This window comes from Polaromonas sp. P4_F9 (assembly GCF_056401235.1).
In genome coordinates this window covers 1-48363 of sequence record NZ_JBFUJT010000040.1, presented here as the reverse complement: position 1 = coordinate 48363, position 48363 = coordinate 1, and the positions used below count along the sequence as shown (strand labels likewise).

Below are 48363 nucleotides of genomic sequence, written 5' to 3'. Positions count from 1 at the left end.
CAGAGGTTCACATATGTTGGTCGTATCCGCTCATCCCTGGCCCCTCTCCGCCGTAGTGCTAGCAGAAGGCGTCTCTCCTCGCGGTTTGACGCCCCGAATAAATCGGAGGGTACGTTGTTCCTGAAGCTTCACACCATGCCGTTGCCAGCATCGCATGTCCAGGTAGGGAACGGTTGGTGGAACAACCGGTTTCATCAGTTCATAAGTCCTCCTGTGAAACAGAAATCCATGCGACTTGCAGGTCGCACTTCCGAAATACCATTGTTTGCCCTTGCGGGTCTGGTGCATCTCCGGGTCGCGGAAATTGTCCGCATTCTTGGTCGAACTCGGCGCGCCAATGATGGTGGCATCCACAATGGTTCCGGTATTGACCTTGAAGCCACGCGACTGCAGTTCCTTGCCAACCGTGGCAACTAGCTCCTCGCCCAGTTTATTGTCATTGAGCAGCTTGCGAAACTTCGTAATAGTCGTTGAATCGGGCACCGGCTCACGTCCCAGGTCAATGCCTACGAAGTGGCGCAGACTGGTGCTGTCGTTGAGCGCCTCCTCACAGGCCAAATCAGCAAGGTTGAACCAGTGCTGAACAAAATGAATGCGGAACATGCGCTCAAGACCGATGGGTGGACGTCCATTCCCGGCCTTGGGATAGTGAGGTTCAATGACTTCGCACAGCGCTGCCCAGGGACAATTGCTTCCATCGTCTTCAAGAACTCATCGCGCCTTGTCGGCTTGCGGTAGTTCTCGAACGTCTAGGCGGCTGCCATCGCCAGTGTCTGTTGTTTCATCGGCATGTAACGCTTTACCTTATCCCAGCGTGGACCTTAATCATCAAATCCTTAATCGGCCATTGGGAGGCCTGTTTCCTCTACACAGGCCGCTGAACATAAAGACGCTGGCTGAAGCGCGCACACTGAATTGGCCTGGGTGTGCTGTGTGATTCAGGGTTGGCGTCGACTCGATACTGACTGTAGGCTCCATTCCAAATTTGATTGATGCGAAGAGGCCGACTTTGTCGCGCAAATTCGGCGTTTTGTGCGTTGGTTTTGATGAATTTCAACGTCTCCGCGCCGGGCGCTCACATAGGCGATCAGTTTCGCTGGCATTGGTCGACGTTCGCGGCCTAGACGAGCTGATGGTGGCCAGAGCCCTAGTGGACGTCCGGGGTCCTGGATCACCTGATAAGCGCTGGGGGCCGCCCGATTTACTGAAGAGGGTCGCCATACGCTTTATCCCGCGCTTCGCTGGCTGCACGTTCCTGCTCTATTAAGCTGCGCATCGCGTGCCATACGGAACAGAACGTACGTCCGGTATGTCCCGCCTCATTCGTTATGTGTTCGACCTGGCCAATCGTATTGCTGGGCCTGAATCCAGAACGGAGCAGAAATAGAGCCGCCTCTTCCTGCCAAGAGTTGTCAGTGCGGGGAGTGAATGATCTTTCGTTTGATGTCATGCTTGACTCCAATTGCGTTGCTCACCTCGCTTGGCGGTGACTGTCGCCATTTCCGCACCAACAGCAATAGAAGAGCACCAGTGATCGGCACCACCAACACGATTGTTGATATTGCAGGAAGGATCGGAGTCACCTCGAACAAGATGCTGTCCCACAAGCGCACTGGCAAGGTCTTGTTTCGAGCCCCACTAAGGAAAAGGGACAAAACGACTTCGTCAAATGAGACGTGGAAAGCGAGCAAGGCGCTGCCGACGACAGCCGTTCCCATCTGGGGGAGTGTGACTCTCCAGAAAGTGCGCCATGGACCTGCACCGAGATTGGCAGACGCGTGCGCGAGATCGGCGCTCAGGCTTTGCAAACGACTGCCAATCATGACGACGACGAATGGCAGCGCCACTACAGTGTGCATGATTGCAATACCGGTGATCGTTCCAACAATGCCCAGCTCTACAAAAATATAGTATGCAGACGCGGCGATCACAACGGACGGAATGATCTGCGGTGACATAAAAACCGCCTCCACCAGCGCACGCAGGCGCTTCGGCAATCGCGCAATCGCTAGGGCGGAGAGCATGCCAAGAACCGTCGCAGCCACGGTTACGATGGCGGCGATTTTCACCGACAACCAGAACGAATCCATCCAGCGTTGGTCCGCGAAGAAGGCTCTGTACTGCCGCAGTGAAGGGTTGGACGGAATGAGCTCGAAGCGTGCCGAGTCGTTGAACGACATGGGTATCACTGCGAAAACCGGAAGCAGCAGGAATGAGATGGTCGCTATGGCCACCGTGGCAAGGAGGAACCTCACCACTGCGCTCTGCGGTCGGTACTGTGAAGACATTTGATCAGTGTCCTTGATTCATTTGTTTGCTTAGACCGACTTCAGCACGGTCGCCTCGGGCAACAGTGCGCGATAGATCATGTAGAAAATGATGGTCGCAGCAAGTAGACTGCTCGACAGCGAAAAGGCTAGTGGCCAGTTCAGTGCCTCGCGGACGTTGAACGCTATCAAGTTCGCGACCATCATCTCGCGTGTTCCACCAAGCATCGCTGGCGTTATGTAGAAACCGAGCGCGACGATAAAGGTGAGCAATGCGCCTACGGCCGCACCCGGAACGCTCAAGGGAAGCGTCACCCGCATGAACGTCCGCATGCCGTTAGCGCCCAAACTGTGAGAGGCCGCGGTTAGTTCCTTAGGTATTGCAAGCAGCGAGCTCAGGATTGGCAGGACGGCATAGGGCAGCAGCATGTTGACCATCGCAACAATGACCGCGAAACGGTTATACATGAGCTCGAGCGGTTGTTCCACCCAACCAGCGTCCATTAGAAGACGGTTGATCAAACCCGTGTCCTGCAAGAACAGCATCCACACATAGTTGCGTACGAGAACTGAGAGCATGAACGGAAAGGAGATCAGTGCGATAGCGATCGAACGCCACTTGGCAGACAGAGACGCTATGTAGTACGCACACAGGTACCCAACAACCACACAAATCAGCGAAACGATCAAGGCTACCTCAAAGGTTTTCCAGTAAACCGCGCGATAAACAGGCACTTCCAGGAGGCGTCGGTAATTTGAAAAATCCAAGGCAGAAAAGCCGACACTCTGGGCTACGCTTCCCCCGATTGGGAGCAAGAAAAACAGCGCCAAGAACATGCCAGGCAACGCTAGCAGCCCGATCGTGCGTCCGTGGTTCGTCAGGTAGTTTCTCATCTTGTCATCACCATCCGCGCGTCAACGACGTGCGCGCCTTGAACATTGACGATCACCGGATTCAAGTCCAGCTCCAACAAGTGCTCCCTGTGCTCCCAGCAGAACCGCGAGACTTGGCACATCAGATCGATTAACGCTTGGCGGTCCGGCCGCTCGCTGCCTCTGAACCCGTTGAGCAACGGCGCGATCCGGGATGAGTCCACCAGTGCGGCAGCCTCGTCCCCAGTCAGCGGCGCCAGTGCGCAACTCACGTCTTTCATGATCTCGATCAGTACACCGCCGGCGCCGAAAAAAATCGCGGGACCGAATTGCGGATCAACCTTCGCGCCGATGAAGCACTCGACGCCCTTGTTGATCATTGGCGTCATCAGTGCCTTGGGTTCAGGCTCGCCGAGTTTTGTGGCGATGGCTGCTAGCTCGTCAAAGGCGAGATTCGCACGCTCTTTGCTTTGAATCCCGAGCAGAACGCCGCCCACATCCGATTTGTGGATTGCCTTTGATGACAGTAACTTCATCGCGACCGGCGTGGCGGCCTCCAAGAATGCCCGTTGCGCATCGTTTCCCGTACGGACCACCCAGTGAGGCGGCATCGCGATGCCGGCCTGGGCCAAGACTGAACGGCATTCGTCCTCCAGGAGCACGTTCTCCACATCGGGAGGTTCGGTAGCCGTGGCCACGGGCTCAGCCACCACGACTGGAGCTGACTGCCGAACAGGAAGAGCGGCCATTGCTTTCGCTGGTGACTCCACTTTGGCGAAAACGGGAATCCCAGCCGCATGCAGCGGGGCCAAGGTGCTCGGGTGTGTGTCGGCGTGCTCACTGTGAAAGAAAACGGGCTTCGTGGATGCCCCGACAATCTGGGCAATGCGGGTAGCCGCCTGAGTTTCTGCCTCCTTGACGCCGGCAAGGACCTCCGCCTCCTTTGTCATCAAGTGGTAACCACCGAAGTGGCCGGCGAAAATGACGCCACTGACCTGCGGATCTTCAAGGCAGACTTCTAATACCGACGGGATGCTTTGCGGATTGGACTCGGCAAGACCAGCGAAGTCCACAGGGTTGCCGATGCCGCTACGCACCGGCAGCAAGGCTTCGAGCTTTGCGCGCGTGTTTTCGGAGAATCGGGTGAGCTTGAGGCCTAGTCGGCCTGCGGTGTCTGCAACCATGGTGGCGGTTCCGCCACCATCGGAGAGGATTGCTATGCCCGAAGTGTCCAGGGACTTGCCGACGGCAAGTGCCAATGCCACGTCAAATGCCTCATCGACTTCACTCGCGCGAAAAATACCGGCGGCCCGCAGCGCGGAGTCCGCAATGATGTCGTCTCCGGCCAGCGAACCGGTGTGCGACTGGACGGCCCGACGGCCTTCTTCGGATGCACCGGGCTTGAGAATGACCACAGGCTTGCGGATTGGAGCGCGTGAGAGCACATCGACTAGGCGCCGGCCGTCGTCGGGAGCGAAGCCCTCGCAGTAGATAAGAATGACGTTTGTTTCCTCATCGTGCAGCAGGATCTCGACAAGTTCGGAAGTCGTCAGGTCTGCGCCGTTCCCGACAGCCAGTACGCTAGAAAAGCCGACCTGGYGCGCTTGGGCATAGCGAGTGAAACTAAGCGCGATGTTACCGCTTTGTGTGATCAGCCCGATCCGGCCGGAGGGGATTTCCCAACCAAGCGTGTTGACGCCACCGGCGGCGCTAAATACGCCCGCGCTGTTCGGGCCCAACATGCGTATGTTGCGCGCGCGCAGCGTGTCCACCATTTGGCGTTCGGCGAGTCGGCCGGCTTCTCCCGTCTCACCGAAGCCCGCCGAAACCACGACCACGGCCTTCGCATCCGCAACGGCACACTGCGAAACAACAGCGCTCACATGGTCTGAAGGCACAATAACGACCGCCAAGTCGACCGGTTCAGGCAGGTCTGCAAGGGAGCGATAGGCGCGGACCCCATTAAGATCGTCAGCGGATGGGTGGATAGGGTACAACGTCGCATCGGTACACGCTCCCAACGCGCTTAGCCAACGTCGCCCACCTGCCTTTTGGGCGGCCGTTGTTGCGCCGATTATGGCGATGGAACGCGGACGAAGGAAATGCCGGTGAAGCGAAGAAACTTCGGTGCTCATTTTTCAGCGGCCCTTCCAAACAGGAGGACGCTTTTCGGCGAATGCGAGCGGCCCTTCCTTGGCGTCTTCGCTCGAATGCATCAGTGCCAAGCCGGCGGCAACGAATCGCATGAACTCATGCGGATGTTCGTGCAAACCGCGCCATCCCAGCTCCTTGGTGATCTTCACCGCCATGGGTGCGTTTTGAGCAATCAATCCGGCCAGGCGCAAAGCCGTCGGCAGCAACTCCTCCGGAGGTACCACATGGCTCACCAGACCTGTTTCGTATGCGCGCTGTGATGAAATGCGCTCTCCAGTTAGCAGCATCTCCATAGCCACCGCAAAAGGAATGGTCTGCACGAGGCGCATTGCGCCGTAGCCATGCAAGACTGCGCGCGTGACCTCCGGGCACCCGAACGAGGCCTGGGTGGATGCGATACGCAAGTCGCAGGCCAACGCAAGTTCAAGACCACCTGCCAAACAGTAGCCGTTGATGGCCGCGATAACTGGCTTACGAATTTGAATCGCCTGCCCAAGCCGGTAGGTCCGGTCGTCATCCCACAGTTCTGCCGCGCCACCGCCGAAGTTCTCGCCGTGCAGGCTCTTCAGATCGGCACCCGCACAAAACGACTTTTCTCCCGCGCCTGTCAGGATGCACACTTTGAGTTGAGGGTCGCGATCGAATTCCGCGAAATACTTCCCCATACCGGACACAACATCCGCGTCATAGGCGTTCATGGCGGCGGGCCTGTTGATGGTCAAGATCGCTACTTGATCGCGCCGTTCGTAAATCAATTTTTCCACAAGAAATTCCTCGCCGCACTCAGGCGGTAATAGTTGATGAAAATATCAGCTCAGCCGCCATTCGTTGAATCGCTCCGTGACGCGCGCCAAGTTGGGGCCCCACCAGTCGCCGCTGAAGAGAAAGCCGGCGTTGAAGTTCTTGGGCTGAGAAGGAAGCAACTCGGCAACGGAAGGGCTGATCAGGGGTAATGCTTTTCGATTTGTCGGACCATATGCGATGTACTTCGTCAGTTCCGCCTGCCGCTCGGGGCGTGTTGCGAAGTCGATGAATCGCATCGCCGCGTCGTAATTCTGCGAGCCCTTGGGAATCACCCAGCCTTCGTACGAGATCGCAGCGCCCTCGTACGAAACGCGGATGGGACGGCCAGCGAGTTGCAAGGAAACACCCCGGGTCCATGGCGTCATCACAATCTCGCGCGAGAGCAGCATCTGCTCGACCTGCGGGAACTGTGTCCACCAGATAGCAGAGCGCTTGAATTTCTCCAGGCTCTTGAAAGCGCGATCGATGTCCAGTGGATAGAGCTTGTTTTTTGGCACGCCGTCGGCGAGCAACGCGAACTCCATCAGGTAAGTCACGGTCGACAGCATGCCCCGACGGCCTTTGAACTTGTCGGTGTTCCACATGTCGGCCCAGGTAACCGGGGCCGCTTGTCCACTGAACACCTCACTGTTGTAGGTCAGTTGGGCAGCGAAGGTGACACTGCCGCAGCAATAGTCGCTGACGGTCTCTGGTAGGAGGTCTGCAACGGAGAAGCGGCTGTAATCCAACTTCTCCAGGAGCCCGTCGGCCTGCGCGGTGTAACGCAGCCGGTCAGGCAGCGAAATAAGATCCCATTCGACGTTGCGCGAAGCGACTTGCGCTTTCAGGCGCGCAAGTTCGACCCCCGTGGTCCCGACGATGCGGATGCCTGTTTGCTTTTCGAAAGGTTCGAAGAAGGCTTTGGTCTGTCCCTCCTGATATGCGCCACCGAAACCCGCAAAAACGAGCTCTTTGCCTTTCTGAGCTCGAGCGGGCATCGCGGGCAGCGCTAATGCGGCGGCAGCGCCGGTAAGAGTGGCCACGAAATGGCGGCGTGTGGACTTGCGGCTCTCGGTAGTCATGACGGGATTCCTTTCGTCGGGTGGGAGATGAGCGTGAGCTCGGAGGGATGCCAGGAGACTTGAGCTTCTTCTCCGGCGTCGGGTAGCCAGCGGGAATTGCCACCGATCGGCTTCGACAGAAGCAGCGTCCCATCGGACATTCGGAGCGTCACGCGAAACGTGTCACCGCAGAAGATGCGTTGAACGACGCGGCCGCGAAGCTTGGGCGGCTTATCCGTGGGGATCGGAGAGAGATTGATCGCCTCCGGTCGTATCATGCAGACGGCCGATGCACCGATCGCAGCGGCTGGAGCCGCGACAGGCAGTCGCATTCCCGAAGGAAGCACCAGCTCCGGTTCGCCAACGCCAAATTCGATATGGCCATGAAGGACGTTGGACTCGCCTAAGAACCCAGCAACGAACTCGTTTTCGGGCCTGTAATAGAGATCCGCGGGCTTTCCTACCTGCTGCACTGCACCGTCGTTGATCACGAAGATCACATCAGACATCACGAGGGCTTCGGTCTGGTCGTGGGTAACGGCGATCGTGGTGATCTTTAGTTCACGCTGGAGATTCCTAACCTCGATCTGCATTTCTTCGCGCAAGCGCTTGTCTAGAGCGGCCAGCGACTCGTCCATCAACAACACGGGAGGGCGAAAGATAACCGCGCGAGCTAGCGCCACCCGTTGCTGCTGCCCCCCGGAAAGGTCCGACGGGCGCCTGTTCGCGAGTTGCGACAGGCGCACCATTTCGAGCGCTTGGCCCACGGCATGGTTGATGTCGCGCCGCGCCATCCCGCGCATTTCAAGCGGATAGGCCAGATTCCCCGCGACGGTCAGATGCGGGAACAACGCGTACTGCTGGAAAACGAATCCGACGTTTCGCTTTTGCGGTGCGACGGACGTGACGTCCTGGTGTCCGATCAAGATCGCACCGCTTGAAGGCTGTTCGAAGCCGGCGATCATCTTGAGCAAAGTAGTCTTGCCTGAACCGCTAGGTCCCAACAGCGTCGCAAATTGCCCTGACTGAACGGTGAGGGACGTCGGGCGGACGGCCTCAGTTTGCCCATAGCGCTTGCTCACCCCGCGAACCTCGACGGTGCCTCGCTCGGACGTGAGATCAATGTCGTTCGCCAGCGTTTGTTTCGACTTCACCGCTTGTCTCCTATTGTGTTGGTCTGATTTAAGCGAACTATATGACATTGTTTAACATCAGTCAATATAAATTGTCAGACCATTTGCGTGGTATCATCCAATCCAAGGCGCCTAGTTGAGCGCCAAACAGGGCTGTGCCCAGGATGGATTGCTATGAACAACGACAGATCGGCTCTTGATCTTTCCCTCATCCGGATGCCCAAGAAATCAGGTGTCCTGGCAGAGCTGCTCAGGGAGAAGATCTTGGATGGCGAATTGCGCGAAGGCGACCCGCTTCCTTCGGAGCGAGAGCTGGTTGAGAAGACCGGCATCAGTCGCGCCTCGGTGCGCGAGGCGCTGAGCTTGCTCGAGGCGGACGACCTTATCTTTACGAAGTCAGGGCGCAACGGCGGAGCGACCGTTCAAAGGCCGGGTCCCGCGATCATGACGCGGCCAATCCAGCTTCTGATTCGAGGCCGCAAGCTGCCCTTTCAATCCATTGTTGAGACTCGGGAAGCACTTGAGCCGGCTGGGGCGGGTCTCGCCGCGACGCACCGCACGGAGGAGGATCTTGAGGACATGGAGCGTGCTTGCGCTGAGCTCGAGACCTCACTCGACCATGTAGACCGCTACCTTAAAGCCAATTCGAGGTGGCACTTGGCCGTTATGCTGGCCAGTCACAACGACTTGCTAATCGGTTTCATGTTGGCCGTAGCGGACGCAATCCACGCTGCGACCGACATCGACGAGTTCAATTCACCTGAGTCGCGGATCGCGGTGGCCAAAGCGCACCGCCGCGTCATGGATGCCATCCATGCACAGGACGCTGCCGCTGCGCGCCGGCGAATGGAGCGGCACGTAAACGCCTATTCCCAGCAAATCGCGCCCCTTGCCCCGAACAACATTTCAGTGGGAGATGTCTAGATGAGCGTCGATCTGAGCGTCGAAGATGGTGTCGCCACCATCACCATCAATCGCCCGGAACGGTCTAATGCGCTGAACCAGGAACACTATCGTGGCCTTTCCGCTGCCTGGATCGAGGTGAGGGATGACTCGAATATCCGGGCAGCGATCGTCACGGGCGCGGGAGATAAATCTTTCTGCGCAGGCGCCGATCTAAAGGAATTCATCCCCAATCCCCCTGAAGCGCGTGAGATGTGGTTAACGCAAACTGACCAGTTGCTCAACCGTGGCCTCGAGGTATGGAAGCCGATCATCGCGGCAGTCAACGGATGGTGCCTCGGCGGCGGCATGACGCTGCTGTTTGCAACTGATATCCGGCTTGCGGCTTCTCACGCGCAATTTGGATTGCCGGAGATCAAACGAGGAATTATCGCTGGCAACGGTGGAACACAGCGCACCTTGATGAACTTGCCTTACCCGCTGGCCATGGAGATGCTGCTGACCGGTGACCCCATCGATGCGGTAACCGCGAAGAACTGGGGCATCATCAACAAGGTCGTCTCCGCCGACGAACTGATGCCCAAGGCGATGGAGTACGCCCATCGGATCGCATGCAATGCGCCATTGGCGGCGCAGGCGTCGAAGGAGCTTGCGCTGAGAAGCCGTGACGTGGACCTGGCCACAGGTCTGCGGATGGAGCAGATGTTTAATCGATTTCTCATGAGCACGCAGGACGCCTCGGAAGGTGCAAGGGCGTTTCAGGAGAAACGCACGCCGCGGTTCGTCGGCAACTGATCTCGGCATCTCCATGCTTCGCTCATTTCTCTTTGTTCCTGCGGACAGCCAGCGCAAGCTCGAAAAGGCGCTTTCTACTGACGCCGACGCCCTCATTCTTGACTTAGAAGATGCAGTTGCACTGGACAGGAAGGCGATTGCGCGATCAATGGCCATGGAATTCCTAGCTAGACCTCGCAATGGAAAGACGGTGTATGTCCGGATCAACGCTCTTGATACCGGCATGGCGCTGGAGGACCTTCGAGTCACGATGCCAGGACAGCCGGACGGCATCGTCCTGCCCAAAAGCCGCAGCGGGAGAGACGTCGAAAAGTTAGGCTATTGGCTGGATGCCTTCGAGGCGAGTTTCTCATTGGAAGGCTCGACTTCGATCATCCCCATCGTGACTGAGACGCCGGAGGCAATGATGCATCTGCACAGCTACGTGGGGTGCGGCCCACGCGTGTGGGGCCTCCTTTGGGGAGCAGAGGATCTCGCAGGCGCTGTAGGTGCATCCACAAACCGTCACAAAGGTCAGTATCGAAGCCCATTTCGATTGGCGCGTGATCAATGCCTGATGGCCGCTGCGGCTGCTCAAGTCGTCGCGATCGACGCTGTCTACGTGGATGTTCGCGATCTGGAAGGACTTAAGGCCGAAGCCATCGACGCTCGAATCGACGGCTTTGGTGCCAAGGCCGCCATTCACCCATCTCACTGCAGCATCATCAACGAGGCGTTCGAGCCAACATCGGCAGAAATTGCTTGGGCGGAAAGAGTACTAGATGCCCTGGCGAAAACGATTTCCGGAGGGGTGGTAACGCTAGATGGGATGATGATCGACAGGCCCCACGAGGTTCAGGCCCGCCGCATTCTGGCAAGGATGGAGATCGCGCGCCAGCATGAAGGGTAGTACCACCGGGGCCAATTGCTCGGTATGCCGTGACTATTCGGCTTTTGCTCGCCGACCCACGACGCGGATGCGGCCCAGTTGGGTGGCTGGAGTGTGAAGCCGGATCCGGCGCAGGCCTCGACGGCCGCGCTGGGATTCGTGCTGATCCAGGTGCTTGTCATCGGTTTTCATTCCATGCGGAGCGAACTTGCAGCGTAAGCCGCGCAATTGGGGGTGACATCATGCAAGCCGGTTGGACCTGTTGATACTTGACGACTTCGCCATCGCACCCATTGCCGCGCATGAGCGCAATGATTTGCTGGAGTTGTTGGATGACCGGGTGGGTAGTCGCTCCACGCTTATCACCAGCCAGTTACCGGTGACGGCATGGCACGCGTGACTGGATGAACCCACGCTGGCCGATGCCATCCTGGACCACATCGTGCACGGCTCACACAAGATGGCCCTCAAAGGGGAGTCCATGAGAAACTCGCCAACGCCGTTTAACCACAATCAATCGCTTCAGTCCAGCGCCATCGCGGACAGTTGGGATACGATTGCCACCGTCACGCAGGACACCAGCGCAGGGTGTCCACCATCGCTCGGAATGCATGCCGTCCGCGATGAACGTGGAATCGCTGTCCGCCATCAATGGAATGCGCAAGATTGGATGGAAATGGTTGCTCCTGTCACCTTCGCCGGCAGCCAGACGCAGCGCGTCGACGAAGTCGGCAAACGCAGTCAAGGTGAATCGCGGCATCAACAGGAAGCCGACACGCAACTTCGGCCGTTTCGGCGCGGCGTTCCGGCCCATATGCCGCATGCGGCATGCGGCATATGGACCACTTCCAAAGACCGCGATGGTCAAGCTTACCATCGCCATCCCTGAAAAGCTGAAGATGGATTTGGACCGCTATGCCGAGTTGCACTCGGCGCGCTGGGGCGAAAGGATCGATGCGACTGCGTTGATTCCGTACATGCTGGAGGTGTTCATCGCACGAGATCGCGCCTTCAGGAAGGGGCGGCCGCCGAATCGCCGATCGAGCACAGCTCCCGGGCCAGCTCAATAATGGCCTCCAGTGGCTCCGATACGCCGCCATTGGAGTGGAGTGCAGCACGTACGTGGTGAGCGGCGGGGTACCGCCAATCGGACGCAGCGCCACATCGCTGCGCCTGAGGCCCGCAATCTGGGCGGAGCCGACCAAGCCAATACCGTGCCCAAGCGCGACGAGCGTCAGCATGGTGCCGAGCGAATTCGCGCGAAACGCGATATGCGACCGGCCGAGGGTGTCAACGAAGTTCTTGATCGGGGAGCCTGCGCCCAAGTCCGATTCGGCAATGAACAAAATCAATGGGTGGAGAACCAACTCGACAGGCGCTACGACCTCTACATGCACCAGCGGGTGAGCGATGGGAATGACCGCGCAAATGGCATCGCGCGCAACGACCTGCGCATGGATTCCGTCACGATGGCTGCCATCAACGGAGATCGACGCATCAAGAAGATCGTCGCGCATCCAACTGATTTGTTGATGCAGTGGAATTTCGTGGAGCTGCACCGAGATATTCGGGTTTGCTGTCTGGTAGCCTGCGAGAGTTTCAGTCAACCGGCAGTACGCGGTGCAATCCGACACGCCGAAGCGCAAATGGTTGCTATGGCCCAAGGCGGCGGATCTGGCGCTCGCTCCACCTTGCTCCACCAACGCGATCGCACGCCTTGCGTAGTCGAACAGGACCTTACCCGCGCGCGTGATTCTTGTGCTGCGTGTGTTTCGTTCGAACAGGGTACGCCGAGTAGCCGTTCCATTTCGCGGATCGCGCGGGACAATGGCGACTCTTCCGTTTGCAATCGCTTGGCGGCACGAGCGAACTGAAGCTCCTCGGGCAAAACGATGAAGTAGCGGAGATGTCGCAACTTGACAACCTGCCTTTTGTGTTTTCCACAGCACGCTCGAAATTTATCCACTAGAGACGCTTGCCCGTGATCCTCACGCCTGCCAACGCGGCCTGCGGCGATCGAAGAAGGCCGCGATTCCTTCGGCGGCGTCGGTCGCTTCCCAAGCATCGGCCAGCAGAGCGACCGTCTCATCGATGACCGCGTCGTCGATTGCCGGCCCAAGTCGGCGCGCGAGCGCCTTGGCGGCGGCCACGGCCTGCGGCGAGGCCGAGCGATAGGGCCGGACTTCGGCCTCGACCGCCGCGTCCAGGTCCTGCGGCGGCACGGCGCGGGAAACCAGTCCGAGTTCGCGGGCTTCATTGGCGTCAAATATCCTGGCTGACATGAAGACCCGCCGCGCGCGGCCCTCTCCCATCCGAGCCAGCACATAGGGAGAGATCGTCGCAGGGATGAGGCCGAGCCGGACCTCGGTGAAGCCAAACCTCGCGGTGTCGACGGCGACCGCGACGTCGCAGACGCTCACCAGGCCGAGACCGCCACCGAATGCTTGGCCGTTGATGCGGCCGATCAGCGGCTTGGGCAGTTCGTTGAGCGCGCGAAGAGCCAGCGCCAGCTTCCTGGCCTCGGTGATTCGCTCCTCACGGCCGGCGGAGGCCTGCGCCCGCATCCAGGCGAGATCGGCGCCGGCACAGAAGCTGTCGCCCTCGCCCGTCAGCACCACCGCTCGCACCTTGTCGTCATTGGCGAGCAGTTCCGCGGCGCTCGTGAGTTCGGTGATCATCTGTCCGGACATGGCGTTGTGCTTGTCGGGGCGGCGGAGGGTCAACGTAGCGACGCCGATCTCGTCGGTCGTGACGCGGATGGTGTGGAAGGTCATGGCCGCTCCTCTGTCAGGCCGCCCGCGAAGCGGGCAGCGTTCTTCAGTCGCTGCATATCGAGGCCCGTCTCATAGCCCCGATCGGCTAGCATTGCGGCGACGGCGAGGGTGTCGACATTGCCCTTCGCACCAGGGGCGAAAGGGCAGCCGCCAAGGCCACCGACCGCGGCGTCGAAGGTGCGCAGGCCCTTCTCCAAGCTTACCAGGATGTTATCGAGGGCGCGGCCCCCCGTGTCATGGTAATGTCCGGCAAGCCTCCCGGCCGGTACCTCTTCCAAGACGGCATCGAGCATGGCCGCGATGGTTGCGGGCGTCCCCTGGCCGATCGTATCGCCAAGCGAAATCTCATAGCAGCCCATCGCAAGGAGTTCGGCTGCAACCCTCACGGCGGCAGCTGGTGGTATCGGCCCTTGGTAAGGGCAGTCGGTGACGCAGGAGACATAGCCTCGCACCGGAATGCTGTCGACGGCAGCCGCGGCGAGCACGGGGCGGAAACGCTCGAGGCTCTCGGCAATTGAGCAGTTGATGTTCCTTCGGCTAAAGGTTTCGGATGCCGACGCGAACAGGGCGACCTCGTCAGCCTTCGCCGCCCGCGCCGCCTCGTAGCCTCTCAGGTTGGGGATCAGCACCGCGTAGACGACGCTGGGCGCACGGCGGATGCCGGCCATGACCTCGGCCGCATCGGCCATCTGCGGCACCCATCTGGGCGACACGAAGGAGGTAGCCTCGATTTTTTGGAACCCGCAGTCCGACAGCAGTTCGACGAATCGAATCTTATCGTGGACCGGCACGAGGCGCTTTTCGTTTTGCAGTCCGTCGCGGGGCCCCATCTCGAAGATTCGCACAAATTCGCCCATTCGGGTTTCCTCCGACGCGCTCATCATTGGGTTTCTATCTTCCTTCAAAGCGTGGGGAGCGGCGTTCTGCGAAGGCGGCGACGCCCTCTGCCCAATCTTTGGTTTCCATCATCGCTAGCACGCCTTCGGTCTCAGTCTGGAAAGCGGTTTCGGAGCTTTGTGTGGAATTTATCGCTGCCTTGAGTCGCGCCATTGGTAACGGTGCGTTTTTGACGATCCGCTCCACCAACGCGGCCGTGCACTCCTTCAACTGACCCGCTGGCGGAGCCTCGGTTGCCAGGCCTATCTCCCGGCATTTCGCGCCGGTGATCCTGTTGCCCAGCATCAAAAGACTTACCGCATTTCTTAAGCCGATAAGTCTGGGAAGTCGGAACGTCACACCGCCCCCCACATAAGTCCCAATGGCAACTTCGGGAAATCCGAGTTGGGCATCCTCGGCGATGATAAGAAAATCAGCAGAAGTCGCGATTTCCGCTCCGCCGCCTACGGCATAGCCGTGCACCTCGGCAATAACGGGCTTCCTCATCATCTGAATACGCTCGCAAACTCTCTGCCCAAGCAGAATATAGGCCTCGCGCTCATCCCGGGTCCGTTCACCGGATTTGTGCGCCTTCATATCAGCACCGGCACAGAAAGCCCGGCCGTTTCCGGACAGGATCACGCACCGGATATTCGGGTCGTTGTCAGCGAAGTTCAGCGCATCCAACGTCTGTTGATACAGAGCTTCGTTAACCGCATTCATCCGTTCGGGGCGGTTGAAGATAATGTGAAACGTTTGGTTTTCGTGTTTGGTAATGATTTCGTTCATGGATAGTTGTGTTTAAACGCTGGTTCTCGCAGTTTCGTCCACGAACTATTGCACGTCCAACACCTTTTTGAGATAGACTGATCGCGAATGGGCACTAATCTCACTATCAGGCATTTTCGGGCGCTTGTTGCGGTCGCGGAGCGGGGTGGCTATACCGCTGCGGCCCAACACCTGAACATCGTGCAATCAGCCTTAAGCCGAACGATCATGGAGATGGAGGAAGAACTGGAAACCCGTCTCTTCGAGCGCACTACAAGGAGGGTCGTGCTTACGGCATCCGGCGAACAGCTATTGATAAATGTGCGCCGTGTTCTCGAGGAATTCGACAGCGCGCTGTCACGGTTCCAGCTTTACCAAAGAGGGCTAGACGGGATCGTAAGCCTAGCTGCGCTTTCGTCGGTTGCGTCCATCATGCTGCCTATGGTCTTTTCGGAATTCTGCAAAGCCAGGCCCAACGTTAGGCTGGCGGTCAGGGATGGTTACGCGGACGAGGTTGTTCGTTATGTTTTGGATGGGCATGTCGATTTTGGGATCACTTCTTTCTCAAAAGCGAAAGGACGGCTGATCTACGAACAGATCGCGGCGGATAGGCTGACATGCATTTGCTCGAGATCTCACAGGTTTTCCGGAATGGAAACGGTGTCCTGGAAAGACATGGCTGGCGAGGACTTCGTCGCATTTGCTCCCTTGAGCAGCATTCGCACTTGCGTGGATCGCGCTTTGCAAATTGCCGAGGTCCAACTCGGGACCATCACGGAAGCTCGGGACATCGGTACGGTTGCGGGTCTCGTATCCGCCGATCTAGGCATATCCGTGGTGCCTAGCCTTGTGCTGCCGATGATGCAGTTTGGTGAATTTACCCAAAAAAGGTTGGTGGGGCCTGTCGTCGAACGCGAGCTCTGTCTTGTCTACGATCCAAAGACACCGATTCCTCCAGCCGCCGGAATTCTCATGGAAATGCTACGTCAGGGAGCCATGCATGGATTCCGAATTCCTAACGGAGCAAGATGGGTGAATGATCATCCGAACCAACATTTGCGTAACAGTGTCGGCGCTAGTTCTCCTGTTTGAGCGTCCGGGCCAGACGGCTCTTTCTAGCTGCGCGTCATGTGCTCAAGTCCCCGCGCTCACTACGCAGCGGGCGTTTAGAAGCGCCGCAGGTTTGCTGGTCAGGTGCTAATCTCCTCTCGCGGCAGCAACGCCCCTTAATGGCTTGTGGTCTGGTCGAGCAGGAAAGCGTGTCCCGTTGAAATCTTGTTTGGCAAGCCGGGCGTGTGTGTGGGCTGTGCTGGCCCGCACCTATTTCACGTGCGCAAGATAAAACACAAGGGCCAGCGCTTTCGCGTTTGCAGCGAAGAACGACCGGAACTGCTGCGGACACCACTGGCGATGGCGCCGAACGGCTGTACGACGGTTCGGGCGAGGTTCCCGTTCTTGGTCGCATGAGGATGGTGACTGTTGTATGGGAGCATTGTGCGCTCGCTACGATCCGCTGGAAGGGGGGGCAGGGCGTTCACCGCCTTCGTCTATGCGGGTTCGCTTTTGGGGCAACACCTTCGCCGCGACGCAGCCGGCCTGGTGCAGACCGTCAAAAACATCAGGTTTCACCAGACTAGGGCTCGCGTGCTGCGCATGGTGCTGACGCCGCGCGGTGCTCGACTTTTCCAGCATCGAGGATGCCGACCACGATTGCCGGTTCGGGCGCGTCGCCTCCATCTGAGCTGGCGCACTGATCAGCGTGGAATCTACTCGCGCACTGCTCGCCACTCGGGTGGCCGCAATGACACGCCACCCCGACCCCGTCCGGCAACCGCGTTTCAACGGCAGATCGTCGCCGCCGCTCGCGCGTGGCGAGAGCGCGGTGGTGAGAGAATCGCCGGCTTTCGAGCGGATGATCGCGATCCGATGCCGTTGCTGTAGGACAGTGCGCATCCCTCCTGCGATCAAATCACGCGCTCCTGACGATCCGGACAACGAGAACACGCGTCCACCGCTGTTCTCGAGATCGGCGGTGACTGCGTCATTTGATGCGGCGGAGCGCGCGCTGTCCGCACGACCTCCGAACTGGGTGACGCCAGAAGCTCGGCTTTGCGGGACGCAACGAGTTTCGGAACTTCTTCCGCTTGGCGATCGGCGATGAGGGGCGCTATTTCTACCGTCGGCAGGCCGGTCGTCTGCTTTCCGTGATGCCGGCCAGTCTCGCAGAGGTCAGCATCTTCGCGCGCCTGGCGCGGGAGACGGATGCCAACGCCGAGGGCTTTCTGGGCCAGCTCCGCCGACACATTGCGTGGTGGGGCCGGCTCGCTTCTGGCCATCGCACGGCGAGTGCGTGTTGCGCGCATTCCTGCTGACGGGCTCTGATGGACAAGTGCTGCGCCAATTTCCTGCATGAGATTATTGCCCATTCGCGATCAATCTATCTCAAAAAGGTGTTGGACACGCAATAGTTTGCTGACGAAACTGCGAGCATCAGCATTTAAAGAGAATTATCCATGAACGAAATCGTTACCAAGCACGAAGACCAAGCGTTTCATACGATCCCCAGCCGCACCCAGCGGATGAGTGGTAGGACAGCCGTGAGCCGTATAGTCGAGCCGCATTCCGTCGCGATCATCGGCGCATCCGCGAATCCCGACAAGCGCGGTTATCAAATTATCAAGGCTCTTCAAAAGGCCGGCTATGGCTATCCGATCCTGCCGGTCAACCCGAGGGGAGGGACGATCCTCGGTTTGCCGGTCGTTAGTGACATCGGTGCCCTTCCGGAAGGTGTGGACATCGCGGTGATCGTTCGGCCAGCGGAAGAAGTGCCGGATATCCTTATTCAGTGCGGCAAAAAGGGCATCGCGGGCGCGGTGGTTGTGGCGCATGGATTTGGCGAGTGGGGAGACAAGGGATCCGCCACGGAAAAGCGATTGCGTGATGCCTTGGCGGAAAGTGGTGTCCGGATTATTGGGCCGAACACATCGGGAATGCTGAATTGCACTGTGCAGGCGGACCTCATTGGCCTGCCAGAACTGCCCCCAAAGGGGCCGATTAGTGTTCTAACGCAAAGTGGCGGCATGATTCTGACGCTCCTCGAGGACAGCCGCTCGATCAATGGCCCGGGTTTCGATGTCATCGCGGGACTCGGTAACCAGGCTGATGTCGGATATGACGAACTGATCGAAGAGCTCGGTCGGCGCAAAAGCACTGGTTCGATCGCGATCTACAACGAGGGCTTTCGTGACGGTCGGCGCTTTCTCGACGCGGCCGCACGAGCCGGACAAAGTTGCCCGATTGTGATGCTCCGCGGCGTACGATCCATCGAAGGCGGGAAGGCGGCGCTTTCCCATACAGGGTCGATCGCCGGCGCCGACGAGATCGCTTCGAGGGTGTTGCCCCAAATGGGCGTCATCCTGGTCGATCGCTCGGATGAACTGCTGCCGATTGCTGCCCTTCTCGCAACCACTCCTCTTCCCAAAGCACAAACCGGCGTTGCGGTTCTGACCGACGGCGGCGGACATGCAACGCTTTCCGTTGATGCGCTATCGCGTGCAGGGGTGCCGCTTGCATCCCTTTCGGAGGACACCAAGACAAAATTGAGAAAAGTGCTCGGCGAGGAGGCGACTGTCGGAAATCCGATTGATGTTTATAGCGCCATAGATGCGCATCCCGATGTTTTCCCGGCATGCATCGAGATTCTGGCGTCAGATCCACAGGTAGGGCTCGTTCTGACAATCGGGATGTTCGGGGCCTACCATATCAGGTTCAATGCGTCTCTCATGGAAGCTGAGAATTTGGCCGCCGAGCGGATTGTGGCTTTGCAGAAGGCCACCGGCCTCCCTGTGGTCTTGCACAACTGCTACGCCAATCGCATGCTTAAGAGTGACGAGATCTTGCGCAATGGCGGCATACAGGTTTTCCCCTCGTTGGATTGGGCCATTGCCGGCTCCAGGGCGCTGTTTGAAAGGGCGAGTTGGCTTTCTAGGCAAGGTCGCCATGACGAAAGGCTGGCACCGGCGGTGCGCCGCGTTGCAGTTCCCAGCGGGCTATCGGCAGAGACGACAGCCCGTGAGATGTTGCAGACACTGGGGGTCGATACTGGTGAATGGTCGGTTGCAAGCGATGCTGCGTCCGTAGCAGCGGCTGTCTCCAACTTTGGCACTCCCTGTGCGGTGAAACTGGACTCGGCCGTGGTCGTGCACAAATCCGATGTCGGCGGCGTGCGTCTCGGTGTGACGCGAGAGGCGGCGCCCGCCGCCGCGGATGCCATCGCGACGGCTATGGCATGCCACGCCCCTCCGGTAACGACTTTCGGTTACATCGTCACGCCGATGGTGAATGGCGGCGTAGAGTTGTTCGTGGGTGCCATCAACGATCCGGTCTTCGGCCCGGTGGTCTTGTTCGGCTCCGGGGGCGTGCTGGTCGAAGCGGTCAAGGACGTGACATTTCGGGCAGCACCGTTTTCTCCCGCAGAAGCTTTGGACATGATCAACGAGACGCGTGTTTCGAAGATCCTCGACGGTTTCAGGAGCTATCCGAAAGTCGACAAGCGATCCCTCGCCGACTTTATCTCGTCCGTGTCCGTCGCAATCATGAAGATGGAAAATCTTTCAGAACTCGACATCAACCCGATCATCGCGAACGAAAGCGGCATCTATCCCGTCGATGTGAGGCTGGTCGGGAAGTAAGCAGAGTTCTACGTGAAGGGACTTTGACGGACTCTTTCTCTTTGAATGGTGGTCGACAAACTGATGGAGGCGCAGGGATGAGCATACGAAAACCGAGGAAATGGCCCGAAAAGGCTGAAAAGCAACCCAGTGGGCGGAAAAATGGTGGCTTTGGAAGGTAGCGCGCGGAATTCTGTAATTTAAAAATTAATGACACACTGTAGCAATAAGTTGCAAGTGTTCAGTCCATCCTTGAATTGAATTGATTGGAGATATTCAAACATGACAACTATCGATAATAAGACGGACTCTGGACTTATCCTGGATCGCCGTCAACTCATCCTCGGCGCATCCGCAGTAGGCCTATCGGCAGCCTTCAGCTCCATGCCAGCAATGGCTGATGAAGCCCCCAAGAAAGGCGGAACACTGCGCATGGGTGTGGAAGGTGGAACTCCCTCTGACAGCCTGGATCCCCGCACCTACTCAGACACCATTCCCACCTGCATTAGCCTTATGCTGTGGAACTGTCTGGTGGAAGTGGCCGACAATGGTGACGCTGTTGGCGAATTGTTTGAGAACTGGGAAGCCAAACCCGGCGCTACCGATTGGATCTTCAACATCCGCAAGGGCATCACCTTCACGTCCGGCAAGACCTTAGATGCGGACGATGTAATCTACTCCATCAACCTGCACCGTGGTGAAACCAAATCCCCAGCCAAAGCCCTGCTGGCTGATATCACCGACATCAAGAAGATTAACGCAAATCAAGTTCAGATTTTGATGAGCAGAGGCAACGTGGACTTGCCGTTCATTCTGAGCGACTACCATGTGGTCGTGATTCCCAACGGTTTCACCGACTGGAGCAAACCCGACGGCACCGGCGCTTTCACCATGGAAGAGTTTCAACCCGGTGTTCGCTTTGTTGCCAAACGCAAACCCGGCAACTACTGGAAGCCCAACCGCGGAAACTTCGACCGTGTGGAATTGCGCTACATAGGCGACGCTGCTGCCCGTACGCAGGCGTTGGCAACCGGACAAGTTGACGTAATCAACCGCGTGGACCCCAGGACCGCTGCACTGCTGGCCAAGAACCCCAAGCTCCGCATCTCGCGCACACCGGGTATGGGCCATCGCCTTGCTTTTGTGGCCAAAACCGACAAGGATCCTTTCAGCAACAATGATCTGATGTTGGCACTCAAGTACGGTATCGATCGCAAGAAGATCGTGGACAACGTCTGCTCGGGTTACGCCTCCATGGGTAACGACCACACAGTCGGCACCAAGATGAAGTACTACGACACCAAGCAGAAGCAGATTCCCTACGATCCCGACAAGGCCAAGTTCTATTACAAGAAGTCCGGTGTCACTGCTCCCATCGAACTGCAGCTCTCCGAAGGCGCGTTCTCGGGCGCCACCGACTGCGGCCTGATTTACCAGGCGTCCCTGGCCCAGGCTGGCATCAACCTCGACCTCAAGCGCGTCTCCGGCGACGGCTACTGGGAAAACATCTGGCTCAAGGTGCCGTTTTGCGCCGTGCATTGGACCAATCGCCCGACCATCGATGACCAGCTCACAAGCACATTCTTCGGTGGCTTAAAGAACCCCTGGAATGACAGTCATTTTCAGAACGAGGAATTCAGCAAGCTGATGGTTGCAGCACGCGTCGAAATGGATCAGAAGAAACGCGCAGACATGTATGCGCGTTGCCAGGCCCTGATTGCGCAGAACTCCGGCATGGTGTGCTTTGCCGTTCTGGACAACCTGGACGCTTGCACCACCAAGCTGCAAGGTCTGACAAGTTCCGCTCGCAAAGATCTGGCTGATAACCGGATTGCTGAAAAGGGCTGGTTTGCTTAATCAGTCTGGAGTTGGCTATCCACGTACCTTATACCCAGGCTGTCACTAGCGGCGTTCGCGTTTGGAGATTGCGCCTGATAGATCAAGACCACTGAAGTGCAAAAATGCGGGCGGGCCTTGGGTCCCTCTCGCATTTTTAAAGCTTTTCAGGCGCTGAAGCGCAGACATTTGCTCTTGGGGCCCGTTTACTCAGTGCGTTGGTTTTCCATTTATACGAAAAGATGTCATGGCAAAATTGATACTCAATCGGCTCTTGCTGGGAGTACTCACTCTATTCGCAGTTTCCATATTGATTTTTGTGTGCACAGAGATCCTGCCGGGTGACGTCGCCTCCGCTGTGCTGGGCCAGGCCGCCACGCCAGAGGCTTTGGTGGTCTTTCGCAAGGAACTGGGACTGGATGTGCCGGCCTATCTGCGCTATTACAACTGGCTCACCGGCGCCCTGCACGGCGACTTGGGCGTGGCCCTGACCAACAAGCGCGTGATCGTGGATGAGGTCATGCCCCGGCTGGGCAACACCTTGTTTCTGGCGGGCTACGCAGCCCTGATTGCAATCCCCGTGGCCGTGGGACTTGGCATCTTTTCTGCCATCAACGAAGGCAAACTGTCCGACAAACTGGCCAACATCATCACGCTCACAGCCATTTCGCTTCCTGAGTTCTTTATTGCCTACTTGCTGATTATTTTTCTGGCGGTCAATGTGGACTGGTTCCCCTCGCTGTCCACCGTGTTCAAGGGCATGCCGTTTTCCGAACGGGTCTACCAGACTACCCTGCCCGCCATCACACTCACCCTGCTGGTGGCCGCCCATATGCTGCGCATGACACGCAGTTCGGTGCTGTCGGTCATGTCTACGCCCTACATTGAAATGGCCTTCCTCAAAGGCGCCAAACGCCGCCGCGTCCTCGTGCGCCATGCCCTGCCCAATGCGGCTGCGCCCATCATTACCGTGGTGGCATTGAACCTGGCCTATCTGGTGGTCGGCGTGGTGGTGATTGAGGCCGTGTTTGTGTATCCGGGTCTGGGGCAACTGATGGTGGATGCGGTATCCAAGCGGGACGTGCCGGTGATTCAGGCCTGCGGCCTGGTATTTGCCATGGTGTTCGTCACGCTCAACACCCTGGCCGATGTGCTGGTCATTCTGGTCAACCCCCGTTTGCGCCACAAGCGATAAAAAGAAGGACGCCACCCATGAAAGTTTTTGGACACAAACCCACTTTGTCAGCCTGGTTCGGTCTGACGGTGGTTGTTATCTTTATCTTCATCTCCCTATTTACTCCCTGGCTCGCGCCCTATGGTGAGTCGGTCAATTTCGGCGGAACCTGGGACGAGCCGTCCATGAAGATGTTGCTGGGCGCGGACCAGATCGGCCGAGACATGCTCACCCGCATCATGTACGGCGCGCGCATGACCATTGGTGTGGCACTGGCGATTACGCTGCTGTCCTTTCTGATTGGCATCGTGCTGGGATTTGTCAGCGCCGTTATGGGCGGTTGGATTGATATCTTTTTCAGCCGTCTGGTGGACGTGATGTTGTCCATCCCCGGGCTGATTTTTGCGTTGATTATTCTCGGCGTGTTTGGCTCCAGCATTCCGGTACTGATATTGACCATCGCGGTGCTGGACTCCACCCGGGTATTCCGTTTGGCGCGTGCTCTGGGTATGAACCTGACGGTGATGGAATATGTGGAAGCGGCGCGGTTGCGCGGCGAGGGCCTGTGGTGGATCATCCGCCGCGAGATTCTGCCCAACGCCTGGGCGCCGCTGATCTCCGAATTCGGTCTGCGCTTTTGCTTCAATTTTCTGTTCATCGCTGGCCTGTCCTTCCTGGGCCTGGGTATCCAGCCGCCCTACGCCGATCTCGGTGGCATGGTGCGTGAAAACGCTGCCGCCATCAATTTCGGCATGATGGCCCCCATTTACCCGGCCACGGCCATTGCCCTGCTCACCGTGTCGGTGAACCTGGTGGTGGACTGGGTGCTGTCCATCGACGCACGTCCCTCCGGCGCGCAAGCCGAACTCTAAGGAACACCCGGTCATGAGTGATCAACTGATTCTGGAAATCAAGGGACTGCGACTGGAGAGCATTGCGGGCAACGTCATCGTCGACAACGTGGACGTAAAGGTCAACAAAGGCGAGGTGCTGGGCCTGATTGGCGAGAGTGGTGCAGGCAAGTCCACCATTGGCCTGTCCAGCATGTGCTACGCCCGCGCCGGGGTACATATCGCTGGAGGCGAAATCTTGCTGGGCGGTACCAACATCCGCGCACTGGATGCCGACGGTCGGCGCGGTATGCGCGGCAAGCGCATTGCCTACATTGCACAAAGTGCCACCGCTGCATTCAACCCGGCACACACGCTCATGGATCAGGTCTGCGAAGCACCCACAATCCACAAACTGATGTCACGCACCGAGGCAGAAGCCTGGGCGCGACAACTCTTCAAGTCACTCGACTTGCCTGACCCCGAGAACTTTGGCGCACGCTATCCGCACCAGGCCTCCGGCGGCCAGCTGCAGCGCGCCATGGCAGCCATGGCCATGTCCTGCCGCCCCGATGTGCTCATCCTCGATGAGCCCACCACTGCGCTGGATGTGACCACACAGATCGAAGTGCTGATTCTGCTCAAGTCGCTGATTCACCAGTACGAGACGGCGGCCATCTACATCACCCACGATCTGGCGGTGGTGGCCCAGGTAGCAGACCGCATCAAGGTACTGCGCCATGGCAAGGAAGTCGAAGAAGGCCTGACCTCGCAAATTCTGCACTCCGCCCGCCAGGACTACACCGCGCGTCTGGTCGCTGTGCGTGGTGCGGCGGCCAGCGAGCGCGCTGCCCAGGGTACCGTCAAGGCCGACGAGACGGTGCTGTCCATCAAAGACTGCCACGCGTATTACGGTGCATTCCATGTGGTCAAGGGCGTGTCGCTGGATGTCAAGCGTGGCGAGACCGTCGCCGTGGTGGGAGAGTCCGGCTCGGGCAAATCCACCCTGGCACGCATCGTCACCGGTTTGCTTCCCCCAAAGAGTGGCGAAATCATTTTTCAGGGCAAGGCCTTGCCGCGCAGTCTGAAAGAGCGCAGCAAGGAGATCAAGCAGCGCATCCAACTGGTGTACCAGATTCCGGACGTGGCCATCAACCCGCGCCAAAGCCTGATGGAAATCATTGGTCGGCCGGTGCAGTTCTATTTCGGCGTGGGCCGCAAAGAGATGGAAGAGCGTGCCCGCGAACTGATGAACCTGGTGGAGCTGCCACAGGAGTTCCTGACGCGCCGGCCCGGCCAGCTCTCTGGCGGCCAAAAGCAGCGTGTCTGCATTGCCCGCGCGCTGGCGGCCCGGCCCGACATGATTATTCTGGACGAGCCTACCTCGGCGCTGGACCCCTTGGTAGCCGAAGAAATTCTCACCCTGTTGCGCAAGCTGCAGCGGGAACTGGGCCTGTCCTACATCCTGATCACCCACGATCTGGACGTGGTGCACCGCATTGCGCACCGCACCGCGGTGATGCTGCAGGGCAAGTTTGTGGCGTTTGATGCGACCGACAACATCTTCGACAACCCCGAACACCCCTACACACTCAAGCTCATCACCGCCGTTCCGGAAATGCGTGTGGATTGGCTGGACGAGGTATTAGCCCATCGCTCCGAGGCTGCAGCCAAACATTCGGTGCAGGCACTGTGCAGTGTGTGAATGCAATCTACCCGTGACCATTAGTGGTTGTGCGTTACGCTCATATACCGTGATGCGGTGTCCTGGACCACGGCTGGGATGTTTCCGCGCATTAGATGAAGATGCGCACCATGCCGACCAACGCGTCCAGCGGTCTGCGAGAGCATGACGAGCGCATCAAGGCATTAGAGCAGGATATGCAGGCCACAGAGAAGCGCGTGACCTTGCAGCTCAAGGCTGACCCACAAATGCGGCCCATTGCCCAAATGCCAGGAGTGGGTGAAGTATCAAAGCCCAAATTGACCACCTTAATCCTTTTTCTGTTTCAAAAGGACTTGGCCCATGCGCTGCGACCTCACCACTTTCAAACTTCTGCTCAGGGCTGAATCAGCGGTAGATCGATGAAACAACCAATCGGTCCCCTAAGGAATTTGAGCAACGGCGGATCACCATCACTAGGGATGGTAGCAAATGTGGTCCTGTCGCTGCCGGCGAGACAAACCCTCAAGCGATAACCCGACGGGATACGGGCAGATATTGGGTGCAAGGCGAAAGTCAGAACAGCAGCCTGGTGAGGGATAAGCGGTTCAGCGTCGCAGCTCAAGTAGCTATGTTGGGGGCCAATGGCGCTGAACGGTGATTCTTTCCAGACCTTCCTATGCAAAGCGCGAAGTTGCCCTTCCGTTAGATAAACCGACACTCCGTCGGGTCGTACCGCTTCGAGATAGACAAAAAAGGCACCGTCTTCTCGTGTCGACGTAACGCTTAGGTAGACGACAGGGTGCCCTGTAATCTCCATGTCGCTCGTCAACGGCTCGCTTGTGTATGCAATGCGACCCGCTTGGAACGCTCGCCGATCTCCATAATCCACCTTGGCCCCATCGATGCATGTCGCCCACCTACTTGATGTGACGTCCCCAAAGGCGGAGTCGACCTGGATCGAGTCGAAGCCCTCCTCGCCTGGCCACGCACTTAGGCGAGAGCCGCTTACCATGTGCCAGCGACTGCGAGTTGCGCGGGGCGGCCATGAGGATGTAGATTTCCAAGCGCCTTCCCCGAGGGTGTAGTAATGGATAGTTTTCCCACGAATCTGGCCTGCCTCGCCACTGAAGCATGCGTCTGCAAACCGGATGTCGTTTGACAGCTGCGTCGGCGTCGTTGGAAGAATAGTCTCACCAGGAGCGCCAAGAGGGTCGTAAGGAATGGTGCCGCCATGATTCCACGGCCCTATGATTACATTCATTGGATATGACTGTACTAGGAAACGACGGATAGCCGCTTGCGCCGTTCCTCCATCAAACCAGCCCGCCCAAGTTTGGGTTGGTGTAGCAGAGATATCGACTGTAGCTGCTACCTCCTGAATGCTCCAGTCAAGCATTGAAGCCCCCCCCCAAGACGGGGGACAATCATCCTTAAACGTCACATTTTGGAATCCCTCCCAGACCGACGGAACATTCTCGTGGTCGCGCAGAGCCGCGGCAAGCTCAGTCTCACCGCCCGAGCCGACGGGGCGCACGCCTGGCAATCTTTCACCGTCCTCAAGAATCCAAAGATTGCGGTCGAGATCTTTGACCCGATTGCCCCAGGTTTTCCCTATGAAGGCATTTGGAACTCCTCCGGGGAAGTAGTCATCTTCATAAGGATCATAGTCTGGAAATCGTGGAATGATCCCCTTGAGTGCATGATGGTTTCGCTCCGCCATCCAGTCGGCAGTAATGGCAGTGTAAGAAAAGCCGTAGCCCACGACCCGACCGGTTGACCAAGGCTGCGCAACGATCCAGTCAAGCACTTCGCCAAAATCCAACGTTTCATCGCGCGCGCGATGATGAGGCCACACTCCGAAAGATGCTCCGGTGCCTCGAACATCTCCAACGACAACGGCATAACCGTGCGGCACGAATTGGTCGGCAAGCGGGTTGGATGGCTGCCCTTTAACACCGCGCCAGTAGCGGGTCATGATCAAAATAGTGTCCAGCTTCCCGGTGGGACAATTGTCTGTCGGTCGGGAGACATCCAAAGCGAGTTTCACGCCGTCGCGCATCGTCACGTACGTCGATTCCACAGGCCCGACCTTGCAGGGCATCGCAGCAGCTCCCTTCAGAGCTAACATGAAGATCGAATCTTGCGTTCCTTGACGAGGTTGCCTCATACTGTTCTCCTTTTCCAATATTCTTTCCCGAATGCATTGAAATTCTCGCGTCCCGATACGCGGGTGTGGTTCGTTCTCATGAGCGGACAATCATCTCGTGCTATAGCGTTGACGTCCAACGTTCTTTAAGCGTAGATTGATCGCAGATGGGCACTAATTGCGACATGCGAGCTGGGTGACTTCTTGAAAACGATGCGTGCACGCTGACGCGTCTAGCCAAGAAACTGGGGCTCGACGGAGCATCGCTCGGCGATCGCCGATGAGGTGCGCTATTTTCTATAGCTGGAAGTCTGCTTTCCAGCGATACCCGCCAGTGTCGCGGAGAACGGCATCATCGAGCGTCTAGCGTCTGGCGCGGGGACCGATGCCAATGTCGAGGCCTGCGCCAGTTCAATGCCGACCCCTTGCCTGGTGGGCCGGCTCTGTTCTGGCCACTGCGCGGCGAATGCGTGTTGCGCGCATTCCTGCTAACGGGCTCTGATGGAGAAGTGCTGCGCCAATTTCCTGCATGGGATTATTGCCCATTAGGGATCAATCTATCTCAAAAAGGTGTTGGACTCACGAATAGTCTGTGGACGAAACTGCAAGCAGTAGCATTAACACAACTGTCCATGAACGAAATCGTTATCAAACACCATCACGCTGATGCCGCGTGGCGGCGTGGCGTTGTTCGTGGTTGCCGTCAACGATCCGGTCTTCGGCCCGGTGGTCTTGTTCGGCTCCGGGGGCGTGCTGGTCGAGGCGGTCAAGGACGTGACATTCCGCGCAGCCCCGTTTTCTCCCGCAGAAGCTTTGGACATGATTAACGAAACGCGTGTTTCGAAGATCCTCGACGGTTTCAGGAGTTATCCGAAAGTCGATAAGCGATCCCTTGCCGACTTTATCTCGTCCGTGTCCGTCGCAATCATGAGGATGGAAAGTCTTTCAGAACTCGACATCAACCCGATCATCGCGAACGAAAGCGGTATCTTTCCCGTCGATGTGAGGCTGGTCGGGAAGTAAGCGCAGTTCTGCGTGAAGTGACTTTCACCGCCTTTTTTATCCACCGTTCCACTTCCCTGGAGGTCATTATGAATCCCAAATCGCTTCTTCGCCGTTCGTTCATCGCCCAGAGCATCGCGGGTGTTGCCGCAGCCGCCTACACCTCTTCGGGGTGGTCAGCGGGACTGCCTGGCGCGGGCGTCTCGGTCCAGCCAATTGGCTTGAGCACGCCAACTGCCCGGTTCCAGGACGTTGTGGTTGGGCTTGGCCTATCTGCGCTCGGCTATGCCGTCAAGCCGTACATCTCCGCGGACCCTGCCTTGTTCTATCTGGCGTTGGCGCAAGGCGAGGCGAGCTACTGCGCACAGAGTTGGACCCCGCTGCACGACGAGTACTACGAGAAGAGCGGCGGCGACGCGGTTCTTGCGCGAATTGGTCGCCTGGTCACCGGCTGTACTTTCGGCTATTGCATCGACAAGAAGACTGCGGACCGCTATGGGATCAACAATGTAAAGCAACTGCAGGATCCGAAGATCGCAAAGCTGTTCAATACGAATGGGGCGGACGGGAAGGCCGACCTGGTCGCTGGCGATCCGGGTTGGGGGGCTGCGAAAGTCATTCACCGACACCTGGCGCTGTACGGCCTGGAAAACACGGTAAGGGCGAACCATGGGAATTACACCGCACTCATGGCGGATGTCATGGCGAGGTTCAAGAATGGACAGCCGGTGCTGTACTACACCTGGGTCCCGACGTGGGTAAATGCCGTCCTGGTGCCTGGCAGAGACGTAGTCTGGCTGAGCGTGCCTTTCCCGGATCCGGAGAATGGAAACAAGAACACAGCGCTTCCAGATGGACGCGATTCGGGGTTCCCGCTCTACGAGCAGCGCATAGCTGCGAATCGCAAGTTCGTCACCGAAAACCCGGTTGCCAAGAAGTTCTTCGAGCAGACTTTCATCCCGACGGCTGACATCAGCGCTCAGAACCAGTTGATGCAAAAGGGTGAGAGCACGGAGGCCGATGTTCGGCGGCACGCTCAGAAATGGATTTCCGCCAACCAGAGCAAGTTCGACGACTGGATTCGTGAAGCGAAGCTTGCACAGCGCAGCTGAACATCCGAAGATTCTTCAAGGCTCCACAATGCTTCAACCAATGTCCAAAACCAACTCAGCCGCGGCACAGGTCGGGTCGCGCGATTCTGCGGTGATTGAGTGCCGGGGAGTTTGGAAGATCTATGGCTCTAATGCAGAGGGTGCTTTCCGCGCAATGCAAGAGCAAGGGTCAGACAAGAACGCTGTCGGTCGCGACTACAACTGCACTGTTGCCGTAGCGGACGCGAGCTTCACCGTCTATCCTGGCGAGATCTTCTGCATCATGGGTTTGTCCGGTAGCGGAAAGTCGACACTTTTGCGGCACGTGAATGGACTGATCGCGCCGACTGGCGGCGACGTTTATGTCGATGGCACGCGAATCACCGGCTTGGACCACGCCAAGTTGCGACAGCTTCGGTCAACCAAGATCGGCATGGTCTTCCAGAACATGGCACTGTGGCCGCACTTCACGGTCAGGGAGAACATCACGTTCGTCCTGGAAATCAACGGGGTGCCCAGGAAGGATCGACATGTGCGAGCTGAGGAGGCCTTGGCAGCGGTGAATTTGTCGGGCTGGGGCGACCATTATCCAGACCAGCTGTCAGGAGGCATGCAGCAACGCGTTGGGTTCGCGCGGGCGCTCGCCATCGATCCGGCAATTCTATTAATGGACGAGCCCTTTAGCGCGCTCGATCCGTTGATCAGGCGTCAGCTGCAAGACCAGTTTGTCGAACTTGCGAGGAAGATGGGAAAAACGGTCCTCTTCATCACTCATGACCTGGATGAAGCGATCAAAGTGGGCGACCGTGTGGCCATCATGAAAGATGGCGTGATTGCTCAGATCGGTACGCCGCTTGAAATCATCAACAGGCCCGCCAATGAATACGTTAGCGATTTTGTCCGCGGGGTGAGCCGGCTGCAGCTGCTTCGCGCGGATGCCGTCATGGAACCGCTCTCGACCAACGTGCCTGTGCGAGGCAATGCGTCCATTGCCAATTCTGATACACCACTCAGCGATATTTTGGATCGCTTGGCGGCTGATCCGGAGGGTATCTTGGTTCTGGAGAAGGGGCAGCCTGTCGGCTGGATCACTCAAGCAAGCGTGCTCAAGGCGATCCGCGGCCGACTGCACTAGCTACTGATCTCGGCCCCGGATCGCCGGGCAGGAACTATCGCGATGATTTTACCGACAGCTTGAGCATCCCTTCATTGAGCCGCAACCCACCCATCACGGATCACCCCACCATGCAAAACCTTTTCATCGACCCGTTCCAGTACATCAATCTTCCGATCGGAGACTGGATCCAAATGCTCGTGAACTGGCTGGTCACCGACTTCCGTGGTGTTTTCCAGCAGATCAAGATGCCCATCCAGACAATATTGATCGCAATTCAATCCACCTTCGGAACGACGCCTCCGCTGGTCATCATCACCGTCTTGACCCTTCTGTGTTGGCAATTTGCCAGCGGACAGGCAGCAGGCCTTGTGGCAAGTTGTCTTATGCTCATTGGAGCGATCGGAGTATGGCCAGAGGCAATGGATACTCTCTCCGTGGTGCTCACAGCGATCACGTTCTGCTGCGTATTGGGCATCCCCATTGGCATGGCCGCAGGCCTCAATGACACGTTCGACCGATTCCTGCGCTACGTCCTCGACTTCATGCAAAGCATCCCATCCTTTGTGTACCTCGTCCCGGTTGTGATGCTGTTCGGCATCGGCAACGTGCCTGGCGTGCTTGTGACGATGGTTTATGCTATTTCTCCTGTGATTCGCCTGACGAGCTTGGGTATTCGTCAAGTTCGTCCGGACGTTGTTGAAGCGGCAGCGGCATTTGGCAGCCCGACTTGGAAAACTCTTTTCAGGATTCAAATTCCCCTCGCACGTCCAACGATCATGGCTGGCGTGAACCAGACAGTGATGCTCGCGCTGTCGATGGCCGTCGTGGGAGCGATGATCTCCGTTGCCGGTCTAGGCCAAACGGTGCTTCGCGGGATCGGGCAACTCGATATAAGTACTGCGGTCAAAGGCGGTCTCGGGATCGTGTTGCTCGCCATCGTCATAGACCGCATTTCGCAAGGATTTGGGCTGTCTTTCAGGCAAACCGGCATGCGCCGTTGGTACCAGCGCGGGCCGATCGGCCTGATCTGGGCGCTGTTCCGCAAGGCTCGTGCAGTCATGCACAGGCAGACGGATGGCATCAATCTCGACAGCTGCGCGTTGGCCGATAGGGCTCGAGCACGGAACTAGCTTTGACTAGAAATTGTGGCGAAAGCGCATCCAGTATCGCGCCGACCACGAGGACAAGGTTGCGGCTCGGTGCAGATCGCGTATAAGCGCATTCGTCCGGCCAGCACGTCTTGAGTTGACGCGACTTCGGAGGGATGGAGCGTCATGCACACGGATGGCAACGCAGTTGTGAGTGGATAAGACGCTTTGTCTGAAGTTTGATGATCAAAGAGGTGTTCACCATGGAAGTGATCAACATGAAATCCGACGAGGCGTTACGTGATGGCGAAGGGCGCGGCCAGTTTCTGGCCCTGCTCGCGCATGAGTTGCGCAATCCGCTGGCGCCTCCCCAGATGCGTGCATGGGTCAACATAGCCAGTTGCTCCCGATGATGGAGCGGCAACTCGCCCACATAGCTCGACTAAATTCCTTCTACTTTGCGCGCTTTGAGTGCGAATAGTACGGATATTTTTCATCTGAAGTATGTCCAGCTAAATGCTGAAAGAAATAGTGGTGCCGCGACCAATCTCTCCTGTTGCCCAAATACGCCCTCCATGGCGCTCCACGATGCGATGGGCAACTGCCAATCCCATGCCCGAACCCTCGAAGCCGGTATGGCATCTTGTGAACGGCTGAAAGATCCGCGCAGCGTCCTCTGAGGCGATACCTACCCCGTTGTCACTAACGTGCACAACGATGCGATCCAACTCGGTCGTGGCTGTCACACGTACCTCCGGGATTTCACGACGCGATGAGAATTTCAGTGCGTTGCCGATGAGGTTGTCCAAGACAATCTCGATTTCCTCAATGTCACCCACCACCTGGATTGTCGACTGGATCCGTATCTTTGCGCGTCCAAAGCCGGGCATCCGCTCCATATGTCCCTGCAGGACTCGCGCCGAAAGCGCGTTCAGATCAATCAGCATCCGGTGGGGCAGAGAGTCGTCCTCGAGCCGCTTGACTGCATCTATGATGCGTTGCATTTCGGCCGCGGTGCGATGTATGCGCGTCAACCGATCATCCAGCCAAGTCGGATCGTGGCGCCTTTTGTCGACGTTCAATTCCTTAGTGAACATAGCAATGCTTGCCACACGACCCTGTATCTCTTGGACGAGAGTTGCGAAGCTAAGCGTCGCAGTGGCATTCCTATCGAGGTGTGTGGAGGTCACAAGCTATACGCTCAGAAGCTTCTTTAATCAGCGTGGGTGACATAAGGGTTGAGATGCTCGCGGCAGAACACGTTGATGTGAGCGGCAAAGCGCTGCGGGATGTGGCTGTAGCCAAAGATCTTTCTGACCACAGAGCCGTTCTTGCTTTCGGCCAGGACGTTGTCGTTGGAATGCCGTGAGCGTGACTTGGTTTTCTCCACCCGCATCTTCTCCAGCAGCGTGGCCACCGTGCGGTTGATGTACTCGCTGCCGTTGTCGGAGTGAAAGCCCAGAATCTCGAACGGGAACTGGTTAGTGAGGTCTTTGAGCACCGGCAACAGATAGGCGTCGTTGATGCGCTCGCAGGTAGCCACGACCTCCCACTGGGTGACGATATCGACCGCGTTGATGTGATAGACCCCCTTGGTGCCGTCCATATCCCCCTGGTGAACGGAGTCGATGCGAATCTGCCTTCAGGACGTGGGGCGCGACGAATGCCAATCGCATTGACCACGGGGCGCGTCTTGGTAAAACTCACGCGCTGATTCTGGTAGGTCACGCTGTGGCGCAGGTTGTACAGGTGCGACACCGATAGGTTGGCCAGACGCTCAAAGCGTATGTCCCCATGCACGTGCAAAGCACGTCTGAGCAAATTCACGGTGGCCGGACCGGACATCGTGCCGTGGGCACGATCCACCTCGGCCAGCAGCAGGGCATAAGCCGGGGTATAGCGACGCGCAAACGCATGGGCTGGAGCACGGTAGCGCTTGTGCAGACTTTGGCCATCCACAACGCGTGCCAGCAGTCGGGTCAGTTGGGCGCGGCCGTAGCCGCAGGTGGCGATCAAGTAGCGCAGCAGCACACCCTTGTCGGGTCGATTCAGGCGGCCGTAGCCAAAGCGCTGGGCCACAGAAACAATGTGAGCGTAGCGGACCTCATTCGTGTCGGGAACACGAAAGCGCACCTCTGCTGTGGCGCCCAAGAAGGCCTGAAGTTGGGAAATTGTTTGCAGACGGGTCTCGTCCATGTCGATCGCCATGTGGGGAATGATCGACCCAAGCCCGCAGTTCAGGCTCATACCTATCACGGACACCGCTTCAGGCTCATACCTCGTTGGATAAGGCTGATCGTCGACGCCAGAGTGCAACCAGGACAAAATCTTTAGATTCGCGGCAATTTCCGGTATGCCTTTGGGAAGTGACCATCCGATGATCGCATCGGCATCGGCATCGGCATCGGCATCGACTGCGTGGCGTTCTATGTCCGAGTATGTGCACTCAAATCGGGACAAGTACCTTCCTCTTGTTGCCATTACTTCTGCGCCACTCGGCATTGCATTTCCGATGTACGCAATTTCATCGTCCGTTGCGTGCCACGAGCAAAGAATTTTCACGTTTAACGTACCTCTGATTTCGGTTTTCTAGTGTTCCGCATCCGCGGGCGAAATTGATTGGCGTCAGCTCAAAATTACCCGACGCTACGCCCGTATGTGGTGTGCAGCTCAAGGAGTCCCCTCAAAGTGAGTGCAAACGTGCTGGCATGGGGGAAACTTTCTTTGTATTCGTTCGCTTGCACAAAGGTCAACGGTCAGTTGGCACTATCGACCTCGGATTCGCACTCTTCACTCTTAGTGGAGCTCCATGATCAGTGCGAGGCAGACGACGATCGTAGCGGCTCTTCCGCGCTCATTTTCTACAACATTGGGGGCTCCATTAGCGAAATGCTGCGTGCGACAAGGCGAGTGCGATGCAATTCAGCGATCGTGGATCGCCGTCCCGCGCTGAGTTCGCCTTGGACCGGCAAAAGGACCTATTTCGCGATAAAGGCACAGGATCAGCTGGCGACTGACAGGTGCCAAGTGGGGGAATCAAATGCTTCGCGCCTCACGTGCTACTCCGTTGCATGGCGTATCCCGCATGCGTGACGATCGCTTTATCGCAGGCTCGGCACCCAGCTTGCGCCTTGGAGAATTTCGCGGCGTTCGCTGCGCGCCCCCGCGCCGCGCGGCGAGGTCCACTGATGCCCTGCCCATCAGTGCGACGAGATCTGCGTGCGCTGTCAAGCGCTGATTTGATCAGCCGCACTGCAATTGGCCGCGACCAGATCCTGGTAGAGGGCCTGGCCGAGCGCCTCAGACGCACCTGCCCATCGTTGCAGTCGTGATGAGGCTCACTGGCTGAGCGGGCGAAATTGAAGAGTCTGGCCAGCGCGGCAGTATCACAGACCGATGGGGGACATGCCTGTCGATCTAACTTGCTTTGGAGGCCCCCGGCGGGCTAAAGACCTCAGGATTCTACAATCGGCAAATCGATGCAACAACCGCCAGGCCCACGATGAAACTTGAGTAACGGCGGCAGCCCATCAGCGGGCACATTGGCGAATGTGGAACTTTCGCTGCCGGCGAGGCACGCTCTTAATCTGTAACCCGCTGGAAGCCGGGCGGAAATTGGGTGCAAGGTGAACTCTAAGATGGCGGCCTCACCTGGCGTGAGTAGTTCGGCGTCGCGTTTCCGATATGTCTGTGACTCAGCGTGTATAGACACCGAACTGCTGCAACTGCGCTTCGCTGTTGGTCACCTCCGTGAGCGTATCCTCGCCGCCGCTGCTGACCATCAGTTGCGCAAGGGTGTGCGCAACCGCCATATGCGGTACCACAGAGGGAAATACGGAAAGATTGCTGTTGGGGGCCAATATCGTGATGGCTGCCTTAGAGGCAACAGGTGAAACCGTACTGTCCGAGACGGCGATCAGTGTCGCGCCGCGCTCGACTGCGAACGCGGTCGCCAGCACGCTTATCACTGTATACGGCGATGACGTGAAGCACACAAGGACATCTTTCTTGTCAATGCGACGTAACTCGTCTGCGACCGTTCCACCCGTGCCGTGCACCAGCGTCACGCCTCTTCGGAATGAAGACAAGACGTAGTGGAGGTAAAAGGCCGCAGAGAACAAGCTGCGAACACCAAGAATGTAGATGTTCGTTGCTTTGGAAAGCGCTTGTTGTGCGTTGATCCAGGACCGCTCGTTCTCCGAGTTAAGCGTCCTGTCGAGGTTGACCAATTCCGTGTGCAGGAAATCAGCCAGCGACTTTCCTGCACCTTCGTTCCTCGAGCGGCTTCGCAACTGGATGGTGCGGCTGATGAGGCCCGAATCTTGGCTGGTCAGCCAGTCAATGTAGACAGCCTTGAAGGCCTCGTAGTTTTCAAATCCCAGATCCCGCGCGAGTCGCAGCATCGAGGCCGGTTGCAGGCCGGCGCTGCCTGCCACCGACCGCATGGACTGCAGCGCGATCTCCTTCGGCGAATCGAGCGCATAGCGGGCAGCCACCTTGATCTTTGGTGGCATTGCGGCGAATCGTCCTTCGATTAGCGCCTCAAGTTCTTCTTTTGTCATCTGTGTAAGGTCCATTCAGGATACCGGCGAAGTAGGCGCCGACAAGGCCTTGATGCACGCGATTGGTGTAATGCATTGAACAACTGCTCCATCCGAGGCGTAGGGTGGCACCAAAAGCGTTCCCGTAAAGAGATCGACGATACCACCCATTTTCACGACTAGCCAACTGATCTCATTGGAAGGACGCGCCATCCATTCCAAATATACAAGGGTTTCCACTTGCATAAAACACTTGGTTCAAATATTGCAATTGGTAAACATATGAAGTATTATTATCGCAAATCGAACAAATGTTTAATTTTGCCGCTGCCCACTTGCTGCCAAACGATGGGCAACGGAGGCAGTCAGTCGGGGATGCATGGCAAGCAAACGCTGCCCGGCAACCGCAAGAGACATCTGAGCTTCATAGTTCACATCGCTGCCAGTTCGGCCACAACACGATCTGAGTGGTGCGGTCGAGGGCAAGAAGCAGTTATGCGCCGCACTGCAAGCGACAACGTGGCATGAAAACAGGAAGACTTTCAATGGGCAACGCAACTCATATTTTTCACCGTCATCTCCATCATCAGTATCCGATCGCGGTCAGCGGCAAGGGCGTCTATATCCGCGACGCATCGGGCAAGGAATACATCGATGCGTCCGGCGGCGCGGCAGTGTCCTGCCTCGGGCATGGGCACTCTGATGTCATCGCAGCAATCCATGCTCAGGTCGACAAGCTCGCCTATGCCCACACAGCGTTTTTCAGCACCGAAGTTGCGGAAGAACTGGCCCACCAGCTCATTCGCACCGCTCCGGCTGCTGCGGACTTCAGCCACGTCTACTTTGTCAGTGGCGGATCCGAAGCCGTCGAGACCGCGCTGAAGATGGCCCGCCAATACTTTATCGAAATCGGCCAACCGCAACGCAAACGCTTCATCGCGCGTCGACAGAGTTACCACGGCAATACCCTTGGCGCGCTGGCGGTCGGTGGCAACAAATGGCGACGCGCCCAGTTCGAGCCCTTGCTCATTGATGTCACCCACGTCTCGCCTTGCTATGCGTACCGGGAGAAGCAGCCGAGCGAGAGCGAAGTCCAGTACGGACAGCGGCTCGCCAAGGAACTGGAGAATGCCATCCTGGCTCAAGAGCCCGATTCGGTGATCGCATTTGTGGCTGAGACCGTGGGCGGCGCGACCGCCGGTGTGATCACTCCTGTCCCCGGCTATCTAGCCGGCGTGCGCGAGGTGTGCGACCGGTATGGCGTCTTGCTGATACTGGACGAGGTCATGTGTGGCATGGGTCGCACTGGCTTGATGCACGCATGGGAGCAAGAGGGCGGGATTGCGCCCGATATCCAAACAATCGCGAAGGGCTTGGGAGGTGGGTATCAACCCATCGGCGCTGTCTTGGCAGGTCGGCACATCGTGGACGTAATGAGCAAGGGCACCGGCTTCTTTCACCACGGGCATACCTACCTCGCGCATGCAACCGCTTGCGCTGCAGCACTCGCCGTCCAGCAGGTCATTCAGCGCGACAACCTTCTTGAGCAAGTGCGATCCCGTGGCCAGTTCCTCGCAAATCTGTTAGCCACGAAATTCGACAACCATGAGTTCATCGGCGACGTGCGAGGACGGGGCTTATTCATGGGCATTGAACTCGTCAAAGACCGGCAAGAGAAAACGCCTTTCGATCCCAAGTTTTCTTTGAACGCACGCATCAAGAAGGAAGCGATGGCGCGCGGTCTCGCCTGCTACCCGGCTGGCGGGACCGTGGACGGGAAATTCGGCGATCACGTCATGCTAGCGCCGCCGTTCATCGCCACCGAGAACGAGTTGACCATGATCGTGGATCGATTGGCTGATTCGATCGATGCGGCTATCGCATCTTGCGATCAATGACTGCACACCGATCGCCCTTTGTCTGCACGGATACCTGCTAGCGATCGCGCGCCTTTCGTCCTCGAAGATCCTCTCTTGATTGCATCTCAAGTACTCGAATCTCTAAATAAGGAATCCACATGTCGATGATTGAAATTGAGAATGTTTCAAAGTGGTACGGCAGCTTCCAGGTCCTGAGCGACTGCACACTCGTCTTGACAAAAGTTACGTAGTGGTGGTGTGCGGTCCTTCGGGATCCGGAAAATCCGCGCTGATCAAAACTGTCAATGGGCTCGAAGCCGTTCAGAAAGGCAGCATTCGTTTCAGTGGAGAATGCGTGACCGACCTCAAAGAACAAAGCTCTGAATCTGCCATGCATCAGATCCAAGGTTGGTATGGTTTTTCAGCACTTTGAGCTCTTCCCGCACTTGTTATTGGTCGAGAACATCTGCCTTGCTCAAACCAAGGTGCTGGGACGAGCGCGCGAGCAGTCGCAACAGAAGGCGGCCCTTATGCTCGATCGCGTCGCCCGGGAGATCAAACGCGTCACCCAACCCATGCTTGGCTTCAAGTTATTTTGGAGTACGAGGGCCATCGCCGCCGGTATCGAAACCATGCACATGATCAAGAAGGGGGAGATCGATTGCCCTGATGGTAAAACCGCGCCCGCCGCACAGCAGTTCTACAGCCTGGCTTTCTGATCAGCCCGCCGACAACGTTGGTTTCGCTTGGCCTGAACCTCTTATTGCGACAGAACCGGCTCCACAGCCGGGTCTCCAGCGTCCGCTCGCGATAGCCGTTGCGGTAGTTCTGCTGGTCAAGGGTGCGCTCGTGCGGCGCGGCCCCATCAGGTTCTCCACGTCGAGCAGACGGATTTCGACTGAGCGGGCCGATCGCCTTGGCGGCAGCACCCTCACGACCACAGCACTACGGTCACTGCACGATCAGCGGCGGCCATCTTCTACGGCCGCAATGGCCAGGACGGAGCGAACAGTCAGCCGCTCACCGCGAAAAGCTGCGCGATCCAATCACAAGACGCAGATTTTCAATCTTGTAACCAGCCAGATCGCGGCAACGCGGCTTTGATACAGCACTATTATTCAACAGTGCCTCTCATGGGCGTTTGCAAAACGAACCGCCCGCTCGCCATGTTTGTGGTCGAGCACCCCGAAGGAGGGGACTTCAGTGTGGAACCTCCACAAATTCAAACGGAGATAGTATTTGAGATGAATGCAGATGACTTCGATATCGCTAAACGACTTTCCTCTGAAGTCTTTTCAGATGTTTACTCCCAAGCTCGAGAAAAGTTCCTTTCGGCAGCGCCACACGCCACCACCTATCCGTGCAGTGCGAAAGGCCCAGGAGGTGAAGATCTATTTACCGACGTAGCGTACTTCGGAAGTGCAGATGCGCGCCGGCTCCTTGTCCTTGTATCGGGAACGCATGGGGCCGAGGGGTATTGCGGATCCGCGGCGCAACTTGCCTTTCTAAAGGCCGGTTTGCATGAGTCTTTGCCGCCCTCCAGCGCGGTGCTTATGGTCCATGCTTTGAACTGCTATGGTTTTGCGTGGGATCGCAACATGACGGCCGAAGGCATTGACCTTAATCGCAACTTCGTCGATTTTGCCAAGGATGTGCCACAAAATCCCGGCTACGAGGAGTTGGCGAACCATCTCGTGCCGGAGGACATCTCCGATGAAGGGCTGCGGCCCGCAGAGGCTGCTATTGCAGCCTATCGAGCGCAGCATGGCGACCGGAAATTTATGGAGGCGCGAATATCCGGGCAATACACTTGCCCGGGCGGAATGTTCTATGGAGGCGCCGGGCCGAGTGAAGCGCGACGCGTTCTTGAGAAGATCGGTGCCGATTTTGACGTGGCGAGCCGCGAGCAGGTCGTCATTATCGACTATCACACGGGTCTTGGACCTTATGGCTACGGTGAATTGCAGGCCGAGCAACCATCCGGCCTGGACGGTTACGAACGTGCGCGGAAAATCTTCGGATCCTCCGTCACTTCGCCAGACTTGGGCTCATCTTCTTCCGTCGTAATAAATGGATGTCAAGCAGCGTATTGGGAACGCATTCTTGGAGATAAGCATATCTATATCGCCTGCGAGTTCGGTACTTTCAGCACCGACAACGCGCGCAAAGCGCTACGCGGCGATATCTGGATGTTTCTGCACCATCCTGAGGAAATCAACACTGAGATCGGCCAATCGCTTCGCGCGAAGATCAAGCAGCATTTCTATCCTGAAGCGCCGGATTGGAAAGAGATGATCGTATGGAGATCGCATCAGGTGCATCGACAAGTGCTGGAAGCATTCGCGCAATAAGCATCACAAATTTTACATAGCGCTACTGTTGAATTAACCTAAAAAAGGAATTTTCATATATGAAACCGTTGTTTACGCCAACTTTCAGTGCCGAGGAATACGCGACCCGACTCGCTAAGACGCGGAAGCGAATGCAGGAGCGAGGCTTGGACATGCTTATGGTCACGGACCCGTCTAATATCAACTACCTCACGGGTTACGACTGCTACACCATATCTATGCCGCAGGGTCTGCTTGTCCCTTCTTCGGGCGACGTCGTGTTTTTCTCGCGGTCGATAGATGCTTCTGCCCTGCCTCTGACAACGCATCTCACAAAGGAGCAGGTCTTCGGATATCCCGAAGACCATGTGGACACGGTGGACCGACACCCATTTGACTGGATCGCCGGGGTCATGCGAGACCGAGGCCTAGCAGCGGGAACGCTCGCGATCGAGCGCGACTCCAACTTTTACACAGTCCGTGCCCACGACGCGCTGATGGCCGGCCTGCCAGATGTCAAGTTCGTTGACGCGCAGCGCCTGGTTAATTGGGTCCGGGGCGTCAAGTCCGACGCGGAGATCGACACCATGCGCATTGCGGGCCGGATCGTCGAGCGCGTCATGGCCAAGGCCCTCGAGATGATCGAACCTGGGGTTCGTCAATGCGACGTCGCCGCGCAGATTTACGCGACCGGCATCATAGGTCTGGAAGACGCCGGAGGCACTTACCCTTCCGCACCTCCGCTGATGCCGACAGGGCCTGGTACAGCCGTCCCCCACTTGACCTGGTCGGATACGCCGTTCAAGGTCGGCGAGACGACGGTGCTTGAGTTGGCTGGCGCCTACGAGCGATACAACGTACCACTGGCTCGCACCATCTTCCTCGGCGAGCCGCCGAAGCGTCTTTCTGAGTTGGCAGACATCGTCGACGATGGAATGGATGTGGCGCTCGCGGCGGTGCGGCCCGGCGCCCGCTGCGAGGACGTCGAGGCGGCCTGGCGCGCGCACATCACGCGCTTTGGCCTAAGCAAGGCGAGCCGGATCGGATATTCGATCGGTGTTGGCTACCCGGTCACGAGTTGGATCGAAAGGACGATGAGTCTGCGGCCCGGCGATACCACGATCCTCGAACCCAACATGACTTTCCATGTGCTCCTGGGCATGTGGATGGACGGCTGGGGTTATGAGCTATCCGAATCAATTGTAGTAACCGAGCGCGGTGCGGAATGTCTGTCGAATGTTCCGCGTGGCCTGAGGGTGAAGCGCTAAACGCGCCGGAGGCTACTCAGCAGGAGTTTGAGAGTGGCCGTCCACACCGGGCCGAATGGAGGCGTAGCTGACCTGGATTTATTTTGGATCGGTAGCGCGTCGCACCGGGTTGTGTGAGTGTAGAAAGGCGTTCAACTCGCCAGTGATCTTGCCCCCGAAAGCGTACTCCGTAGCTGATGTGAAAATTCCGTATCAACACGGTGTATTCGAACGCGCAGAGCATAGAGGAAGCCGTACTCGATGCGGACCTTGTGATCGGCGGTGTGTTGGTCCCTGGCGCGGCCGCGCCGAAGGCCGAAGCTGGCTACGCGAACGAATGGCAGACCAGCCCCGCGTTCGAGCGGTCGGCGTTCAACGCGCCATACTTCTCGTACGCCAGCGAATCGCCTCTGATGGAAGCGCCGCTTTGCAAGGCGAGCGTCTCTTCGAATGCATCGCTTGCGGCGTAACAACGAACCTTAATCGCGTCGCTACCTCGAACCAGCGGGAACCCGGCGATGACGATCAATGCCATGCCGACCCATGCCAGGGAATTGGGCATGTAGCCCCAGATCGTATAACCCAGAAGCGCGGAGGAGATCAGCCCCCCAGGCTTCTGAACGGCGCGATCACGCCGATCTCGCCTTCCTGAGTGCCGACAGTCATCAGGAAGTACCCGCAAGAGACAAGTATGCTGAGCGAAACGCGACCAGCAGGCGAACCCGGCGACGATCGCCACCCATTGAAGGCGTGGCCGGCAAGCTGCACGGTGCACGTGCAGCTTGCCAGTGCCACCGCGATCAACAAGACGACCCGTCATCGCGATGGCGGTCATGTAAGTTGCGGTGGCCAAAGTGTCGAGGATGGCGCGTGCCATTCGCAAGCGCGTGCGCGCGAAACGGCACGCGCAGGATCAGACCGAATGCCACGAGAAGCGCGGTCGCGCACATGTCTCGCAGGAAGATCAGCTGCGAGGGCGGCATCGCGACTCGCCGGCAAGTTTGATGAGGCATCTTTGGCGACGACGTTTGCGATGCTCAGCGTCATCGGAGCCACCCCAAAGCGTCCAAGCAAAATCAGCGCCAAGAGCTTACGGAAACTGCTTGCTTGAAAGCTGCGTGATTGCGGGATAAACGCAGCATTCGCCACTGGGYGGGCCTGTTTTTGCGGAAAGTCCCGGCGCTCGCTGGCGTGAAATATAGCCTTGTCACCGCAACACGAGAAAGCTAAAACCATGTCCACCGTCCTCCGCCCCAGCTTGCTGGATGAAGTAATCGCCCTCGACCGCGCGAGTGTGCTGCATCCGTTTTCGAACCTCCACGCCTACGCGCACGGCACTGCCGAGTCGACGGTCATGGAGACTGCCAAGGGATCGCGCATCCGCGACGCTACGGGCCGCGAATTCCTCGACGGCTTCGCGGGCCTGTACTGCGTCAATATCGGCTACGGCCGCACCGAGGTCGCAGAGGCGATCTCCCGGCAAGCACACAAGCTCGCGTTCGCCCACAGCTACGCAGGGCAGACGACCGAGCAACTTGCGCGCCTGTCCCACCGCCTGGTCACCATGGCGCCGGGGAAGATGAGCAAGGTCTTCTACGGCCTGTCCGGCTCCGATGCGAACGAGACGAACGCCAAGCTCGTGTGGTACTACAACAACCTGCGCGGCCTGCCGGCCAAGAAGAAGATCATCTCGCGCGAGCGCGGCTACCACGGCAATTCCATCGTGTCCGGCTCGATGACGGGGCTGAGCTTTTACCACGCTCACATGGATCTGCCGGTTGGTGGCATCCTGCACACGGGCGCACCGCACCATTACTGGGGTGCTGACGCGGGCGAGTCCGAAGAGCAGTTCTCGCTGCGCCGGGCGCGCGAACTCGACGAGCTGATCGTGCGCGAGGGACCCGAGACGGTGGGTGCCTTCATCGGCGAGCCGGTGCTGGGCACGGGCGGCATCACGCCGCCGCCTGCGGGGTAYTGGAAAGCGATCCAAGAGGTGCTGCGCAAGCACGACGTGCTGCTGATCGCCGATGAAGTCATCACGGGGTTCGGTCGCACCGGTGCGATGTTCGGCAGCGACATGTACGGCATCGAGCCGGACCTGATCACGGTCGCCAAAGGTATCACTTCCGCGTATGTTCCGCTCTCCGCCTCGATCGTGGGTGAGCGCATGTACGAAGTCATGGAAAAGGGTGCGGAGCAGGTGGGCGTGTTCTCGCACGGCTACACCTACTCCGGCCACACGCTCGGCGTGGCGGCGGCGAACGCCGTGCTGGATATCGTCGAGCGCGAAGACATTCCTGGTCAGGCGAAGAGCACCGGCGCGCACTTCCAGGCGTCGCTGCGCAAGGCATTTGGCGAGTTCCCGATCGTGGGAGAAGTGCGCGGCGTGGGCATGATGGCGGCCGTCGAGTTCGTCGCTGACCCGGCAAAGAAGACACGCTTTGACCCTGCACTGAAAGTCGGAGCGCGCATCGCGCAGGCTGCTCGCGACCGCAGCCTGATTGTGCGGGCCATGCCTCACGGAGACATCCTGGGCTTTGCACCGCCGCTGGTGATGAGCGTCCAGGAAGTCGATGAAATGGTGGCAATCGCGGCCGACGCAACCCGCCACGTCATGAGCCAGCTGTGAAGCTTTGCGCTGGCGAACAACTCCGGGTATGAACAGAATGAGAAACTATCGGCTCTTTATCGACGGCACCTGGCAAGACGGTCAACTTGGCACGAAGGAAGTCGTTAGCCCTTCGACGGAAGCGGCAGTTGCCACGATCCCGGTGGCGGGGCCCGCCGATCTTGACCGGGCGCTTGCAGCGGCAACCCGGGAAAGCCAGGTGTGGGCACAGTCAAATGCGTCGAAACGGGGCGAAATCCTGTGGCGGGCCGCGGAGATCCTCGCCGGCAAGATCGCCCAAACGGCACAACAGATGGTGCGCGAGCAGGGTAAGACCTTGGCCGAGGCCAAAGGGGAGCTTGAGCGTGCCCGGGAAACTTTCTTGTGGAGTGCCACGCACGCCGAGAATCTCTGCAAGCCTGTCGATATCGACGATCGCCGGACGCTGCTTTACCAGCCGGCCGGGGTCGTTGCGGCATTCACGCCGTGGAACTATCCCGCCGTCCTGACGGCGCGCAAGCTTGCACCTGCCCTTGCGGCCGGGTGCACGGTGATTTTGAAGGCTGCGGAAGAAGCCCCGGCGGCGGCTGTGGCGATGATCGAGGCCTTGCACGAGGCCGGCGTGCCGCGTGGCGTGATTGCCCTCTTGCTTGGCGAGCCGCCCATGATCTCATCCCACCTGCTGGCGTCGCCGGAGGTTCGTGTCGTGACCTTCACGGGATCGACGCGCGTCGGCAAGGAACTTGCGGCTCTTGCYGCCAAGAACCTTCAAAGGTGTGTTCTAGAGCTAGGTGGGCATTCGCCGGTGCTCGTTTTCGACGACGCCGACATCGCAACCGCGGTTCGCGACATTTGCGAATACAAGTTCGAGTACGCGGGCCAGAGCTGCAATGCTCCCAGCCGGATCTTCGTCCAACGGTCACGGTACACAGAGTTCGTTCAAGAGCTGGTAAAAGTCTCCGCAGATATCCGTGTTGGCGATGCAGAAGATCGCACAGCACAAATGGGCCCGATGATCGGGCCGCAGGGACCYGCACGCATGAAACGGCTTGTCGAGGATGCGCTCGAGAAGGGCGCGTGCCTGCTGCTGGGAGGACACGCACTCGAACGCAARGGCTACTTCTGGCCGCCGACGGTGCTGACCAACGTGCCGGGCGACGCGGCGATGATGTCGGAGGAACCTTTCGGTCCGATATTGGCGGTCGCGCCATTTGATACCGTTGACGAAGCAATYCAACTGGCGAACKSKACYTCCTACGGCCTTGCTGCCTACGTGTTCACCGCTTCGGAAAAGATCCAGCTGGATGCCGCGCAACGGCTCGCGGGTGGCACGGTAAGCATCAACATGCTGAAAGGCGTCGCGCCCGATGCGCCCCTGACGGGTACGGGCGACAGCGGATACGGCCATGAAGGCGGTGAACAGGGCTTCCGCGCCTTCCAAAATCTGAAACTGATCAACAAAACGGGAAAGTAGATGTTGCAACCCGACAACCTCACCATTTCCGATGTCCTTCTCGTCCCGGCCCACGGCGCGTTCTTCTACGACGACCAGTTGGCCATCCGGGAAGGAGTCGCCAGCGACGGCTTCACCTATGCGGGCAAGCCGCGGACGCCTGGTTTCTCGAGCATCCGCGTCCCGGCCCAGGCGCTCAGCATCGGCTTGATCCTGTCGGACGGCGTCGTCGTTTGGGGCGACATGATGAGCGTCCAGTACGCCGGTGCGGCTGGGCGAGATCCGGTGTTCGAGACCGGTGCGATCATGGAGTTGACTCAGCGACTCGTCGTGCCGCGCCTGAGAGGATTGGCGATCGCAWCCTTTCGGGATGCATGCGCGGCGAGCCTGAAGTCCGAAGGCGCGCGCTTGCCGTTGGCAGTGTCGTATGGCGTCAGCCAGGCCCTGCTGCAGGCGGCCGCGCATGCCCACCGCTGCACGATGGCGGAAATCATCTGCCGAGAGTTCGAACTGCCTGTTTCCGTGAAGCCCGTGCCGCTGTATGCGCAAAGTGGAGACCAGCGACATATCAACGTCGATAAGATGATCCTTCGGCGTGCCGACGTGCTCCCGCACGGCCTCATCAACTCGCGTGAAAAGTTCGGGCCCAAAGGGGAAACCTTCTTGGAGTTCGCAAGGTGGGTTGCCCAGCGTGTGCGGGTACTCGGGGGAGAGGAGTACGCCCCTACCCTCCACTTCGACGTCTACGGCTGGGTCGGCCTCGAAATCGGCCTTTCCCCTGTCGACATCGCCGCTTTCATCGCGCGAGTCGCGGACAGTCTAAAGCCCTTCCAGCTGCAGCTCGAGGCGCCGGCGGATTAYGGATCGACAGAGTTGCAGCTGGAACGTTACGCCGAAATCGTGCGCCACCTGGAGCGGATGGGCTCATCCGCCCGGATCGTTGTAGACGAGCACTGCAATACAGTCGCCGACATCGAAAAGTTTGCGAAGTCCCGCGCCGCCCATGTCATCCAGATCAAGACGCCAGACGTTGGAAGCATCACCGACATCGTCGAGGCGATCCTGCTTTGCAAGGCGCATGGYGTCGGCGCGTTCGTGGGCGGCAGCTGCGTCGAAACGGATTTGTCGGCACGCGTCTCCGTCCACATCGCTGTAGCCACCCAGGCGGAAATGATGCTAGCCAAGCCCGGCATGGGCGTCGACGAAGGCATGTCCATCATGGGCAACGAACAGARTCGCCTGTTGGCGATGCTGCGCGCAGGGCGCGCAGCTTAAATGTCGTCCCGCAGTGTTTGCAGCTCGCGGGATGGCCAGTGCATCGGTCAAGCGCCCATCACAGCAAATTCGCAAGCCTTGCGATTCGACGTCACCGATCTGCGCATCTTCATCACTGTCGCGAAAGAGCGCAATCGCACTCGCGCTGCGACCCGCCAACATCGGTAGCCTGAGTGGCGCTGTCGTTTCGAACGCCAACATTTTCTCGGCGAGGCAACTGGTGCTTTGGCTGCGGCACCTGTATGCGCGCCTCACTCCCCAACAAGAGCCTGCTACTCACGAGGGCAAGTCACACCGGTAAGCCGAGGATCCGGGGTCGATTGGCTCGGACGCAAATGTCAACACGTATTGCTCAATGCACAACGAGTACTGTCTTGGACCGCGTCCGCAAGGAAGGACATTGGATTCAAGTACATCCTGCCACGAAATCTCGAGCGCATTCTCATCCGGCGGAATCGGTTTGCCTCGACGGTGCGAGCCACACAGGGCGCGATTGCGAGCGAGCGTGAAGTGTCAGGGCGGCCGATCGACCAGAACGGTCATCGAGATCCGCTCACGCAGTTGTGATTGCGCCCGAAGCGGCCCCCCGTTCGTCTCGGATGGGCCAAAAGCATCGGCTTGGATCAGCTGAGATGCACATCACTCGTCGAGCCACTGCAGGCAGCCGTGTCGGCGCAGTATCGTTGAGAGCCTGCAGTCCTTGAAGCTGAATGTGGCGCCGCTGCAGCGACCACTCGTCGTTTTGCTGCAGCATCATCGCACCCACGAGACTCTCACGATCGCCGCCCCGTTGGGACGTTACTTACCAGGTCGGTGCGTCGCTTGATTTCGGCAATTGATCGCGCCCTTCTGGTGCCTAGGCTTACTCTCGTTTCGTCAGGGCCCGCGGTAAGAAACCATCGAAACGATTTTGGCGCGTTTCGGCATGATTGTGACGGTCATTCCCAGCGTGTGTCTAGTTCGGGGTGTAGGCTCGGCCACTTCCAGCGCGGCTGATCAGAATCAGTGCTTGACATCGTGCACGCGAGGAGCCGAGCGCGCCCGGTCGTGACAACGGGTCAAAATCCAGCAAAAACTGCCAACCAAGCGCCGCATTTGTGCGTTGATGCATTAGAGATCGCATAAACCAAAATCCACCGAGCACTAGACTAGAGTTTGCTATCCCAAACCAACTA

The 48363-nt window shown here is 58.2% G+C and carries 38 protein-coding genes and 5 pseudogenes; 25 read left to right on the top strand and 18 right to left on the bottom strand.

Annotated features, from left to right (window positions below; all coding sequences use genetic code 11):
- Window positions 1–249 precede the first annotated feature (249 nt).
- From AC1DUB_RS24870 to AC1DUB_RS24840, 7 genes and pseudogenes are all read right to left on the bottom strand, one after another.
- A pseudogene (locus AC1DUB_RS24870) lies at window positions 250–785 on the bottom strand (IS5 family transposase); the annotation flags it as partial.
- A gap of 627 nt (window positions 786–1412) precedes the next feature.
- Window positions 1413–2180 (bottom strand): ABC transporter permease, encoded by a 768-nt coding sequence (locus AC1DUB_RS24865; protein WP_477731822.1) that lies wholly within the window; start codon window positions 2178–2180, stop codon window positions 1413–1415.
- A 138-nt stretch (window positions 2181–2318) separates the two neighbouring features.
- Window positions 2319–3161 carry an ABC transporter permease gene (locus AC1DUB_RS24860; RefSeq protein ID WP_477731821.1) on the bottom strand — a complete coding sequence of 281 codons (843 nt, stop codon included), beginning with the start codon at window positions 3159–3161 and terminating at the stop codon, window positions 2319–2321.
- The gene (locus AC1DUB_RS24855) at window positions 3158–5275 is read right to left on the bottom strand and encodes an acetate--CoA ligase family protein (protein ID WP_477731820.1); all 2118 of its coding nucleotides are present in this window, start codon (window positions 5273–5275) and stop codon (window positions 3158–3160) included. The genes AC1DUB_RS24860 and AC1DUB_RS24855 overlap by 4 nt, the downstream gene beginning before the upstream one ends.
- 3 nt (window positions 5276–5278) lie before the next feature.
- Window positions 5279–6058, bottom strand: a complete 780-nt coding sequence (locus tag AC1DUB_RS24850; protein ID WP_477731819.1) for an enoyl-CoA hydratase/isomerase family protein — start codon at window positions 6056–6058, stop codon at window positions 5279–5281.
- A 45-nt stretch (window positions 6059–6103) separates the two neighbouring features.
- A complete protein-coding gene (locus tag AC1DUB_RS24845; protein WP_477731818.1) occupies window positions 6104–7159 on the bottom strand; it encodes an ABC transporter substrate-binding protein in 1056 nt (351 codons plus the stop codon).
- Complete coding sequence (locus tag AC1DUB_RS24840; protein WP_477731817.1) at window positions 7156–8292, bottom strand: ABC transporter ATP-binding protein; 1137 nt, start codon at window positions 8290–8292, stop codon at window positions 7156–7158. Before AC1DUB_RS24840 ends, AC1DUB_RS24845 begins: the two co-directional genes overlap by 4 nt.
- Window positions 8293–8445: 153 nt before the next feature.
- Here AC1DUB_RS24840 and AC1DUB_RS24835 point away from each other — a divergent pair, with 153 nt between their 5' ends.
- The 5 genes and pseudogenes from AC1DUB_RS24835 to AC1DUB_RS24815 all read left to right on the top strand — a co-directional run bounded on the left by AC1DUB_RS24835 (window position 8446) and on the right by AC1DUB_RS24815 (window position 11907).
- Entirely contained in the window at window positions 8446–9195 is a 750-nt protein-coding gene (locus AC1DUB_RS24835) for a FadR/GntR family transcriptional regulator (RefSeq protein WP_477731816.1), read from the top strand.
- Complete coding sequence (locus tag AC1DUB_RS24830) at window positions 9196–9969, top strand: enoyl-CoA hydratase/isomerase family protein (protein ID WP_477731815.1); 774 nt, start codon at window positions 9196–9198, stop codon at window positions 9967–9969.
- A 13-nt stretch (window positions 9970–9982) separates the two neighbouring features.
- Window positions 9983–10858: an HpcH/HpaI aldolase/citrate lyase family protein gene (locus AC1DUB_RS24825; protein WP_477731814.1), complete on the top strand. Its 876-nt coding sequence runs from the start codon at window positions 9983–9985 to the stop codon at window positions 10856–10858.
- A 226-nt stretch (window positions 10859–11084) separates the two neighbouring features.
- Window positions 11085–11324, top strand: a pseudogene (locus AC1DUB_RS24820) (ATP-binding protein); the annotation flags it as partial.
- A 334-nt stretch (window positions 11325–11658) separates the two neighbouring features.
- Window positions 11659–11907, top strand: coding sequence for a DUF2274 domain-containing protein (locus AC1DUB_RS24815; protein ID WP_477731823.1), 249 nt, complete (start codon window positions 11659–11661; stop codon window positions 11905–11907).
- Between the two features lie 96 nt (window positions 11908–12003).
- On the opposite strand, the pseudogene AC1DUB_RS24810 reads toward AC1DUB_RS24815, so the two are convergent.
- The 5 genes and pseudogenes from AC1DUB_RS24810 to AC1DUB_RS24790 form a co-directional block, all read right to left on the bottom strand.
- Window positions 12004–12471: pseudogene (locus tag AC1DUB_RS24810) on the bottom strand (LysR family transcriptional regulator substrate-binding protein); the annotation flags it as partial.
- Complete coding sequence (locus tag AC1DUB_RS24805; RefSeq protein WP_477731813.1) at window positions 12441–12902, bottom strand: LysR family transcriptional regulator; 462 nt, start codon at window positions 12900–12902, stop codon at window positions 12441–12443. The pseudogene AC1DUB_RS24810 and the gene AC1DUB_RS24805, both read right to left, overlap by 31 nt.
- Window positions 12826–13611, bottom strand: coding sequence for a crotonase/enoyl-CoA hydratase family protein (locus AC1DUB_RS24800; protein ID WP_477731812.1), 786 nt, complete (start codon window positions 13609–13611; stop codon window positions 12826–12828). Before AC1DUB_RS24800 ends, AC1DUB_RS24805 begins: the two co-directional genes overlap by 77 nt.
- On the bottom strand, window positions 13608–14468 hold the full coding sequence (locus tag AC1DUB_RS24795; protein WP_477731811.1) for a hydroxymethylglutaryl-CoA lyase: 861 nt from the start codon (window positions 14466–14468) through the stop codon (window positions 13608–13610). The genes AC1DUB_RS24800 and AC1DUB_RS24795 overlap by 4 nt, the downstream gene beginning before the upstream one ends.
- Before the next feature lie 34 nt (window positions 14469–14502).
- Window positions 14503–15276: an enoyl-CoA hydratase/isomerase family protein gene (locus AC1DUB_RS24790; protein WP_477731810.1), complete on the bottom strand. Its 774-nt coding sequence runs from the start codon at window positions 15274–15276 to the stop codon at window positions 14503–14505.
- A gap of 87 nt (window positions 15277–15363) precedes the next feature.
- On the opposite strand from AC1DUB_RS24790, the gene AC1DUB_RS24785 reads away from it, so the two are divergent.
- From AC1DUB_RS24785 to AC1DUB_RS24755, 7 genes are all read left to right on the top strand, one after another.
- On the top strand, window positions 15364–16347 hold the full coding sequence (locus AC1DUB_RS24785) for a LysR family transcriptional regulator (protein WP_477731809.1): 984 nt from the start codon (window positions 15364–15366) through the stop codon (window positions 16345–16347).
- 1421 nt (window positions 16348–17768) lie between these two features.
- Window positions 17769–19946, top strand: a complete 2178-nt coding sequence (locus AC1DUB_RS24780; RefSeq protein WP_477731808.1) for an acetate--CoA ligase family protein — start codon at window positions 17769–17771, stop codon at window positions 19944–19946.
- A gap of 261 nt (window positions 19947–20207) precedes the next feature.
- Complete coding sequence (locus AC1DUB_RS24775) at window positions 20208–21782, top strand: ABC transporter substrate-binding protein (protein WP_477731807.1); 1575 nt, start codon at window positions 20208–20210, stop codon at window positions 21780–21782.
- A gap of 226 nt (window positions 21783–22008) precedes the next feature.
- Window positions 22009–22956 carry an ABC transporter permease gene (locus AC1DUB_RS24770; RefSeq protein WP_477731806.1) on the top strand — a complete coding sequence of 316 codons (948 nt, stop codon included), beginning with the start codon at window positions 22009–22011 and terminating at the stop codon, window positions 22954–22956.
- 17 nt (window positions 22957–22973) lie between these two features.
- Entirely contained in the window at window positions 22974–23807 is an 834-nt protein-coding gene (locus tag AC1DUB_RS24765) for an ABC transporter permease (protein WP_477731805.1), read from the top strand.
- Window positions 23808–23820: 13 nt separating this feature from the next.
- Window positions 23821–25470: an ABC transporter ATP-binding protein gene (locus tag AC1DUB_RS24760; protein WP_477731804.1), complete on the top strand. Its 1650-nt coding sequence runs from the start codon at window positions 23821–23823 to the stop codon at window positions 25468–25470.
- 95 nt (window positions 25471–25565) lie between these two features.
- Entirely contained in the window at window positions 25566–25835 is a 270-nt protein-coding gene (locus tag AC1DUB_RS24755; RefSeq protein ID WP_477731803.1) for a hypothetical protein, read from the top strand.
- On the opposite strand, the gene AC1DUB_RS24750 is transcribed toward AC1DUB_RS24755, so the two are convergent.
- On the bottom strand, window positions 25826–27598 hold the full coding sequence (locus tag AC1DUB_RS24750) for a CocE/NonD family hydrolase (protein WP_477731802.1): 1773 nt from the start codon (window positions 27596–27598) through the stop codon (window positions 25826–25828). The two genes, AC1DUB_RS24755 and AC1DUB_RS24750, sit on opposite strands and share 10 nt — an antisense overlap.
- A 672-nt stretch (window positions 27599–28270) precedes the next feature.
- Here AC1DUB_RS24750 and AC1DUB_RS24745 point away from each other — a divergent pair.
- The 5 genes from AC1DUB_RS24745 to AC1DUB_RS24725 all read left to right on the top strand — a co-directional run bounded on the left by AC1DUB_RS24745 (window position 28271) and on the right by AC1DUB_RS24725 (window position 32288).
- On the top strand, window positions 28271–28600 hold the full coding sequence (locus AC1DUB_RS24745) for an acetate--CoA ligase family protein (RefSeq protein ID WP_477731801.1): 330 nt from the start codon (window positions 28271–28273) through the stop codon (window positions 28598–28600).
- A 68-nt stretch (window positions 28601–28668) separates the two neighbouring features.
- The gene (proX, locus tag AC1DUB_RS24740; RefSeq protein ID WP_477731800.1) at window positions 28669–29691 is read left to right on the top strand and encodes a glycine betaine/L-proline ABC transporter substrate-binding protein ProX; all 1023 of its coding nucleotides are present in this window, start codon (window positions 28669–28671) and stop codon (window positions 29689–29691) included.
- A gap of 40 nt (window positions 29692–29731) precedes the next feature.
- Entirely contained in the window at window positions 29732–30805 is a 1074-nt protein-coding gene (locus AC1DUB_RS24735) for a quaternary amine ABC transporter ATP-binding protein (protein ID WP_477731799.1), read from the top strand.
- 110 nt (window positions 30806–30915) lie between these two features.
- Window positions 30916–31917: an ABC transporter permease gene (locus AC1DUB_RS24730; RefSeq protein ID WP_477731798.1), complete on the top strand. Its 1002-nt coding sequence runs from the start codon at window positions 30916–30918 to the stop codon at window positions 31915–31917.
- A gap of 221 nt (window positions 31918–32138) precedes the next feature.
- Window positions 32139–32288, top strand: a complete 150-nt coding sequence (locus tag AC1DUB_RS24725; RefSeq protein ID WP_477731824.1) for a hypothetical protein — start codon at window positions 32139–32141, stop codon at window positions 32286–32288.
- 99 nt (window positions 32289–32387) lie between these two features.
- Here the strand turns inward: AC1DUB_RS24725 and AC1DUB_RS24720 are convergent, their stop codons facing one another.
- The 4 genes from AC1DUB_RS24720 to AC1DUB_RS24705 all read right to left on the bottom strand — a co-directional run bounded on the left by AC1DUB_RS24720 (window position 32388) and on the right by AC1DUB_RS24705 (window position 36437).
- Window positions 32388–32972, bottom strand: coding sequence for a sensor histidine kinase (locus AC1DUB_RS24720; protein ID WP_477731797.1), 585 nt, complete (start codon window positions 32970–32972; stop codon window positions 32388–32390).
- A 116-nt stretch (window positions 32973–33088) separates the two neighbouring features.
- Window positions 33089–33481, bottom strand: a complete 393-nt coding sequence (locus AC1DUB_RS24715) for a hypothetical protein (RefSeq protein WP_477731796.1) — start codon at window positions 33479–33481, stop codon at window positions 33089–33091.
- A 1848-nt stretch (window positions 33482–35329) separates the two neighbouring features.
- Window positions 35330–35587, bottom strand: a complete 258-nt coding sequence (locus AC1DUB_RS24710; RefSeq protein WP_477731795.1) for a CocE/NonD family hydrolase C-terminal non-catalytic domain-containing protein — start codon at window positions 35585–35587, stop codon at window positions 35330–35332.
- A complete protein-coding gene (locus AC1DUB_RS24705) occupies window positions 35571–36437 on the bottom strand; it encodes a MurR/RpiR family transcriptional regulator (protein WP_477731794.1) in 867 nt (288 codons plus the stop codon). Before AC1DUB_RS24705 ends, AC1DUB_RS24710 begins: the two co-directional genes overlap by 17 nt.
- 524 nt (window positions 36438–36961) lie before the next feature.
- Between AC1DUB_RS24705 and AC1DUB_RS24700 the strand changes: the two genes are divergently transcribed.
- The 5 genes and pseudogenes from AC1DUB_RS24700 to AC1DUB_RS24680 form a co-directional block, all read left to right on the top strand.
- On the top strand, window positions 36962–38314 hold the full coding sequence (locus tag AC1DUB_RS24700) for an aspartate aminotransferase family protein (RefSeq protein WP_477731793.1): 1353 nt from the start codon (window positions 36962–36964) through the stop codon (window positions 38312–38314).
- A gap of 125 nt (window positions 38315–38439) precedes the next feature.
- Window positions 38440–38994: pseudogene (locus tag AC1DUB_RS24695) on the top strand (ATP-binding cassette domain-containing protein).
- 414 nt (window positions 38995–39408) lie between these two features.
- Window positions 39409–40626, top strand: coding sequence for a DUF2817 domain-containing protein (locus AC1DUB_RS24690; protein WP_477731792.1), 1218 nt, complete (start codon window positions 39409–39411; stop codon window positions 40624–40626).
- 59 nt (window positions 40627–40685) lie between these two features.
- Complete coding sequence (locus AC1DUB_RS24685) at window positions 40686–41873, top strand: M24 family metallopeptidase (RefSeq protein ID WP_477731791.1); 1188 nt, start codon at window positions 40686–40688, stop codon at window positions 41871–41873.
- A 188-nt stretch (window positions 41874–42061) separates the two neighbouring features.
- Window positions 42062–42166 (top strand): annotated as a pseudogene (locus AC1DUB_RS24680) (alanine dehydrogenase); the annotation flags it as partial.
- A gap of 11 nt (window positions 42167–42177) precedes the next feature.
- Here the strand turns inward: AC1DUB_RS24680 and AC1DUB_RS24675 are convergent.
- Window positions 42178–42729: a hypothetical protein gene (locus AC1DUB_RS24675; RefSeq protein WP_477731790.1), complete on the bottom strand. Its 552-nt coding sequence runs from the start codon at window positions 42727–42729 to the stop codon at window positions 42178–42180.
- A gap of 357 nt (window positions 42730–43086) precedes the next feature.
- On the opposite strand from AC1DUB_RS24675, the gene AC1DUB_RS24670 reads away from it, so the two are divergent.
- The 3 genes from AC1DUB_RS24670 to AC1DUB_RS24660 are packed head-to-tail and all read left to right on the top strand — an operon-like array spanning window position 43087 to window position 47188.
- Window positions 43087–44481, top strand: a complete 1395-nt coding sequence (locus tag AC1DUB_RS24670; RefSeq protein WP_477731789.1) for an aminotransferase — start codon at window positions 43087–43089, stop codon at window positions 44479–44481.
- Window positions 44482–44509: 28 nt separating this feature from the next.
- Window positions 44510–45934, top strand: coding sequence for an aldehyde dehydrogenase family protein (locus AC1DUB_RS24665; RefSeq protein WP_477731788.1), 1425 nt, complete (start codon window positions 44510–44512; stop codon window positions 45932–45934).
- Complete coding sequence (locus AC1DUB_RS24660; RefSeq protein ID WP_477731787.1) at window positions 45935–47188, top strand: methylaspartate ammonia-lyase; 1254 nt, start codon at window positions 45935–45937, stop codon at window positions 47186–47188.
- The last annotated feature ends 1175 nt before the right edge of the window (window positions 47189–48363 follow it).

What these genes read in the sequence shown, in the direction of transcription:
- AC1DUB_RS24865 (WP_477731822.1), bottom strand. Translation starts at nt 2,180, where the DNA reads ATGTCGTTCAACGACTCGGCACGCTTCGAGCTCATTCCGTCCAACCCT.
- AC1DUB_RS24860 (WP_477731821.1), bottom strand. Translation starts at nt 3,161, where the DNA reads ATGAGAAACTACCTGACGAACCACGGACGCACGATCGGGCTGCTAGCG.
- AC1DUB_RS24845 (WP_477731818.1), bottom strand. Translation starts at nt 7,159, where the DNA reads ATGACTACCGAGAGCCGCAAGTCCACACGCCGCCATTTCGTGGCCACT.
- AC1DUB_RS24835 (WP_477731816.1), top strand. Translation starts at nt 8,446, where the DNA reads ATGAACAACGACAGATCGGCTCTTGATCTTTCCCTCATCCGGATGCCC.
- AC1DUB_RS24830 (WP_477731815.1), top strand. Translation starts at nt 9,196, where the DNA reads ATGAGCGTCGATCTGAGCGTCGAAGATGGTGTCGCCACCATCACCATC.
- AC1DUB_RS24825 (WP_477731814.1), top strand. Translation starts at nt 9,983, where the DNA reads ATGCTTCGCTCATTTCTCTTTGTTCCTGCGGACAGCCAGCGCAAGCTC.
- AC1DUB_RS24815 (WP_477731823.1), top strand. Translation starts at nt 11,659, where the DNA reads ATGCGGCATGCGGCATATGGACCACTTCCAAAGACCGCGATGGTCAAG.
- AC1DUB_RS24805 (WP_477731813.1), bottom strand. Translation starts at nt 12,902, where the DNA reads ATGCTTGGGAAGCGACCGACGCCGCCGAAGGAATCGCGGCCTTCTTCG.
- AC1DUB_RS24800 (WP_477731812.1), bottom strand. Translation starts at nt 13,611, where the DNA reads ATGACCTTCCACACCATCCGCGTCACGACCGACGAGATCGGCGTCGCT.
- AC1DUB_RS24795 (WP_477731811.1), bottom strand. Translation starts at nt 14,468, where the DNA reads ATGGGCGAATTTGTGCGAATCTTCGAGATGGGGCCCCGCGACGGACTG.
- AC1DUB_RS24790 (WP_477731810.1), bottom strand. Translation starts at nt 15,276, where the DNA reads ATGAACGAAATCATTACCAAACACGAAAACCAAACGTTTCACATTATC.
- AC1DUB_RS24785 (WP_477731809.1), top strand. Translation starts at nt 15,364, where the DNA reads ATGGGCACTAATCTCACTATCAGGCATTTTCGGGCGCTTGTTGCGGTC.
- AC1DUB_RS24780 (WP_477731808.1), top strand. Translation starts at nt 17,769, where the DNA reads ATGAACGAAATCGTTACCAAGCACGAAGACCAAGCGTTTCATACGATC.
- AC1DUB_RS24775 (WP_477731807.1), top strand. Translation starts at nt 20,208, where the DNA reads ATGACAACTATCGATAATAAGACGGACTCTGGACTTATCCTGGATCGC.
- AC1DUB_RS24770 (WP_477731806.1), top strand. Translation starts at nt 22,009, where the DNA reads ATGGCAAAATTGATACTCAATCGGCTCTTGCTGGGAGTACTCACTCTA.
- AC1DUB_RS24765 (WP_477731805.1), top strand. Translation starts at nt 22,974, where the DNA reads ATGAAAGTTTTTGGACACAAACCCACTTTGTCAGCCTGGTTCGGTCTG.
- AC1DUB_RS24760 (WP_477731804.1), top strand. Translation starts at nt 23,821, where the DNA reads ATGAGTGATCAACTGATTCTGGAAATCAAGGGACTGCGACTGGAGAGC.
- AC1DUB_RS24755 (WP_477731803.1), top strand. Translation starts at nt 25,566, where the DNA reads ATGAAGATGCGCACCATGCCGACCAACGCGTCCAGCGGTCTGCGAGAG.
- AC1DUB_RS24750 (WP_477731802.1), bottom strand. Translation starts at nt 27,598, where the DNA reads ATGAGGCAACCTCGTCAAGGAACGCAAGATTCGATCTTCATGTTAGCT.
- proX (WP_477731800.1), top strand. Translation starts at nt 28,669, where the DNA reads ATGAATCCCAAATCGCTTCTTCGCCGTTCGTTCATCGCCCAGAGCATC.
- AC1DUB_RS24735 (WP_477731799.1), top strand. Translation starts at nt 29,732, where the DNA reads ATGTCCAAAACCAACTCAGCCGCGGCACAGGTCGGGTCGCGCGATTCT.
- AC1DUB_RS24730 (WP_477731798.1), top strand. Translation starts at nt 30,916, where the DNA reads ATGCAAAACCTTTTCATCGACCCGTTCCAGTACATCAATCTTCCGATC.
- AC1DUB_RS24725 (WP_477731824.1), top strand. Translation starts at nt 32,139, where the DNA reads ATGGAAGTGATCAACATGAAATCCGACGAGGCGTTACGTGATGGCGAA.
- AC1DUB_RS24720 (WP_477731797.1), bottom strand. Translation starts at nt 32,972, where the DNA reads ATGTTCACTAAGGAATTGAACGTCGACAAAAGGCGCCACGATCCGACT.
- AC1DUB_RS24715 (WP_477731796.1), bottom strand. Translation starts at nt 33,481, where the DNA reads ATGGACGGCACCAAGGGGGTCTATCACATCAACGCGGTCGATATCGTC.
- AC1DUB_RS24705 (WP_477731794.1), bottom strand. Translation starts at nt 36,437, where the DNA reads ATGACAAAAGAAGAACTTGAGGCGCTAATCGAAGGACGATTCGCCGCA.
- AC1DUB_RS24700 (WP_477731793.1), top strand. Translation starts at nt 36,962, where the DNA reads ATGGGCAACGCAACTCATATTTTTCACCGTCATCTCCATCATCAGTAT.
- AC1DUB_RS24690 (WP_477731792.1), top strand. Translation starts at nt 39,409, where the DNA reads ATGGGCGTTTGCAAAACGAACCGCCCGCTCGCCATGTTTGTGGTCGAG.
- AC1DUB_RS24685 (WP_477731791.1), top strand. Translation starts at nt 40,686, where the DNA reads ATGAAACCGTTGTTTACGCCAACTTTCAGTGCCGAGGAATACGCGACC.
- AC1DUB_RS24675 (WP_477731790.1), bottom strand. Translation starts at nt 42,729, where the DNA reads ATGGCACGCGCCATCCTCGACACTTTGGCCACCGCAACTTACATGACC.